Origin of the sequence: Sphingomonas sp. NIC1 (genome assembly GCF_001638925.1) — a bacterium.
Classification (GTDB): domain Bacteria; phylum Pseudomonadota; class Alphaproteobacteria; order Sphingomonadales; family Sphingomonadaceae; genus Sphingomonas; species Sphingomonas aquatilis.
Map to the genome: position 1 here is coordinate 57,672 of NZ_CP015523.1, position 54,958 is coordinate 112,629.

Annotated in this window: 57 protein-coding genes and 12 pseudogenes (1 of these 69 running past the window's edge); 35 read left to right on the forward strand and 34 right to left on the reverse strand. The window is 65.0% G+C overall.

Annotated elements, in window-relative coordinates:
• Nucleotides 1–121, forward strand: partial view of a retropepsin-like aspartic protease gene (locus tag A7E77_RS16550; protein ID WP_226341939.1) — the final stretch only. 662 nt of this gene lie to the left of the window's left edge; only the last 121 of its 783 coding nucleotides appear in the window; the start codon falls outside the window, past its left edge; its stop codon occupies nucleotides 119–121.
• Between the two features lie 62 nt (nucleotides 122–183).
• Here the strand turns inward: A7E77_RS16550 and istB are convergent, their stop codons facing one another.
• Together istB and istA are read right to left on the reverse strand one after the other, a co-directional pair.
• Nucleotides 184–912 (reverse strand): IS21-like element helper ATPase IstB, encoded by a 729-nt coding sequence (istB, locus tag A7E77_RS16555; RefSeq protein WP_062127353.1) that lies wholly within the window; start codon nucleotides 910–912, stop codon nucleotides 184–186.
• Nucleotides 899–2,410, reverse strand: a complete 1,512-nt coding sequence (istA, locus tag A7E77_RS16560) for an IS21 family transposase (RefSeq protein ID WP_078462179.1) — start codon at nucleotides 2,408–2,410, stop codon at nucleotides 899–901. The genes istB and istA overlap by 14 nt, the downstream gene beginning before the upstream one ends.
• A 117-nt stretch (nucleotides 2,411–2,527) precedes the next feature.
• Here istA and A7E77_RS16565 point away from each other — a divergent pair, with 117 nt between their 5' ends.
• Nucleotides 2,528–3,046: a PDZ domain-containing protein gene (locus A7E77_RS16565; RefSeq protein ID WP_226341940.1), complete on the forward strand. Its 519-nt coding sequence runs from the start codon at nucleotides 2,528–2,530 to the stop codon at nucleotides 3,044–3,046.
• On the opposite strand, the gene A7E77_RS16570 is transcribed toward A7E77_RS16565, so the two are convergent.
• On the reverse strand, nucleotides 3,040–3,459 hold the full coding sequence (locus A7E77_RS16570; protein WP_007406847.1) for a MerR family transcriptional regulator: 420 nt from the start codon (nucleotides 3,457–3,459) through the stop codon (nucleotides 3,040–3,042). The two genes, A7E77_RS16565 and A7E77_RS16570, sit on opposite strands and share 7 nt — an antisense overlap.
• Nucleotides 3,460–3,534: 75 nt before the next feature.
• On the opposite strand from A7E77_RS16570, the gene A7E77_RS16575 reads away from it, so the two are divergent.
• Nucleotides 3,535–4,161 (forward strand): cation transporter, encoded by a 627-nt coding sequence (locus tag A7E77_RS16575; protein WP_063690263.1) that lies wholly within the window; start codon nucleotides 3,535–3,537, stop codon nucleotides 4,159–4,161.
• Nucleotides 4,161–6,128 (forward strand): FTR1 family protein, encoded by a 1,968-nt coding sequence (locus A7E77_RS16580; RefSeq protein WP_063690266.1) that lies wholly within the window; start codon nucleotides 4,161–4,163, stop codon nucleotides 6,126–6,128. Before A7E77_RS16575 ends, A7E77_RS16580 begins: the two co-directional genes overlap by 1 nt.
• Before the next feature lie 37 nt (nucleotides 6,129–6,165).
• Here the strand turns inward: A7E77_RS16580 and A7E77_RS18120 are convergent, their stop codons facing one another.
• Entirely contained in the window at nucleotides 6,166–6,345 is a 180-nt protein-coding gene (locus A7E77_RS18120) for a hypothetical protein (RefSeq protein ID WP_192930056.1), read from the reverse strand.
• Between A7E77_RS18120 and A7E77_RS18515 the strand changes: the two are divergent.
• The 16 genes and pseudogenes from A7E77_RS18515 to A7E77_RS16655 all read left to right on the forward strand — a co-directional run.
• Nucleotides 6,262–6,492 (forward strand): annotated as a pseudogene (locus A7E77_RS18515) (hypothetical protein); the annotation flags it as partial. The gene A7E77_RS18120 and the pseudogene A7E77_RS18515 sit on opposite strands and share 84 nt — an antisense overlap.
• 64 nt (nucleotides 6,493–6,556) lie before the next feature.
• Nucleotides 6,557–7,834, forward strand: a complete 1,278-nt coding sequence (locus A7E77_RS16590) for a TolC family protein (RefSeq protein ID WP_017980803.1) — start codon at nucleotides 6,557–6,559, stop codon at nucleotides 7,832–7,834.
• Entirely contained in the window at nucleotides 7,834–9,012 is a 1,179-nt protein-coding gene (locus tag A7E77_RS16595; RefSeq protein ID WP_004212877.1) for an efflux RND transporter periplasmic adaptor subunit, read from the forward strand. Before A7E77_RS16590 ends, A7E77_RS16595 begins: the two co-directional genes overlap by 1 nt.
• Nucleotides 9,013–9,015: 3 nt before the next feature.
• Nucleotides 9,016–12,260 (forward strand): annotated as a pseudogene (locus A7E77_RS16600) (efflux RND transporter permease subunit).
• A gap of 53 nt (nucleotides 12,261–12,313) precedes the next feature.
• On the forward strand, nucleotides 12,314–12,802 hold the full coding sequence (locus tag A7E77_RS16605; RefSeq protein ID WP_017980805.1) for a polyketide cyclase: 489 nt from the start codon (nucleotides 12,314–12,316) through the stop codon (nucleotides 12,800–12,802).
• On the forward strand, nucleotides 12,799–13,173 hold the full coding sequence (locus A7E77_RS16610) for a hypothetical protein (protein WP_024310663.1): 375 nt from the start codon (nucleotides 12,799–12,801) through the stop codon (nucleotides 13,171–13,173). Before A7E77_RS16605 ends, A7E77_RS16610 begins: the two co-directional genes overlap by 4 nt.
• A gap of 45 nt (nucleotides 13,174–13,218) precedes the next feature.
• Nucleotides 13,219–13,560 (forward strand): flagellar hook-basal body complex protein FliE, encoded by a 342-nt coding sequence (gene fliE / locus A7E77_RS16615; RefSeq protein WP_017980807.1) that lies wholly within the window; start codon nucleotides 13,219–13,221, stop codon nucleotides 13,558–13,560.
• 31 nt (nucleotides 13,561–13,591) lie between these two features.
• Nucleotides 13,592–14,479, forward strand: a complete 888-nt coding sequence (locus A7E77_RS16620) for a bestrophin family protein (RefSeq protein WP_024310664.1) — start codon at nucleotides 13,592–13,594, stop codon at nucleotides 14,477–14,479.
• Nucleotides 14,476–14,868, forward strand: coding sequence for a hypothetical protein (locus tag A7E77_RS18360; RefSeq protein WP_020486675.1), 393 nt, complete (start codon nucleotides 14,476–14,478; stop codon nucleotides 14,866–14,868). The genes A7E77_RS16620 and A7E77_RS18360 overlap by 4 nt, the downstream gene beginning before the upstream one ends.
• A gap of 3 nt (nucleotides 14,869–14,871) precedes the next feature.
• Entirely contained in the window at nucleotides 14,872–15,558 is a 687-nt protein-coding gene (locus tag A7E77_RS16630; protein ID WP_017980810.1) for a ZIP family metal transporter, read from the forward strand.
• On the forward strand, nucleotides 15,555–16,163 hold the full coding sequence (locus A7E77_RS16635; protein WP_017980811.1) for a cation transporter: 609 nt from the start codon (nucleotides 15,555–15,557) through the stop codon (nucleotides 16,161–16,163). Before A7E77_RS16630 ends, A7E77_RS16635 begins: the two co-directional genes overlap by 4 nt.
• A pseudogene (locus A7E77_RS16640) lies at nucleotides 16,160–18,659 on the forward strand (heavy metal translocating P-type ATPase). The gene A7E77_RS16635 and the pseudogene A7E77_RS16640 overlap by 4 nt, the downstream one beginning before the upstream one ends.
• A gap of 15 nt (nucleotides 18,660–18,674) precedes the next feature.
• A complete protein-coding gene (locus tag A7E77_RS18130; protein WP_147276299.1) occupies nucleotides 18,675–19,112 on the forward strand; it encodes a hypothetical protein in 438 nt (145 codons plus the stop codon).
• Nucleotides 19,113–19,328: 216 nt separating this feature from the next.
• On the forward strand, nucleotides 19,329–19,784 hold the full coding sequence (locus A7E77_RS16645; protein ID WP_017980813.1) for an MgtC/SapB family protein: 456 nt from the start codon (nucleotides 19,329–19,331) through the stop codon (nucleotides 19,782–19,784).
• A gap of 7 nt (nucleotides 19,785–19,791) precedes the next feature.
• Complete coding sequence (locus A7E77_RS16650; protein WP_226341942.1) at nucleotides 19,792–20,259, forward strand: hypothetical protein; 468 nt, start codon at nucleotides 19,792–19,794, stop codon at nucleotides 20,257–20,259.
• Between the two features lie 12 nt (nucleotides 20,260–20,271).
• The gene (locus A7E77_RS16655) at nucleotides 20,272–20,880 is read left to right on the forward strand and encodes a DedA family protein (RefSeq protein WP_017980815.1); all 609 of its coding nucleotides are present in this window, start codon (nucleotides 20,272–20,274) and stop codon (nucleotides 20,878–20,880) included.
• 123 nt (nucleotides 20,881–21,003) lie between these two features.
• Here A7E77_RS16655 and A7E77_RS18575 read toward each other — a convergent pair whose 3' ends face one another.
• Nucleotides 21,004–21,186 (reverse strand): hypothetical protein, encoded by a 183-nt coding sequence (locus tag A7E77_RS18575; RefSeq protein ID WP_026151876.1) that lies wholly within the window; start codon nucleotides 21,184–21,186, stop codon nucleotides 21,004–21,006.
• Between the two features lie 23 nt (nucleotides 21,187–21,209).
• On the opposite strand from A7E77_RS18575, the gene A7E77_RS16665 reads away from it, so the two are divergent.
• Complete coding sequence (locus tag A7E77_RS16665; RefSeq protein ID WP_063690272.1) at nucleotides 21,210–21,461, forward strand: hypothetical protein; 252 nt, start codon at nucleotides 21,210–21,212, stop codon at nucleotides 21,459–21,461.
• Between the two features lie 8 nt (nucleotides 21,462–21,469).
• On the opposite strand, the gene A7E77_RS18365 is transcribed toward A7E77_RS16665, so the two are convergent.
• The 5 genes and pseudogenes from A7E77_RS18365 to A7E77_RS18580 form a co-directional block, all read right to left on the reverse strand.
• Nucleotides 21,470–21,910 carry a hypothetical protein gene (locus tag A7E77_RS18365; RefSeq protein WP_226341947.1) on the reverse strand — a complete coding sequence of 147 codons (441 nt, stop codon included), beginning with the start codon at nucleotides 21,908–21,910 and terminating at the stop codon, nucleotides 21,470–21,472.
• Nucleotides 21,911–22,386: 476 nt separating this feature from the next.
• A pseudogene (locus tag A7E77_RS18370) lies at nucleotides 22,387–22,683 on the reverse strand (cell filamentation protein); the annotation flags it as partial.
• Nucleotides 22,684–22,763: 80 nt separating this feature from the next.
• Nucleotides 22,764–23,021, reverse strand: coding sequence for a hypothetical protein (locus A7E77_RS16675; RefSeq protein WP_017980819.1), 258 nt, complete (start codon nucleotides 23,019–23,021; stop codon nucleotides 22,764–22,766).
• 127 nt (nucleotides 23,022–23,148) lie between these two features.
• Nucleotides 23,149–23,307, reverse strand: a complete 159-nt coding sequence (locus tag A7E77_RS18520) for a DUF3768 domain-containing protein (protein ID WP_017980820.1) — start codon at nucleotides 23,305–23,307, stop codon at nucleotides 23,149–23,151.
• 77 nt (nucleotides 23,308–23,384) lie between these two features.
• Nucleotides 23,385–23,534, reverse strand: a pseudogene (locus A7E77_RS18580) (hypothetical protein); the annotation flags it as partial.
• 331 nt (nucleotides 23,535–23,865) lie between these two features.
• On the opposite strand from A7E77_RS18580, the gene A7E77_RS16685 reads away from it, so the two are divergent.
• The 7 genes and pseudogenes from A7E77_RS16685 (at nucleotide 23,866) to arsH (ending at nucleotide 27,844) form a co-directional block, all read left to right on the forward strand.
• Nucleotides 23,866–24,141, forward strand: coding sequence for an HU family DNA-binding protein (locus tag A7E77_RS16685; RefSeq protein ID WP_024310666.1), 276 nt, complete (start codon nucleotides 23,866–23,868; stop codon nucleotides 24,139–24,141).
• Nucleotides 24,142–24,231: 90 nt separating this feature from the next.
• Complete coding sequence (locus A7E77_RS17525) at nucleotides 24,232–24,711, forward strand: hypothetical protein (RefSeq protein ID WP_078462361.1); 480 nt, start codon at nucleotides 24,232–24,234, stop codon at nucleotides 24,709–24,711.
• Between the two features lie 72 nt (nucleotides 24,712–24,783).
• Nucleotides 24,784–25,116, forward strand: a complete 333-nt coding sequence (locus A7E77_RS16690) for an ArsR/SmtB family transcription factor (RefSeq protein ID WP_017980823.1) — start codon at nucleotides 24,784–24,786, stop codon at nucleotides 25,114–25,116.
• Between the two features lie 11 nt (nucleotides 25,117–25,127).
• On the forward strand, nucleotides 25,128–25,571 hold the full coding sequence (arsC, locus tag A7E77_RS16695) for an arsenate reductase (glutaredoxin) (protein ID WP_017980824.1): 444 nt from the start codon (nucleotides 25,128–25,130) through the stop codon (nucleotides 25,569–25,571).
• Nucleotides 25,572–25,575: 4 nt separating this feature from the next.
• Nucleotides 25,576–26,655: an ACR3 family arsenite efflux transporter gene (gene arsB, locus A7E77_RS16700; RefSeq protein ID WP_017980825.1), complete on the forward strand. Its 1,080-nt coding sequence runs from the start codon at nucleotides 25,576–25,578 to the stop codon at nucleotides 26,653–26,655.
• Complete coding sequence (arsN2, locus tag A7E77_RS16705) at nucleotides 26,652–27,089, forward strand: arsenic resistance N-acetyltransferase ArsN2 (RefSeq protein WP_017980826.1); 438 nt, start codon at nucleotides 26,652–26,654, stop codon at nucleotides 27,087–27,089. The genes arsB and arsN2 overlap by 4 nt, the downstream gene beginning before the upstream one ends.
• 129 nt (nucleotides 27,090–27,218) lie before the next feature.
• Nucleotides 27,219–27,844, forward strand: a pseudogene (gene arsH, locus A7E77_RS16710) (arsenical resistance protein ArsH).
• Between the two features lie 41 nt (nucleotides 27,845–27,885).
• Here arsH and A7E77_RS16715 read toward each other — a convergent pair.
• A pseudogene (locus A7E77_RS16715) lies at nucleotides 27,886–28,217 on the reverse strand (YnfA family protein).
• Nucleotides 28,218–28,625: 408 nt separating this feature from the next.
• On the opposite strand from A7E77_RS16715, the gene A7E77_RS16720 reads away from it, so the two are divergent.
• Complete coding sequence (locus A7E77_RS16720; RefSeq protein ID WP_017980829.1) at nucleotides 28,626–29,204, forward strand: response regulator; 579 nt, start codon at nucleotides 28,626–28,628, stop codon at nucleotides 29,202–29,204.
• A gap of 384 nt (nucleotides 29,205–29,588) precedes the next feature.
• Here A7E77_RS16720 and A7E77_RS18375 read toward each other — a convergent pair whose 3' ends face one another.
• The 18 genes and pseudogenes from A7E77_RS18375 to A7E77_RS16815 all read right to left on the reverse strand — a co-directional run bounded on the left by A7E77_RS18375 (nucleotide 29,589) and on the right by A7E77_RS16815 (nucleotide 42,090).
• Nucleotides 29,589–30,005: a hypothetical protein gene (locus A7E77_RS18375; protein WP_226341943.1), complete on the reverse strand. Its 417-nt coding sequence runs from the start codon at nucleotides 30,003–30,005 to the stop codon at nucleotides 29,589–29,591.
• 280 nt (nucleotides 30,006–30,285) lie between these two features.
• Nucleotides 30,286–30,537: a hypothetical protein gene (locus A7E77_RS18380; protein ID WP_226341944.1), complete on the reverse strand. Its 252-nt coding sequence runs from the start codon at nucleotides 30,535–30,537 to the stop codon at nucleotides 30,286–30,288.
• A gap of 53 nt (nucleotides 30,538–30,590) precedes the next feature.
• Entirely contained in the window at nucleotides 30,591–30,920 is a 330-nt protein-coding gene (locus A7E77_RS18385; protein WP_226341945.1) for a hypothetical protein, read from the reverse strand.
• Between the two features lies 1 nt (nucleotide 30,921).
• Nucleotides 30,922–31,212 (reverse strand): hypothetical protein, encoded by a 291-nt coding sequence (locus A7E77_RS16735; protein ID WP_063690275.1) that lies wholly within the window; start codon nucleotides 31,210–31,212, stop codon nucleotides 30,922–30,924.
• Nucleotides 31,213–32,392: 1,180 nt separating this feature from the next.
• Nucleotides 32,393–32,815 (reverse strand): hypothetical protein, encoded by a 423-nt coding sequence (locus A7E77_RS16745; protein ID WP_020486653.1) that lies wholly within the window; start codon nucleotides 32,813–32,815, stop codon nucleotides 32,393–32,395.
• A 71-nt stretch (nucleotides 32,816–32,886) separates the two neighbouring features.
• Nucleotides 32,887–34,026, reverse strand: a pseudogene (locus A7E77_RS18585) (Fic family protein); the annotation flags it as partial.
• A gap of 220 nt (nucleotides 34,027–34,246) precedes the next feature.
• Nucleotides 34,247–36,132: pseudogene (locus A7E77_RS16755) on the reverse strand (ATP-dependent DNA helicase).
• A 14-nt stretch (nucleotides 36,133–36,146) separates the two neighbouring features.
• Entirely contained in the window at nucleotides 36,147–37,082 is a 936-nt protein-coding gene (gene mobF, locus A7E77_RS16765; protein ID WP_318842619.1) for a MobF family relaxase, read from the reverse strand.
• On the reverse strand, nucleotides 36,995–37,237 hold the full coding sequence (locus A7E77_RS18530; protein ID WP_063690291.1) for a relaxase domain-containing protein: 243 nt from the start codon (nucleotides 37,235–37,237) through the stop codon (nucleotides 36,995–36,997). Before A7E77_RS18530 ends, mobF begins: the two co-directional genes overlap by 88 nt.
• The gene (locus A7E77_RS16775) at nucleotides 37,234–38,046 is read right to left on the reverse strand and encodes a hypothetical protein (RefSeq protein ID WP_017980687.1); all 813 of its coding nucleotides are present in this window, start codon (nucleotides 38,044–38,046) and stop codon (nucleotides 37,234–37,236) included. The genes A7E77_RS18530 and A7E77_RS16775 overlap by 4 nt, the downstream gene beginning before the upstream one ends.
• The gene (locus A7E77_RS16780) at nucleotides 38,043–38,360 is read right to left on the reverse strand and encodes a hypothetical protein (RefSeq protein ID WP_017980688.1); all 318 of its coding nucleotides are present in this window, start codon (nucleotides 38,358–38,360) and stop codon (nucleotides 38,043–38,045) included. The genes A7E77_RS16775 and A7E77_RS16780 overlap by 4 nt, the downstream gene beginning before the upstream one ends.
• Nucleotides 38,361–38,694: 334 nt before the next feature.
• Complete coding sequence (locus tag A7E77_RS16785) at nucleotides 38,695–39,078, reverse strand: hypothetical protein (RefSeq protein WP_017980689.1); 384 nt, start codon at nucleotides 39,076–39,078, stop codon at nucleotides 38,695–38,697.
• Nucleotides 39,075–39,317 (reverse strand): hypothetical protein, encoded by a 243-nt coding sequence (locus A7E77_RS16790; protein WP_017980690.1) that lies wholly within the window; start codon nucleotides 39,315–39,317, stop codon nucleotides 39,075–39,077. Before A7E77_RS16790 ends, A7E77_RS16785 begins: the two co-directional genes overlap by 4 nt.
• Nucleotides 39,314–39,649, reverse strand: coding sequence for a hypothetical protein (locus A7E77_RS16795; protein WP_017980691.1), 336 nt, complete (start codon nucleotides 39,647–39,649; stop codon nucleotides 39,314–39,316). The genes A7E77_RS16790 and A7E77_RS16795 overlap by 4 nt, the downstream gene beginning before the upstream one ends.
• The gene (locus A7E77_RS16800) at nucleotides 39,646–40,041 is read right to left on the reverse strand and encodes a hypothetical protein (RefSeq protein ID WP_017980692.1); all 396 of its coding nucleotides are present in this window, start codon (nucleotides 40,039–40,041) and stop codon (nucleotides 39,646–39,648) included. The genes A7E77_RS16795 and A7E77_RS16800 overlap by 4 nt, the downstream gene beginning before the upstream one ends.
• 13 nt (nucleotides 40,042–40,054) lie before the next feature.
• Nucleotides 40,055–40,930 (reverse strand): hypothetical protein, encoded by an 876-nt coding sequence (locus tag A7E77_RS16805; protein WP_151895510.1) that lies wholly within the window; start codon nucleotides 40,928–40,930, stop codon nucleotides 40,055–40,057.
• A 162-nt stretch (nucleotides 40,931–41,092) separates the two neighbouring features.
• Nucleotides 41,093–41,515: a protealysin inhibitor emfourin gene (locus A7E77_RS16810; RefSeq protein WP_063690297.1), complete on the reverse strand. Its 423-nt coding sequence runs from the start codon at nucleotides 41,513–41,515 to the stop codon at nucleotides 41,093–41,095.
• Nucleotides 41,512–42,090 (reverse strand): hypothetical protein, encoded by a 579-nt coding sequence (locus A7E77_RS16815; protein WP_017980695.1) that lies wholly within the window; start codon nucleotides 42,088–42,090, stop codon nucleotides 41,512–41,514. The genes A7E77_RS16810 and A7E77_RS16815 overlap by 4 nt, the downstream gene beginning before the upstream one ends.
• 64 nt (nucleotides 42,091–42,154) lie before the next feature.
• Here A7E77_RS16815 and A7E77_RS16820 point away from each other — a divergent pair, with 64 nt between their 5' ends.
• Nucleotides 42,155–42,436 carry a helix-turn-helix domain-containing protein gene (locus A7E77_RS16820; protein WP_078462365.1) on the forward strand — a complete coding sequence of 94 codons (282 nt, stop codon included), beginning with the start codon at nucleotides 42,155–42,157 and terminating at the stop codon, nucleotides 42,434–42,436.
• Between the two features lie 565 nt (nucleotides 42,437–43,001).
• On the opposite strand, the gene A7E77_RS16825 is transcribed toward A7E77_RS16820, so the two are convergent.
• The 4 genes and pseudogenes from A7E77_RS16825 to A7E77_RS16840 form a co-directional block, all read right to left on the reverse strand.
• Nucleotides 43,002–43,211, reverse strand: coding sequence for a hypothetical protein (locus A7E77_RS16825; RefSeq protein ID WP_063690300.1), 210 nt, complete (start codon nucleotides 43,209–43,211; stop codon nucleotides 43,002–43,004).
• A 402-nt stretch (nucleotides 43,212–43,613) separates the two neighbouring features.
• The gene (locus A7E77_RS16830) at nucleotides 43,614–44,804 is read right to left on the reverse strand and encodes a replication initiator protein A (protein WP_017980698.1); all 1,191 of its coding nucleotides are present in this window, start codon (nucleotides 44,802–44,804) and stop codon (nucleotides 43,614–43,616) included.
• Nucleotides 44,805–44,883: 79 nt separating this feature from the next.
• Nucleotides 44,884–45,939 carry a ParB/RepB/Spo0J family partition protein gene (locus A7E77_RS16835; protein ID WP_017980699.1) on the reverse strand — a complete coding sequence of 352 codons (1,056 nt, stop codon included), beginning with the start codon at nucleotides 45,937–45,939 and terminating at the stop codon, nucleotides 44,884–44,886.
• Between the two features lie 50 nt (nucleotides 45,940–45,989).
• A pseudogene (locus tag A7E77_RS16840) lies at nucleotides 45,990–47,135 on the reverse strand (AAA family ATPase).
• 141 nt (nucleotides 47,136–47,276) lie between these two features.
• Between A7E77_RS16840 and A7E77_RS16845 the strand changes: the two are divergent.
• From A7E77_RS16845 to A7E77_RS16865, 4 genes and pseudogenes are all read left to right on the forward strand, one after another.
• Nucleotides 47,277–47,669 (forward strand): annotated as a pseudogene (locus A7E77_RS16845) (DNA methyltransferase); the annotation flags it as partial.
• A 78-nt stretch (nucleotides 47,670–47,747) separates the two neighbouring features.
• Nucleotides 47,748–48,847, forward strand: a protein-coding gene (locus tag A7E77_RS16855; RefSeq protein ID WP_151895511.1) for an IS3 family transposase whose coding sequence is annotated in 2 segments (ribosomal slippage) — nucleotides 47,748–48,000 and nucleotides 48,000–48,847 — 1,101 coding nt in all. Because the reading frame shifts where the segments join, the coding sequence is not laid out codon by codon here.
• 133 nt (nucleotides 48,848–48,980) lie between these two features.
• A complete protein-coding gene (locus tag A7E77_RS16860; protein ID WP_017980705.1) occupies nucleotides 48,981–49,289 on the forward strand; it encodes a DUF1778 domain-containing protein in 309 nt (102 codons plus the stop codon).
• Nucleotides 49,286–49,840, forward strand: coding sequence for a GNAT family N-acetyltransferase (locus tag A7E77_RS16865; RefSeq protein ID WP_017980706.1), 555 nt, complete (start codon nucleotides 49,286–49,288; stop codon nucleotides 49,838–49,840). Before A7E77_RS16860 ends, A7E77_RS16865 begins: the two co-directional genes overlap by 4 nt.
• Nucleotides 49,841–50,293: 453 nt before the next feature.
• On the opposite strand, the pseudogene A7E77_RS16870 reads toward A7E77_RS16865, so the two are convergent.
• Nucleotides 50,294–53,259: pseudogene (locus A7E77_RS16870) on the reverse strand (Tn3 family transposase).
• Nucleotides 53,260–53,425: 166 nt separating this feature from the next.
• Here A7E77_RS16870 and A7E77_RS16875 point away from each other — a divergent pair.
• Entirely contained in the window at nucleotides 53,426–53,980 is a 555-nt protein-coding gene (locus tag A7E77_RS16875; protein WP_063690394.1) for a recombinase family protein, read from the forward strand.
• Nucleotides 53,981–54,958 lie beyond the last annotated feature (978 nt).

Sequence of the window (54,958 nt, forward strand, 5' to 3'; positions counted from 1 at the left end):
GCTGTTGAACGGTGTCAATCGGCGTCCAAAAAGGACCCCTATCGGCGTGCAAAAGGGACCCCCTTCGTCGAGCAGCGTAACGGGTATGACGGGCGCACTGTTCGTGCTGGTTGCGGCGTAGGGCGGGCGTAGCCCGACCGGAGGCGAACCAGCACGAAGCGTTCTCTGCCGGTGCCCCAGGCTTCAGCTTCGATGTTTGAAGCGCCAGCTGTCGTTGCCGGTTTCGACGATGTCGCAATGGTGGGTAATGCGGTCGAGCAGCGCGGTGGTCATCTTGGGGTCGCCAAAGACGGTCGGCCACTCACCAAAGGCCAGGTTGGTGGTGACGATGACCGAGGTCTTCTCGTAGAGCTTACTGACGAGGTGGAAGAGCAGTTGACCGCCCGAGCGTGCAAACGGCAGGTAGCCAAGCTCGTCGAGCACCACGAGATCGAGGCGCGAAAGCTGGGCCGCCAGCGTGCCGGCCTTGCCGAGGCGCGTTTCCTCCTCGAGCCGGTTCACCAGGTCCACTGTGTTGAAGTAGCGTCCGCGGGCGCCGGCTCGTACCACATTGGCAGTGATGGCGGTGGCGAGATGCGTCTTGCCGGTACCCGTTCCACCGACCAGCACGACGTTGCGTTGGCCCGGAAGAAACGAGCCGCTGTACAGCGAGCGCACCAGTCCCTCGTTGATGGGAGTGTCGCCGAAGACGAAGGCGTCGAGGTCCTTCACCGCGGGTAACCTGGCGGCCGACATCCGGTAACGGACCGAGGCTGCATGGCGGTGCGTCGCCTCGGCACGCAGCAGGTCGGTCAGGACCTCCATGGTCGTGCGCTTGCGCTGGAGACCGGTAGTGACCGCCTCGTCGAAGGCGCCAGCCATGCCCTTCAGCCCCAACTCGGCCATGGCCGTCATCATCTCATGCCGCTGCATGGAGACCTCGCAGGCTGTCATAGCGGTTGCAGTCGGCACGGGGCGGATGGCGCAGCGCCAGATCTTCTGGCGTGACAATAGTCAGCGGTCGCGGCGGTTCGCGCCGGCGGGCCAGGATGTTGACGATGACGTCGTCGCTGGCGACGCCGGCCAGCAATGCTTCGCGCACGGCCACTTCTACCGCCTCCAGCCCGTCGTCGAGCACCGCTGCCAGCACCCGCACGAACCGCCGGTCGGCATCGTCGCCGGTGCCAAGCTTGCGCCGCAGTCGTGCCAGCGCAGGCGGCAACTCCCAGCCCTGGAACGGTGCGCCGTTGCGCAGGGCACCCGGCTTGGTCACCAGCACCGGCAGATAGTGCCACGGGTCGTAGATGGTCCGGTCGCGGCCGAAGAACCGGGGATGGTCGGCGACGACTTCACCGTCGCAGCGCACGACGATGCGGTCGGCATAGGCGCGGACCTGGACGGCACGTCGCACCACCCTGGCAGAAACGGAATAGCGGTTGCGGTCGAAGCTGATGAGGCATGTGCCGCTTACCGCATGCTCGCTCTCGTGGAAGCCGTCGAAGGGTGCGACAACAGGCTGGAGCACCGCCCGTTCTGCTGCCCATGCCTGGGCGACTGTCAGCTCCTTCTGCTCGGGATGCTGGTGCAACTCTGCCCAGCGCCGACACTCCGCCTCCAGCCAGCCGTTCAACTCCTCGAGGCCGGTAAATCGCAGGCGCGGCTGGAAGAAGCGACCGCGTGCGGTCTGCACCTGGTTCTCGACCTGACCTTTCTCCCAGCCCGACGCCGGCGAGCAGGCGGTCGGCTCGACCATGTAATGGTTGGCCATGACCAGGAAGCGACGGTTGAAGACCCGCTCCTTGCCGGTGAACACGCTCGTCACCGCCGTCTTCATGTTGTCGTAGATGCCGCGCGTCGGCACGCCTCCGAAGAAAGCAAACGCCCGTGCATGCGCGTCGAACAGCATCTCCTGTGTCTCGCGGGGATAGGCCCGCACATACATTGCCCGCGACGCGCACAGCCGGACATGCGCGACCTTCACGCGCATCGGCTTGCCCGAGATCTCGACGTCCTCGTGGCTCCAGTCGAACTGGTAAGCCTCGCCCGGCCGGAACAGCAGCGGGATGAACGCCGGCGCATTCATCACGTCGCGACGCTGCGCCTGCCGCCAGCGCGCCGCATAACGGCGAACCGCGTCGTACGAGCCATCGAACCCCTCGCGTAGCAGCAGGTCGTGGATGCGCGTGAGGCGCAGCTTCTCGCGCCGCGGCCGTGCCTCATCTTCCTCCAGCAACGCATCCAGTCGCGCCTGAAACGGCCCCAGCTTCGGCAGCGGCTGCACCTCTCGCCGATAACCCATGTCCGCTTCCGGCGCCCGGATCGCCTTGCGCACCACCTTGCGCGACAGGTGCAGGTCCCGCGCTATCGCCTTGATGGCCTTGCCCGACGCGTGCTCGCGCCGGATCCTCAACACCGTCTCCAATACCAGCATCCCGATCTCGCCGCCTGACACACCGCCAAGCGAACAGCCTAGAACACCAGGATGAGGGGTCCCTTTTCGACGCCGATCACCCCGCTAACGGGGTCCCTTTTCCACGCCGATCCACAGTTGAACGGGAAGCTCGTCTCGACCGCGGCGATCGGCGGCGTCGATGGCGTGCGAGTCAACGATGCTTTCACAACCCAGAACATCAACATTGAAGGGCTTGGCGTCTCGAACGTCCCCACACTCGGGATGAGAGCTTGGCTCTCCACCAGCACGGTTGGCAATGTCGGCCTACCGCTGATCGCTCAATTCGACGTGGTATTCGATGTGACGGCCGGGTTCGTGTGGCTCCGGCCGATCGATCCTCGTCACCGTCTGCCGATGCTGAAGGATCGTAGCGGTCTTGGCCTCGCAGCTTCACCAACGGCGCTTACCGTCGTTCATGTCGCGGCGAACAGTCCTGCGGAAAAGGCTGGCTGGGCGGTCGGCGACCGGATCGTGGCGGTGAACGGCCATTCGATCGATGCGAACTATACGCGTGGGGAGCTCTGGCAAGTGCGCTCCCGGCCTGCTGGCACCCTCGTAAAGCTGACGATGGCCTCGGGTGATGTGCGCGACCTCAGGCTAGCCGACTATTACTGATCGGCTTGAGGGTGGCCTTTGCCGATCGCCTTCATGATCCGACAATCGGCCATGCGCGCCTTGGTGCAGCTCTGGCTGAGCATTGCCAACTCATCCCGCAACACCGCGAGTTGCGCCAGCCTCTCCTCCACATCCTTGAGGTGCTGAGCAGCGATAGCTGAGGCGGCACCACAATCCTGGTCCGGGTTCTGCGCCAGCCCCATCAACGATCGTATTTCGTCGACCGAAAAGCCGAGCCGGCGACCGTTGCGGATGAAGTGCAAACGCTCGATGTCGCTGGCATCATAGGTTCTACGGCCCGACGCCGTGCGCGGGGCGGAGCGCAGCAACCCGATCGACTCATAAAACCGGATCGTCGTCACTTTTGTCGACGTCTCGCTGGCGAGCTGCCCAATCATCACCGGCTTCATCATGCCATCCTTGCTAATGCGAACGTGTCGCACATTTCGCTTGCTTCTACAGCGACTGGAGGTGGTAAGGAAGGCCGCATGAATGCTTCTACCGAAAGCTGCGGGTGCCACGGGGAGCCCGCGCGCGCGCAAACCGATCCGGCCTATCGCCGTGCGCTGCTGACCGTCGTGGTGCTCAACCTCGGCTTCGGAGTCGCCGAGCTGTTCGGCGGGTTCATCGCCGATAGCCAAGCGCTGAAAGCGGATTCCCTCGATTTTCTCGGGGACGGGTCGATCAGCCTTATCGGTCTTCTCGCGCTTGCCTGGTCCGCACGGGCGAGGGCAAAGGTCGCGCTGACGCAGGGGTTGTTTCTCGGTGCGCTTGGCGTGGGCGTAATCGGTTTCGCGATTTGGCGCGCCCTGAACGCAACCGCGCCGGATGCCGAACTGATGGGCACAATCGGCGTTGTCGCGCTCGCGATCAATGTCGTGTCCGCCTTGGTGCTTGCGCGTTTCCGGGAAGGGGACGCCAATGTTCGCGCGATCTGGCTGTTCAGCCGCAACGACGCGCTCGCCAATGTCGCGGTGATCGCCGCGGCCGGTCTGGTGGCGTGGACAGGAAGCGCCTGGCCGGACCTCGCCGTCGCCGGCCTCATCGTCCTCCTGTTCCTCCACTCCGCTTATGAAATCGTCACTGGCGCTCGGCGCGAACTGGGAGAGCGGTAGTGCGTCTGCTCACCTTGATCCGGGCAATGCTCTCGCTGCGGCTGCTCGCCGCGCTCGCTGCGCTGCTGATCCCTGCTGCGGCATTCGCCGAACCCGGCGACGTGCAAACCGCATGGCGGCTGCTCGACTATATGGCCGTCGATTATGGAGGCGCGGTCGCGAACGGTCGGATCAAGAGCGCGTCGGAATACGCCGAAATGAATGAGTTTGCCGCGTCGGTCTCGACACGGCTTCAAGGCCTGCCGGCGAAGCCGGAGCGCCAAGCCCTCATTCAGCGGGCCGCCAACCTCCAAGCGGTAATCGCGGAAAAGGGATCGACTGAACAGGTGGCAACACTGGCGCACGGGCTCGCGGCCGATCTGCTGCGCGCCTACCCGGTGCCGCTCGCGCCCGATAAGGCTCCGAACCTCGTCTCCGGCCATGCCCTGTTCCAACAATCCTGCGCGTCCTGTCACGGCATGACGGGCAACGGCCGTGGCCCCGACGCCGCCAAGCTCGCGACACCCCCGATCGCCTTTACCGATGCCGAACGTGCGCGCCAGCGCAGCGTCTTCGCGCTCTATCAGGTGGTGACGCAGGGCATCGACGGGACGGCGATGCAGAGCTTCGCCGATCTGCCGAACGATCAGCGCTGGGCGGTAGCATTCCGAGCCGGGAGCTTCGCCTTCACGGACGCGCAGGCGCGCGAAGGCGAGCAGCTTTGGAAATCCGACCCGACACTTCGCCGGCGCATTCCGGACCTGAAAGCCCTGGTCGCGCTCACCCCGGCCGGGCTCGGCGCGGCAATCGGCGGCGCCAAGGCTGAAGCCGTGCTCGCGTTCCTGCGTCGTCATCCCGAACAGGTGATGCAACAGGCTCCCGGCTCGCTCGTGGTCGCCCGCGCCAAGCTCGCCGAAAGCGTGGCCGCTGCCCGGCGTGGCGATGCGCGCATGGCGAAAGAGCTGGCGCTCTCGGCCTATCTCGATGGGTTCGAGCCGATCGAACCAACGCTCACCGCGCGCGACGCGACGCTGATGGGCCGAATCGAGGGCGCCATGGGGGAGTTCCGCGCCGCGATCGACCGGGGCGCATCGCCCGATGATCTCGCGGAGAAGGTCACGGTGCTGGGCGGCTTTTTCGATGATGCAGAAGCGGCGCTCGCGCCCGATGCCGCCACCGAGGCGTCCACGTTCCTGGGCGCGTTCACGATCCTGCTGCGTGAAGGGCTTGAGGCCCTGCTCATCGTCGTCGCCATGATCGCATTCCTGCGTAAAGCCGACCGCGGCGAGGCGCTGCGCTACGTTCATGGCGGCTGGGTCAGCGCGATCATCGCGGGCGGAATCACCTGGGCGGTCGCCACCTATGCAATCGGGATCAGCGGCGCGAGCCGGGAGCTGACCGAAGGGTTCGGCTCGCTGTTCGCCGCGGTCGTGCTGCTCTCGGTCGGGATTTGGATGCACGGTAAGGCGCAAGCCGATCAGTGGCAGCGCTATATTCGCGAGAAGATGTCGCGGGCGCTCTCGGGCGGGTCGGGCTGGTTCCTGTTCGGACTCGCCTTCGTGGTCGTCTATCGCGAGGTTTTCGAGACGATCCTGTTCTATGCCGCGCTTTCGGCGCAAGGTGACAACGGGATGCTTCTCGCGGGGGCCGGGTCGGCGATTGGACTGCTCAGCCTGATCGCTTGGGCCATGCTTCGCTACAGTCGCAAGCTGCCGATCGCGCAGTTCTTCCGCTATAGCTCCTGGCTCATGGCCGTTCTGACCGTCGTGCTTGCGGGTAAAGGCGTCGCCGCGCTCCAGGAAGCCGGCCTTATCAACATCGCACCGCTCGCGGACGTGCCACGGCTGTCGATGCTCGGCGTGTTTCCCACTTGGCAATCGGTGCTGGCGCAACTCCTGATGGCGGTCGCCATTGCGGTCGGGTTCGCCTGGAACGGGCGCGACCGATCCCGCTCGGGTTCCGGCTCAGTGACCCTTGGTTCGAATTAGTGCAATGACATGAAAACCCTTCCGTGATAGAGGCAAGCTAGTGCGAGCCTTTTTGCCTTTCCTGACATGCCTGATGCTGGTCCTGACCAGCTTCTCCGGCATGGCCCATGCCGCCGATCTGGCGGGGGGAAGCATCGCGGGCGTTGAGTTCACGGTCCATACCGCCGGTGACATCGATCAGGTGCCATCGGACTCGGACAAGAATGTCCCGCATCATCACAATTATTGTCACGGACACGACGTCGGCGCGCCTGCGCGCACGACGATGGAATATACCCCCGTCCTCACAGTGCCCAAGCCGACAATCTCCGCCTCTGCGTCGCTCGACGGCCGCACCGGCATGGTCCATTTGAGGCCCCCCAAGCCTGACGTCCGATTTGGGCGTGCGTTGGCGCGCCCTGTCGATCATCGTCAGGAGTCCTATTTTCATGAATCGTATCCTCGCGGCCATGCTGGCCGCAGCGTCTTGCGCCACGATGGCGCAGGCGCAGGTCGGACCGTCCGCGCCTGTTGCGCAGGATGCGCCGGTCTACACGCTTGACCAAGCGGTCAGTGCAGCGGGCGGTTCGGCCCCTGCTGCGGAAGCGGCGACAGCTGGAATCGACGCGGCCCGTGCAGGTCGCACAGTCGCCGGCTTGCGGCCCAATCCGGTGGTTCAAGGCCAAGTCGAGAATGTCATCGGCTCCGGGCCGTATCGGGGGGTCCGCAGCGCGGAAACCACGGTCGGCTTTGCGATCCCGATCGAGCTAGGCGGCAAGCGCGGCGCCCGCGTCGCGGTCGCCAATGCGCAATTGTCCCGGGCCGAGATCCAGGCCGCGATCATCGCGGCGGATGTCCGGCTTCAGGTAACGCAGCTCTATGTCGAAGCGGTCGCGGCCGATCGCCGGGTAATGACAGCCCGCGATCAGGCCCGGATCGCCAGCGATGCGCTGCGGGCCGCGAGCGTTCGCGTGCAGGCAGGGCGGGCATCGCCACTCGAGCAACAGCGCGCGGATGTCGCGCGTATCAATGCCGACGCCAATGTGGAACGGCAGCTTCGCTTGGCCGAGGCGGCCCGCGCCAATCTGGCGCGTCGGATCGGACGGCCGATCGACGGCCTGCTCGATGACACGCTGCTCGATCGCCTTCCCGGTGTGAACGTCTATGGGCCGTTGGCACCGGTCAACACGACCGGCACACTCGCGCTGGCGGCAGCCAACGCGGATTTCTCCATTGCCGAAGCCGGCGTGCGGCTCGCGCGCGCCAATCGCGTGCCTGACCTGAACGTCGGGCCGTCGATCCGCCGCCTGGAAGCGACCAACGACATGGCGGCGGTGTTCAGCGTGTCGATCCCGATCCCGGTGTTCAACAATGGTCGCGCCGCGATTGCGCAGGCGACCGCGCAGCGGACCCAGGCGGATGCGCAGCGCCGCGTGACCGCGCTCGACATCGAACAGGCGATCACGGACGCGCAGGCGCAGGCGGCCAATGCCGCAACGACGGCTCGTGCGGCGTCGGGGCCGGCGCTGGCGGCTGCACAGGAGGCCGCCCGCATCGCGCGGATCGGCTATCGCGAGGGCAAGTTCGGCCAGCTCGAATTGCTCGATGCTGAACGCACGCTCGCCGAAACGCGGGTCGCCGCGATCGACGCGCTTGCCAATTACCAGAATGCCCGCGCGCAAGTGGAGCGACTGACCGCTCCTGCGCCCAATGGGGGGAATCAGTGATGAAGAGCTTTTATCTCGCGGGCGCGGCGTCGCTCGCCCTGCTCTTGGCTGCCTGCGGCGGCAAGGATGGCGGAAACGAGGCAACTGCCGAAGGCGCAGCTGCCAATGAGACGGCAGCGGGCACGGAAAAGGGCGGTGCTGAAGGCGGTCATGCCGGTGAAGGCGTTGTCACATTGGGTGCCGACCAGATCGCCACAGCGGGCGTCCAGGTCGGACGGCCGATCATCGGCGGGGCCGGGACGATCGAGCTGCCCGCGATCATCGAGGGCGACCCACAGGGAACGCAGGTCGTCTCGGCCGCAATTGCGGGACGCGTGGTCGCGCTCACCCGTAACCTCGGCCAATCGGTCGGACGCGGCCAGACCATTGCTGTCATCGAAAGCCGCGAGGCGGCGCAGATCAAGGGCGAGGTCGAGGCGGCGCGGGCGCGGCTTCAGCTCGCTAATTCGAACCTCGCGCGCGAACAGCGGCTGTTCGCGCAGAGAGTCTCCCCTGAACAGGATCTGATCGCCGCCCGCACAGCGGCGACGGAGGCGCGGATCGCCCTGACGCAGGCGCAGAGCATGGTTTCGGCGGCGGGTGTCGGCGGCGGCGGGCTCAACCGGCTCGGCATTGCCGCGCCGATCTCGGGCCAGATCATTGCGCGCCCCGTGACGCTGGGACAAACGGTCGCGGCGGATGCCGAACTCTATCGCATCGCCAACCTGAGCCAGGTGTCGATCGCGCTTAATCTCAAGCCCGAGGATGCGGGCCGGGTGCGTCCCGGCAATACGGTGCTGGTGAAGGCGGCAGGCCGTCAGGCGACCGCCCGCGTGACCTTCGTGTCGCCGGCGCTTGATCCGCAGACGCGGCTCGTGCCGGCGCTCGCCACGCTCGACAATCGCGGTGGCGAATGGCGGGTCGGCGAGCCTGTGACGGCAGCCGTGCAGCTCACGGGCAGCGGCGGGAGCGGGGCGGTCCGCGTGCCGACGACGGCGGTCCAGAGTTTCGAGGGCAAGTCGGTCGTGTTCGTGCGCACGCCCACCGGCTTCAAGGCGACCCCGGTCCAGCTCGGCGATGCGTCGGGCGACACGGTGATCGTCCGGTCGGGCCTGACCGGCAACGAACAGATCGCCACCACCGGAAGTTTCACGCTCAAGGCCGAGATCGGCAAGGGCGAAGCGAGCCACGAGGATTAAGCCATGATCGCCCGTATCGTAACCTGGGCGGTCGAGAAGCGCTGGCTAGTCCTGCTCCTCACCGTCATCGTCGCCGCCATCGGCGCCTTTTCCCTCTACCGGCTACCGATCGACGCGGTGCCGGACATCACCAACAATCAGGTCCAGATCAACGTCCGCGCGCCTGCCCTCTCGCCCGAGCTGGTCGAGAAGCAGGTGTCGTTTCCAATCGAAACCGCGCTCGCCGGCACCCCGGCCTGGAATATACGCGCTCGTTGAGCCGCAACGGCTTCGCGCAGATCACGGCGGTCTTTTCGGACGCGACGGACATCTATTTCGCCCGCCAGCAGGTGGGCGAGCGTCTGCGGGGCGTGCAAGAGAATCTGCCCGACGGCGTGAACCCTGAAATGGGTCCGATCGCGACAGGCCTGGGCGAGGTGTACATGTACACCGTTCGTCTCGATCATCGCGAGGACGACAAGCACAAGCCCGGTGAACCGGGCCAACAGCCCGATGGCAGCTACATCACGCCAGAGGGCGAGCGACTGACGACCGAAGAGGACAAGGCGACCTACCTGCGCACCGCGCAGGACTGGATCGTGACGCCGCTTCTGAAGACCACACCGGGCCTCGCCGGTGTCGACTCGATTGGCGGTTACGCCAAGCAGTTCCTCGTCGTGCCCGACGTGCAGAAGCTGGCCTCGCTCGGCATCACGCTGACGGACCTGGGAAATGCGCTGGAGCGCAATAACACCAGCGTCGGCGGTGGCTTCGTCAATCGCAATGGCGAAGGTCTGGCTGTTCGCTCGGATGCGCTCGTTCGCAATGCCAGCGAGTTGGCCAGGACCGTGATCGCGACACGTAACGGCGTGCCGATCACGGTCGAACAAGTTGCGACTGTGAAGACGGGTCAGGCGATCCGCATGGGTTCGGCATCGGAGAACGGTACCGAAGTCGTCGTCGGCACGGCGATCATGCGGATCGGCGAGAACAGCCGCATCGTGTCGACCGCGGTCGCTGAGAAACTGAAGACGATCAACGCTTCGCTGCCTCCTGACGTCGTAATTCAGCCGGTGCTGAACCGCACCGAGCTAGTCAATTCGACGATCAAGACGGTCGCGAAAAACCTGTCCGAAGGCGCGGTGCTGGTCATCGTCGTGCTCTTCCTGCTGCTCGGCAACTTCCGTGCGGCCCTGATCGCGGCGCTGGTCATCCCGATTACCATGATGCTGACCGGCTTCGGGATGCTGCGTGCCGGTGTCTCCGCCAATCTGATGAGCCTCGGCGCCTTGGACTTCGGTCTGATTGTCGATGGCGCTGTCATCATCGTCGAAAACGCGCTGCGCCGGCTTGCCGAGCAACAGCATCATGAAGGACGATTGCTCAGCGTCAAGGAACGGCTCGCGACCGTGGCTTCCGCTGCGCGTGAGATGATCCGTCCCTCGGTGTACGGGCAGGCGATCATCATCCTTGTCTATGTGCCGCTGCTCACGTTGACCGGCGTGGAGGGCAAGACGTTCGTGCCGATGGCGCTCACCGTCATCATCGCGCTCGCCTTCGCCTTCATCCTCTCTCTCACCTTCGTGCCGGCGATGATCGCGATCTGGCTATCGAAGAAGGTTGAGGAGAAGGACGGCCGCATTATCACGTGGCTGAAGAAGCGCTACGAACCTGGTCTTGATCGGGCGATGAAGCGTCCGACCGTGACGATCGGGGCGGGTGTCGCGAGCCTTGTGGTGGCGGCGCTGGCCTTCACCACGCTCGGCTCGGTGTTCCTGCCGCAGCTCGATGAAGGCGATTTGCTGATCCAGTCGCTCCGTATTCCGGCGACGTCGGTCCAGCAGAGCCAGGCGATGCAGGTGCCGATCGAGCGAATGATGTCGAAGCAGCCGGAGGTGCAGTTCGTCTATTCCAAGACGGGCACCGCCGAGCTGGCGGCCGACCCGATGCCGCCGAACGCAACCGACATGTTCGTTATCCTGAAGCCGCGCAAGGATTGGCCGAATCCTGAGCTTCCCAAGGAGGAGCTGGTGAGCCGGATCGAGGGTAAGCTCGCGAAGATCCCGGGCAATGCCTACGAGATCACCCAGCCCATCCAGATGCGCTTCAATGAGCTGATCGCCGGCGTGCGCGGTGACATCGCGGTGAAGGTGTTCGGGGACGACTTCAACCAGATGAACCGGACGGCCGAGCAAATCGCTGCGACGCTGCGTAAGACGCAGGGTGCCGCGGACGTGAAAGTCGAGCAAACGACAGGTCTTCCCATGCTCGACATCCGCGTCAATCGTGACGCGATGGCGCGCCTGGGCGTCACGGCGCAAGACGTGCAGGACACCGTGACTGCCACGATCGGCGGGCGGACCTCGGGCCAGATCTTCGAGGGCGATCGTCGCTTCCCGGTGGTGATCCGCCTGTCTGAGGCGCAGCGCGCCGACATCGGCCTGCTCCAGCAGGTGCAGGTGCCGGTCGCAGGCGGCGGCTATGTGCCGCTGTCCAGCGTCGCCGAGATCAAGGTGGTCGACGGTCCCAACCAGATCAGCCGCGAGAACGGCAAACGGCGCGTGGTGGTGCAAGCCAACGTGCGTGGCCGCGACGTCGGATCGGTGGTTGCGGATGCGCAGGCAGCGATCGCCAGCCAGGTTCGGCTGCCTGCCGGTACCTATCTCGAATGGGGCGGCCAATTCGAAAACCTGCAATCGGCAAGCGAGCGGCTGAAGCTGGTTATTCCGGCCTGCTTCATCCTGATCCTGTTGCTGCTCTATGGCGCATTGGGATCGGTCCGCGATGCCGCGATCGTCTTCACCGGCGTGCCCTTCGCGCTGGTGGGCGGTGTCCTGCTGCTCTTCTTGCGAGGCATGGACTTTTCGATTTCGGCGGCGGTGGGCTTCATCGCCCTGTCGGGCATCGCGGTCCTCAACGGCCTCGTGATGGTCAGCTCGATCCAGGATCTGATCCGGTCGGGGCTATCGCGCGAAGAGGCGGCCCATGTCGGCGCAATGCAGCGTCTGCGGCCTGTCGTCATGACCGCGCTTGTCGCCAGCCTCGGCTTCGTGCCGATGGCGCTTGGCGAGGGCGCGGGCGCGGAGGTGCAGAAGCCCTTGGCGACCGTCGTCATCGGCGGCCTGATCTCGGCGACGCTGCTGACGCTGTTCGTTCTGCCGACGCTCTATGCCCGGTTCGGGCAGAAAGTGATCGAGAATCCCGAGCACTACAATGAGGAGCATGAAGGGGACGACCACGGTCAGACCTTCGTGAACAACTTGGCCTGATGGGTGAGCGGGGCGGTCCGCGATCGCCCCGCTCATCTCTGGGAGATGGGGATATGCCTCGCACCATAACCAGCTCAATGCTTCACGGCGGGCCACTGCGGATCTGGTCGGCGATCACCGATCCGGATCATCGTCGGGCTTGGAGTCCGCTCGCATTCCTCGACAACCCGTGCCTGCTTGGCGAGACGGAATGTACCTTCGCGATCCAGGGCATCACCCGGCCAATTCGGACGCCGGCCCGGGTCGATCAATTCGATAAGCCGCACGCCTTCGCTTGGTCCTGCGGCATCCCTTATCTGTTCACGCTCGAAGAGCGGTACGAGCTGGCAGGGGACGACGGTGGCACCAGGCTAACACATAGCTGCACGCTGCGCGGGGCGCTCTCTCTGCCGTTCGCGGCGATGATGTTGCGCCGCCTGCGGTCCCTGATGATCGAGGCCGACGACCGCCTCGCAACCTATCTGCGCTGGCGGGTGGGTCAGCCTGCCCGTGAGATCAATCGTCAGCGCGTCCCCTCCCGCTACAGGAGGAAGGCGCGATGATGCCTGGGATCCGGGTACTACCCGCCCTCATCCTCGTTGCCGGGTTGGCAGCTTGCTCGGAAAGCAAGCCGCCGGCTCCCCCAACGGAGCAAGAAATCCATTCGTCCGACAGCGCTGTGGCGACTGGGGAAATGGGGCGACACCCCTATCGCTGTTCCGACCGGGAACCGCTGTTCGTCGATTTCAAGGACAACGGCCTGCAGATCGATTTGCGGCGTTCTGGCAGCGGGACGCCCGTGACACTGACCGCTCCAGCGCAGGGCCTCCAGTATGTCGGCGAGACGGCCACCGCGACCTTCAAAGGAACGCAGCTCACCATCGTGGAAGGCGATGGCCGGACCCGGACCTGCGAACGGGAGGGCGCCAGATGAACCGTCCTGTCTTCCGACACGTCGCGCTGCAACGGGAGAGAAGCGATGTCTGACACGTCGATCTCGAATGTGATGGTCATTCGCGCCGAAGTGATCGCGCGAAGCCGCGCTTTGCGCGAGGCACAGCCGACGGCACCGCCCGGCGTGACGCCCACCGCTCCGGCGTCGAACTTCGCCGACACCCTCAATGCCGTGGTCGCGAAGGTCAACGAGACCCAGGAGCAAGAGGATGTCGTCACGGAAGCATATGAGCGTGGCGAAACCACCGACATTGCAACCGTCGCGCTCATCCAGAGCCGCGCATCCATAACTTTCGAAGCGACCCTGCAAGTCCGGAACAAGCTGCTGTCCGCTTATCGGGACATCATGAACATGCCGATTGGATAACGATCGCAAAGGGATTTAGGGCAAAGTTGATATGATTGTTGGCGCGAGACCACGGTTTAGGCAGATCATTGTCGAGGTTTGGAAGCCGCTCACGATCTTGTTCGTGTGGGACGTAGCCGTGACGGCATTCCACATAATGACCCCGATTAAGGAACCGCCTTTGCCGACGGCGCTTTTCGGCACTGCCATCGCGCTCTTCATGGGGTTCCGCACCAACGCTGCTTATGCTCGCTGGTGGGAAGCGCGAACCCTTTGGGGCGCGCTCATCAATGCGTCGCGCAGCCTGGCCCGGATCACGCGCAGCCTGACCAAGGGGGAACCCGAGGGCAGTGAGATGCGGCACAACATCATTCTGCGGCAGATCGCCTTTGCGCACTCGATGCGCTGCCAGCTTCGCCGACAGTCGCCCTATGAAGAGATTGCTCGGGTCGCCGGAACGGACGTCGCCGATATGGCGGTCGGTCGCCTGAACCCTGCCAACGCGCTCTTGGAAGACATATCGGGCATCTACGCCGACGCGCTCGCGGAAGGTCGGACCACTGAGATCCAGCAGGCAACTGTCGAGCGCGTCCTGATCGACATCGCCAATGCCCAAGGCGGCATGGAGCGGATCAAGAACACGCCGCTGCCTAATGGCTTTAGGTTCTTCCCGAACCTTTTCACGCGCGTGTTCTGCGTGCTGCTCCCGATCGCGCTGGTCGAATCTCTGGGCCTTGCCACGCCGATCGGATCGACGCTGATCGGACTCGTCTTCCTCGCGGTGCTGAGCATCGGCGAGGATCTGACCGATCCGTTCGCCAATAGCGTCCACGATGTCCCACTCACGGCCATGTGCCGCACGATCGAGATCGACCTTCTTCAGACGGCGGGACTGCCAGCCCCTGAGCCGCTGACGCCCGATCACGGCGTGCTGTGGTGAGTGCGGTGCGCGCTTTGCGTTACCTGCCTTGCCTGACAGCCGCGCGCATCGGCGCCGTTCTGTTCGCGGGTATGGTCGCCGGAGCGTGCAATCCCGCGCCGAGCGAACCTGTCGAGCCGGCGCATGAAACGCATCTGACGCCCCGATTGATCGCGCAACGCATCATGTATTGCGACGACGGATCGCGCGCCGATGTCGACTTCATCGACGACGGCCTGAAGATGGCTGTCACCTGGCTGCCCAACGGCAGGACCGAGATCCTGCACGCGCAACGAACGGGCGATGAGTTTCGCGGCGACCGGTCGCGGGCAGTCGTGGCGGGTGGGTCGATCGCCTTCACGCAGGGCGGGAAGATCCGCGTCTGTCACCGAACCCCGGAGGGATCATAGCATATGCAAGCATTGCTCTACACGCTTGCGCCTGTGCTGGCGGTCGTGCTCGGCGCGATCATTGCGAGCCGCACCAAGTTGAATCCTGGCCTCGTGGCGGGCCTACAGCATCTCGCCGCCGGCGTCGTGTTTGCGGCGGCAGCGACCGAAATCCTGCCGCAGGTCAAGCATGAGGCTTCGCCCAGCGCGACGCTGATCGGTGGGGCGGCGGGTGTCGCGACGATGTTGGGGCTCAAGGCTTTCGAGGCCCGCTTCAAGGGACCGATGGCGTTGCTGGCGGCGATCGGCATCGACATTCTGGTTGATGGCCTGGTGCTCGGCCTCGCGTTCGTCGCGGGCGAGAAGGCAGGGTTCCTGCTGACGATCGCGCTTACGCTCGAAGTGCTCTTCCTGGGTCTGACGCTGACCGACGAGCTGGCGGAAACCTATCGCTCGCGCCTGCGCATCATCGTGATCGTTTCGGCATTGGCGTTGCTGCTGCCGATCGGCGCGCTCGCGGCCGTTCCTGTCGCCACGCTTTCGCCGGTAATGGTCGCTGGCTTCCTGAGCTTTGGTCTGATGGCGCTGCTCTATCTCGTCACGGAGGAGTTGCTGGTCGAGGCGCACGAGAAGCCTGACACCCCGCTCATCAGCTCGATGTTCTTCGTGGGGTTCCTCGCCCTGCTGACGCTTGAGGAGATCATGGGATGATCCCGAACAATGACAATAATGGCGGGCGAGAGCGTCGTACGCTCTGGATTGTCCTGCTGCTGAATGCGGCAATCGCGGCTGGCTTCTTTATTTCCGGCTTCTTCGCGGATTCGAGCGCGCTGATCGCCAACGGCGTCGACAACCTGTCGGATACCGCCGTGTACGCGCTGAGCCTCGTGGCGCTCACCCGGGGCGAGACATGGAAGACGCGAGCGGCGACGGCCTCCGGCGTCATGCTGCTGATCTTCGCGGGCGGCATCCTGATCGACGTTGGCCGGCGCTACCTTCAGGGCAGCGAGCCGATCGGACCGACCATGATGGTCATGTCGGCGATCGCTGGCGTCGTGAACTACCTGTGCCTGCGGCTGCTCCAGCGGCTCAAGGATCCGGACGTCAACCTTCGGGCCGCCACCACCTTCAGCTTCAATGACTTCATTTCCAATGGCGGCATCCTGATCGCCGGCGTGCTGGTGCTGTGGCTGGGCACCAACTGGCCGGACCTGCTGGTCGGCTTCGCCACTGCCATCATCGCCATCAAGGGCGGTGTCGAAATCCTGCGCGACGCGCGCGCCGAAACCAAGAAAAGGGAAAGGAGGTCGTCATGAACGACAAGCTCGAACTCGATATTCCGGTCCTGCTGCCCGACCTTCCTGACGCGGCCGACGCTTGTCTGGACCGTCTCGTGTCGACCCTGTCGAAACGCGAAGGCGTCGAGCGGGCCCATGTGATCTGCGTCGACGGCGACACGCCGGCGGCGCTGTGCATCCATTTTGACGCCGCCAAACTGCCGCTGCCCGCTTGCGCGAAATGGTGCGCGCCGCTGGTGCCGAAATCACCGAACGCTACGGTCATGCGATCTGGCAGGTGACGGGTATCAATCACGCGCGCCGGGCGCGGACCGTCAGCGATGCGCTGTGCGCCTTGCCCGGCGTCGTCCAGGCAAGCGCCAGCACCAGCGGCTCGGTTCGGGTCGAGTATGATCGCCGGGAGACCACCGAAGAGGAGGTCCGCGCCGCACTTCGCAAGCTGAAGGTCGGTGTAGGCAAGCGGGTCGCGGCTGACGACCATGCTGGCCATGACCACGGGCCGGGTGGCCACGGCGCGGACGAGGAGAAGCACGGTCCTGGCGATGGCCACGACCATAGCCATGCCGAGTTTCTTGGCCCCAACACCGAGCTGATCTTCGCGCTCGCCTGCGGCGCACTGCTGGGGATCGGCTATGCGATCGAGAGGCTGGTTGCCGGCGTACCGGAGTGGCTGCCCACCGCCTGCTATGTCGCGGCCTATTTCTTCGGCGGATTCTTCACGCTGCGCGAGGCGATCGACAACCTTCGGATGAAGAAGTTCGAGATCGACACGCTGATGTTGGTCGCTGCCGCCGGCGCCGCGGCGCTGGGCGCATGGGCCGAAGGCGCGCTGCTGCTGTTCCTGTTCAGCCTTGGCCATGCGCTTGAGCATTACGCGATGGGCCGCGCCAAGAAGGCGATCGAGGCGCTGGCGAAGCTCGCGCCCGAAACCGCGACCGTGCGACGCGACGGGCAGACCAGCGAAATCCCGGTCGAGCAGATGGTCGTCGGGGACATTGCCATCGTCCGCCCGAACGAGCGCCTGCCTGCTGACGGCTTCGTCATCAAAGGCACCAGCGCGATCAACCAGGCCCCGGTGACGGGTGAAAGCATCCCGGTCGACAAGGTGCCGGTCGCCGATGCCGCAGCGGCGCGGGCAAAGCCTGATGCAGTGGACGCGGAAAGCCGGGTTTTTGCCGGTACAATCAACGGCGGCGGCGCGATCGAGATCGAGGTGACACGCCGTTCCAATGAAAGCGCGCTTGCTAAGGTCGTGAAGATGGTGAGCGAAGCGGAGACGCAGAAGTCGCCGACGCAGCGCTTCACCGATCGGTTTGAGCGGATCTTCGTACCTGCTGTCCTGATCCTGTCGGTGCTCCTGCTATTCGCATGGGTGGTCGTCGACGAGCCGTTCCGCGACAGCTTCTATCGCGCGATGGCGGTGTTGGTGGCGGCAAGCCCGTGCGCGCTCGCAATCGCAACGCCGAGTGCCGTCCTGTCGGGCGTTGCCCGTGCAGCGCGGGGCGGCGTGCTCGTGAAGGGCGGTGCACCACTCGAAAACCTCGGGTCGCTCAAAGCGATCGCTTTCGACAAGACGGGCACGCTGACCGAAGGTCGTCCGCGCATCACTGATGTCGTGCCCGTCGATGGTGCCGATGAAGGCGAGCTGCTGGCGCTGGCCGTCGCCGTCGAAGCGTTGAGCGACCATCCTCTGGCCCAAGCGATCGTCAAGGACGGCCGCGAACGTTTGAACGATCGTGCCGAGCCGATTGCCGGCGACCTCAAAAGCCTGACCGGTCGGGGCGTCACCGCGAGCGTGGATGGCAAGACGGTGTGGATCGGCAAGGCCGAGATGTTCGGGAAGGAAGGTATTCCGGCGCTGGGGCAGGGGGCGCAGGACGCGATCGCGAAGCTGCGCGAGAACGGCCGCACGACGATGGTCGTCCGCAAGGGAGATCGCGACCTGGGTGCGATCGGCCTGATGGATACACCCGCGAAGCTGCCAAGACCGCGCTGCGCCGGCTGCACGAGATGGGCGTGTCGCGGATGATAATGATCTCGGGCGATCACCAGAAAGTCGCCGAAGCGATCGCCAACGAAGTCGGGATCGATGAAGCGTGGGGCGACCTCATGCCTGAAGACAAGGTTGCCGCGATCAAGAAACTCGCCGGCGAAGATAAGGTCGCGATGGTGGGCGACGGCGTGAACGACGCGCCAGCGATGGCAAGCGCCACAGTCGGCATCGCGATGGGCGCGGCGGGGTCGGATGTTGCATTAGAGACAGCCGACGTTGCCCTGATGGCTGACGATCTGGCGCACCTGCCATTCGCGGTGGGCCTTAGTCGGCATACCCGTGGAATCATCCGGCAGAATGTCTTTGTCAGCTTGGGTGTCGTCGCCTTCCTAGTGCCTGCCACCATCCTCGGTCTCGGGATTGGGCCGGCGGTAGCGGTTCATGAGGGATCGACACTGCTCGTCGTCATCAATGCGCTCAGGCTGCTCGCCTACCGCGATCCGGCGACTAACGCTGCTTGAGGGCGCGCATCTAACATGGCGACCCTGCTGAATTGCCTATTGCAAATTGCATTCAGCTCTGGAGTAATCACAATGCAAAAGATTTCTCTATTTGCATTACTTATTATCTTCACCATCAATGTAGCATGCTCGCCTTCTATATTAACTGAGCGCATAAATACCAGCAAATATCCCAACATGGTCATTTCATCAGAAATACATGCGAAGGGAAATGGCATTAAGCTTATTGGTGACGTTCGTCACTCTATCGGACACTATCCGACTCACGGATATATGAGAGCTTGCGCCACGTGGTCCTCCGGAAATCGCGAATGCAAAGAGCGTTTTATATTGATGGTTGATGGTCCCCGTCGACGGGAAATCGGATTCTCGTTCACGTTCAACAAGTCGCCTTATGAATTGGTGAGTATGAAATTAGACTTTATTGGACCCGAAAAATCTCGGTCCAAATGAAGTCTATTGATCTGCTGACGGGCTCGGGGACGAACGAATCTAATCGAACGATATGAGGGCTGAAGCGGAGAGAGGCCTGAAGGAAAGGGAGTGTAGAATCGTGACTGAGAGAAAAGGACCGCCCTTGAAGGCGACGTTCCGGAACGCTGCCGGATCTCTCGGTCAATCCGGACGGCGCAACAGCAATCAACGTGACCAGAAGAGGGGTGGACAGACATGTTTCAGAGCTCTTGGGGGGAGATAACCACTCATATCGTCAGCCTCGCCGTGGCCTATGCGCTCGCTTTTCCTGTTGGCTGGGATCGCGAGAAGGACGCCCGCAGCGCAGGCATCCGCACATTCCCGTTGGTTGCCATCGCCAGTTGCGGCTTCGTGCTGGTGGGCATCGCGATCCTCGGCCGCACGTCTCCAGCGCAAGCCAGGTTGCTCGAAGGTCTGATTACGGGCGTCGGCTTCATTGGAGGCGGCGCGATCCTGAAAAAGGGCGGCAAGGCGTCAGGCACGGCGACGGCGGCCAGTCTGTGGGCGACTGGGGCGCTCGGCGCGGCCGTGGGCTACGGCCTATACGACATCGCCTTCATCCTGAGCGCCACCACCTTCCTCACCCTGCGCTGTTCTCGTCCGCTCAAGCGCGCCACCAATGGCAACGTCGGCACCTCGGCGAGCCCATGACGACCTCTTGGGCGAGCCGATGGATGTGGCCTGCGCGACCCCTTACCCGGCGCCGGGCACCGGCGAGGACCACCGCGGCGCGGGACCGCCAACATCGCTTGCTGCGCTGGGCGACACTGCTGGAGCGCGATCCCCACCAGATCATCGGTCTGCTGTCCCCTCTTGGGCGTGCGGTGACGCGCGCGGCGCGATGGTCGATCGGCTGAGCGCGATCGATGTCGCATGGAACGACGTGGTGCTGCGGGTGATGGGGTCGGCGGGACGACCGCGCGGTGACGCGAAATCGTTCTTCGGGTTGTCGGATGCCGAGCTGGATCGGATCGTAGCCGGTTCGTGGCGGTGTCCGGTCCGACCCGCTTGGCAGGTCGCCGCGCGGATCAGCAACGTGGAATGTCCGCGCCTGGAAAATAGGATCGTCGGGTCGGTCGTCGCCCTTCTGCTCGTGATTTGCGCGATCTCCTATTGGATCTTCTGACGAGGCTGGTTTGTGTTTGACATCATAACATCGATCCTCGCGTCACTCGGCGGCTTTGGCGTTTTCCTGTTGATGCTGGCCGAGAACGTCTTTCCGCCGATCCCGTCGGAAGTGATCCTGCCACTTGCCGGCTACACCGCTGCGCAGGGGCGCGGCTCACTGTGGGTGGTCGCGATCGCTGGCACCCTCGGCTCGGCTGCAGGGGCGGTGCTGTGGTACTATGTCGGCCGTTGGATCGGCATCGATCGATTGAAGCGCTTTGCTGCCCGTCACGGCCGATGGCTGACGTTGACGCCCGTTGAGGTCGATCATGTCGACCGCTGGTTCGACCGCTACGGTCGTCGGGCGGTTCTGTTCGGGCGCATGGTTCCGGGGGTCAGGACCCTGATTTCAGTACCCGCAGGGGTCAGCGGGATGCCCCTCGGCCCGTTCTTGGTTTCGACGCTCGCCGGCTCGGCCATATGGACCGTTATCCTCGTGCTGGCGGGCTATGAGTTGGGCGAGCGCTATAGCCAGGTGGCGAGCGTCATCGAACCGATCAGCAACGCCGTGCTCGCGCTGGCTGCCATCTGGTATCTTTGGCGGGTCGCGATGTTCGGGCGATCAAGGGATGGCCATTAATGGCTGGCCTACGGCCGATGTTTCCTGCCGGCCTTTGGCTCATGGCAGCTTCGATGCTTATCCGCATCACACGTTTCGCTCGTGCCTTTCGCCTGATCTCCCCAACTAACGCGATCGTTCTTATCAGGTGGGTTGGAAGGCTTCACCGCAGCGGATTTCAATCATGGCGTCGCAACGGAGGAAAGTGGCGTTGGGCCGGGATATGGAGAGGATCAACATAATGGGAAACAGTAAGTAGCGGGTGCTCATCACCGCTGAACCCTTCTCGCCCTTGCGGACGCAGCCGCCCGTCGCAAGCGCCTGCACGAGGGTCGGCCAGTGCGGCGAGGGTGCCGCTGACGGAGTTTTGCGAGTTCACGTCTGACAAGCACGACTTGGGCGACGGCAAACGGCCGCTGACGACCCAACACGTTCGTAGACTCGATCCACCCAAGGCGATAATTACGATCCTCGATCCCGAGGACATCAATACGTGGCTGCACGGTACCTATGACGAGATCGTCGCCCTGCAGAAGCCCTATGACCCCGCCAGGATGACGGTACGCGGGCCGGTCTTTCCGACCCGACGCCCCGAACGCTAAGGCGAAGCCTAACGGCTCCGATCCTTGCCACGATCCGGGGGCGGCGTGCTCCGGTCGGGCGGCGGGGCGGACGCCCCTTCGAGCGCGGCCCCGATCTTGATCCGGTCGGCGACAAGCTGGCGAGTGGATTCCCCGACCGTGTTGACCATGCGCGCGCTTTCGCCGCGCTCGCGCGCCTTCTGCATGGCGTCGTCGACGATCGTCTGGGCGGGCGCGAGACGTGGGTCGGCGTGGTTCTTCTCGGCCGTGTTCTTCAGGAACAGCTCGGCGAGCCGCTCCTGACCTGGTGAAGCCCCAGGCGGTAGGATCGGCCGCTCCAGCGAGCGAACCACGCGCTGGAGCTGCGCTGGCTGCTGCGAATTGATCTGGACGCCGAGAGCCGCGCCGATCTCGCGGACGCGCTCAAGCGGGGTCTGCTGCGGGGTGATGACCGCATCGACCTGACGCACGCCAAGATAGGTGAGAAGGTGTGACTGGTAGATCGGGCCTTTGGCGTGGCGGACATAGGCCAGCTCGGTGCGGGCGTTGGCGATGACCGGGGAGGAGGCGCCTTCTCGAATGAGGCTGCGTAGCCGGTCGGCCGCCTGCTGGCGGGCGCCGGGAGATAGCGATCCAGTTCCTCGCGGGCCTTGGTCAGCGTCACCCGGTAGCGCTGCCCTTCGGGCGGCGCACGTTGAGGCAGCAAGGCTATCCCGGCGGGACCGATCCGCGCTTCGGGCGCAAGGTCGCGACGGATCGCCGCCTCGGCGAGCACCGCGGCCATAGGCCGATGATCGCCGGTGAGGAAGCCATGCCGGGACGCGTCCATCCACGCGGTCTTGTCGATCGAGGCGATCCTGATGGGATGGCCGGCATCGCGGGCGAGCTGCGCCGCGTGGTGGCGCATCGTCCGCCCGTTTCCCTCGCGGAAAGGGTGGATGGCATTGATCTCGTTGATGTGGTTGCCGAGCCGGTCGAAAAACTCGTCGCGGGCGAGGCCCTTCAGCGCATCGCCCGCCCGCGTATCGGCAAACCGCTTATCGAGCTCGCGCGCGATGTAAGGCACGTGCGCGAAACTGGAGCCGCCCTTGGCGATATTGACGGTGCGATCCTGACCCGCCCAGTCGTAAAGGTCCTGGAAGAGGTGCCGATGTAGGGCGCGATAGCCGTCCGCCGTCGCTGGAAAGGTGAGGCGCGCGGCTTCTGCGCCGCGCGCCAAGGTCAACCTCCGCTCGGCCTCCATGAGGGTCTTGTCGTCCGTGATCCCAAGCCGGTTCCGGAGCGTGTCCGTACCGGGGTAGGTGTAGGGATCGTCTGCCAAGGTCAGGCCGCGATCTGGTGGGTTCCTGGCTTGTAGAGGCCGAGGATGATGGACGGCATGAGCGAAGGGGGAACACCCTCATCGAGCATCATGGCGAACATGGCATCTTCGTCACCGGTCGGCGTCATGTCCTCGATGACGAGGTTGGCGCGCGCCTCTGCTACGTCCTCGCGCCACAACGCGATCTGCTCGGGGGTGCCGCGTTGGAAGTCCATGGAGCGGATGCGCTCGCGCAGCGTGTCGAGATTGATCTGGGCCATCGCGTCATCCTTTCGCCGTTAACCCTACGCGCTCCCTCGCGATTTCTCAACAAATCACGTTGGCGAAGGTCCGTTTCGGCAGGGTTGATCCGCGCTCAATCGAGCGCGGATCGCTACGCCATAGGCGTTAGTATTCGCTGGCCAGCATGATCGTCAGCACCCGTTTAGTCTGCTCGGAATTCCACGGAGCGTCACTGCCGTAGGTGAGGCTCGTGTCGTAATAGTCGATCTTCCAGAACACCGTCTGCACGATCGCCTTTGCATCGTCGGGCGGTCCTGCGTCCACGCGCCGCTTGCGAGTTTATAGACCGCGCCGAAATCGTGCTCACCATAAGGGTCGTTGTCGCCGTCAAACTTCGTGAACCGGGTGATCGCGAACAGCGCGGCGAAACGGTCCAGCTCGGAGAGTGCCTGGAACCCCATCGTAACGTTGGCGAGGCTCGCGAGGCCGGGGTGGGTACGCGCCGCGTCGTTGAGGCGCCGGATGGTGTCGATTTGCTCGGGGGTCGGCATCGGGTGATCCTCCTTGTTGGCATGGGCCGCAAGGCCGCTCGGCCTCACGGCCCTGCCTGTCCGGCGAGGACGGGATGGGGAGGGGGAGCGAGAATCTTGGGAAGCTGGCGCGGGCGAGCCGCCCTAGCGCGGCCGGGGCTTCACCCCGGGTGCCGCGCTTGGCGGATTACACGGGCGGCAAGATTGTCGTTCGGGAACGAAAGGGCGGCGCCCTTGGCGTTCCCCGCGGCGTCTGCCGCCAACAAACGAGCCCGCCTCGGCGGCCATCATGGTGCCGGTCGCCAATCCGGGATCGCGCGGGTATTCACACGATCTGATTTGGGAGAACACCATGAACAATGCCGAACTCGCCGAAACGCTGGTTGCCAATCACGCCTTGAGCAAAGCCGACGCCCGTAAGGCGGTGGATGGCCTGCTGGCGGCGATCGTCGCGGCCGCGGCGAAGGGGGAGGAAGTATCCTTGTCCGGCTTCGGCAAGTTCAAGATCAAGGATAGCCCGGCGCGCGAGGGCCGCAATCCCTCGAACGGCGAGACCATCCAGATTGCCGCCTCGAAGAAGCTGACGTTCGTGCCGGCCAAGGCGGTCAAGGACGCGCTGAACGGCTGAGCCGTATGTGGCTGCGTGATCTGCGCAGCCACCTTCGCCAGCATACATTTTCTGCTTTCGTTCCGCCCGGTCCTGACTCATAGAATCGTCATGCCGATCATGCCGGAACATCGCTGGCTCTACCCGATCGACTGGCCCGAACTGTCGAAGCTGATCCGGTTTGGCCGAGCTGGAGGGCGGTGCGAGCATTGCCGGCGGCCGCATGGGGCACGTGTCTTCCACCTCGGCGATGGCCGCTGGTGGGATGCCGATCGCCGGCAGTGGCGCGATGGGCGAGGGCGTCGCATCCGTGTGGCAGGCGCAAATGTCGCCGAAGCGGTTAGGCTGACGCGGGTCTATATCGCCTGCGCACACCTCAACCACGACCCGACCGATAATGGGCCGCGCAATCTCGCTGCGCTCTGCCAGCGCTGCCACATGATCCACGATGGGGCCGAACATCGTCGGCGCCGCTGGTACAATGCGTATCGACGTCGCGCGCTGGGAGATCTGCTGGCGATGCTCGACGACCGGGCAGCGTTGCCGATCACAGGTGTACCACGTGGCACACCTGTGCGTCTCACCGCCTGAGTGCGAAGTCACGAGAAGTCACTTTCGGAGCAACAGCCTAGCCTTCCTCCACATATCCGCTATGCTGGATATATGGAAAGCGAGTCGGCGATTGTGGCATTGGGGGCCTTGGCGCAGGGCACGCGCCTGGACGTGTTTCGTCTGCTGGTCCGGCACGAGCCTGCCGGCTTGGCGGCGGGGGAGATCGCCCGACAGCTCGATGTGCCGCAGAACACGATGTCGGCGCATCTGGGTATCCTGGCCCGTGCCGGCCTCGTCCGCTCCGAACGGCACAGCCGCTCGATCATCTACCGCGCCGACCTCGGCGGGCTGCGCGCGCTGACGCTGTTCCTGGTCAAGGATTGCTGTGCCGGCAACGCCGAATTGTGCGTCCCGCTCGTCGCCGAACTCGCCCCCTGCTGCTGAAAGGAAGCCCCATGAGCCGGACTGACTCGGCCGTCGATATCGTCATCTACCACAATCCTGAGTGCGGCACGTCGCGCAACGCGCTTGCCATGATCCGCAATGCCGGCATCGAACCGCACGTGGTCGAATATCTGAAGACCCCGCCCTCGCGCGCGATGCTGGTCGAGCTGATCGAGCGGGCGGGCATCTCGCCGCGCGACCTCTTGCGGGAGAAGGGCACACCCTATGCGGAGCTGGGGCTCGGCGACACTTCGCTGTCCGACGAGGCGCTGGTGGACGCGATGATGGCGCACCCGATCCTCATCAACCGCCCGCTGGTCGTCTCGCCCCTGGGCGTGAAGCTCTGCCGCCCGTCCGAAGCCGTCCTCGATCTGCTGCCGAGCAGGCAGCTCGGCGCCTTCGCCAAGGAGGACGGCGAACAGGTGGTGGACGCGTTCGGCGAGCGGGTTGGCTGAGCCCATGTCGACGATCGCCCCCGTCGCCGGACCTGCGCCGGCGCGCCCCGGCATCGGCACCTTCGAGCGATACCTGACGCTCTGGGTGGCGCTCTGCATCGTTGCCGGCATCGGCCTGGGGCACCTTTTGCCCGGCCTGTTCGCGCGCATCGCCTCGGCCGAGGTCGCGCGCGTCAATCTCATCGTCGCGGTACTGATCTGGCTGATGATCGTGCCGATGCTGCTCAAGATCGACTTCGGCGCGCTCGGGTCGATCCGCCAGCATTGGAAGGGGGTGGGCGTCACGCTGTTCATCAACTGGGCGGTGAAGCCCTTCTCGATGGCAGCACTGGGCACATTGTTCATCGGTTGGCTGTTCGCGCCGCTCCTGCCCGCAGGGGAGGGGCCGTCCTACATCGCCGGCCTGATCCTGCTCGCTGCGGCACCGTGCACCGCCATGGTGTTCGTATGGTCGAACCTGTGCGAGGGCGAGCCGACCTATACGCTGTCCCAGGTCGCGCTGAACGACGTCATCATGGTGTTTCTGTTTGCGCCGCTCGTCGGGCTGCTGCTCGGCGTTGCCTCGGTGACGGTGCCGTGGGACACGCTACTGATCTCGGTGCTGCTCTACATCGTCGTGCCGGTCATCGCCGCCCAGCTCGTTCGCCGGGCCGTGCTGGCAAACGGCGGACAGTCAGCGCTCGACCGGCTGCTCGGTCGCCTCGGCCCGGTATCGCTCGTTTCGCTGCTGGCGACGCTCGTCCTGCTGTTCGGCTTTCAGGGTGAGGCGATCGTGGCGCAGCCGCTGGTGATCGCGCTGCTCGCGGTGCCGATCCTCATCCAGGTCTATTTCAATGCAGGGCTAGCCTACTGGCTGTCGCGCCGCTTCGGCGTTGCATGGTGCGTGGCGGCGCCTGCGGCGCTGATCGGCGCGTCCAACTTCTTCGAATTGGCCGTCGCGGCCGCCATCTCGCTGTTCGGGCTCACGTCGGGCGCGGCGCTGGCGACGGTCGTGGGCGTGCTGGTCGAGGTGCCGGTGATGCTGTCGGTCGTCTCGATCGTGAAGGCGTCGCGGGGCTGGTACGAGCGCGGTGCGCGCGCGTGACCGGCCTCCGCGTCACGTGTCTCGCGCCGGGCGCGCTGGATGATCTGGCCGGCGCGCTGGCAGCCGCCAAGCTGCCGACCGCCGACCTCGCCGAACCCGGCCGCGCCTTCGTCCGCTTCGACGACGACGCTGGGTTGGTCGGGTTCGGCGGGATCGAGGGCGAAGGGTCGGACCGCCTGCTCCGCTCGCTGGTTGTCGTGGCCGATCACCGGGGCGCCGGCATCGGCCGCGCGATGCTGGCGCTGCTCGAGGGCGAGGCGCGCCGGCTCGGCGTCGAGCGGCTCCGCCTTCTGACCAACACCGCAGCGCCGTTCTTTCGGGTGAACGGCTATGCCGGGGCCGATCGCGCTGCGGCACCGCCCACGGTTGCCGCCTCGCGCGAGTTCACCGCGCTCTGCCCGGCGTCGGCCACCTATCTCGTGAAAGCTCTTTGATGCCGCTCCGTACGCTTGCCGATCCCGACCTCCTGCCGGCACTCGATCCAGCCTACATCCGCGCGCGGCCCGCGTCGGGGCTCGGACCGCTGGAGCCGGCCCCCGGATATACTTCTGCTTTACGGCAGCTTGCGCGAGCGCTCCTTCTCGCGGCTCGCCACGGAGGAAGCGGCGCGCCTGCTGCAATCCTTCGGCGCGGAAACGCGGATCTTCGATCCCTCGACGCTGCCGCTCCCGACCAGGTGGCAGGCGACGATCATCCGGCCGTTCACGAGCTGCGCGAACTGGCGATGTGGTCGGAGGGCCAGGTCTGGTGCAGCCCGGAGCGGCACGGCCAGATCACCGGCATCATGAAGGCGCAGATCGATCACCTTCCGCTCGAGATGAAGGGCATGCGTCCGACCCAGGGCCGCACGCTCGCGGTCATGCAGGTGTCGGGCGGATCGCAATCCTTCAACGCGGTCAATACGCTGCGCCTGCTCGGCCGCTGGATGCGCATGTTCACGATCCCGAACCAGTCCTCGGTAGCAATGGCGTACAAGGAGTTCGACGAGGCCGGACGCATGAAGCCGTCAAGCTATTATGACCGCATCGTCGACGTGATGGAGGAGCTGGTCCGCTTCATCGTGCTGCTCCGGCCGCACACGACGCAGCTCGTCGACCGCTATTCGGAGCGCAAGCAAGCCGGGGTGGCGGTCAATCCGGCTTTGGACCCATCGGCGATCGCGATCGGCGCATCGAGCGCCCGGGCATGATGGCGACGCGGCCCGCTTTCCCCTCGAAGGTAGGGCGGCCGTCAGCCGCCCGTTGCCGCGCGCGGGCCGAAGAAGATGATCGCTGCTCCGACAAGGCAGACTGCCGCGCCGATTAGATCCCAGCGATCGGGCTTGGTACCCTCCGCGATCCAGAGCCACAACACGGCCGACAGGATGTAGACGCCCCATACGCCGCATAGGATCGGCCAGCCTGATCGGACGCCGGTAAGGTGAGCAGATAGGCGAATAGACAAAGGGACAGGATGCCGGGCGCGACCCACCAGGGCGACTTGCCGAGCCTGAGCCACGCCCAGAACGCGAAACAGCCGGCGATCTCCGCCAAGGCGGCGCCGAAGAATGCAAAAGCGGTCATGGGGGCTTATATCTCAGCACGCTGCGCTCACCGGAAGTTGAGAAGTTGTCCACGGCGCTGCCCGACCTCGTGTTAGGCGGCGCTACGCGGGCTGAAAGGGGAACGGGCGCGCCGGCCCTACAAAGGCCGAGTCATCGCGCCGGGGCGACTCTTCCCCTCAAGGTTGACGCTGGTGGCATGCCGACCACGGCAGTGGCGCTATGGACGCTGACAGCGCATCGGAGCAGGCAGAGTGTGCCACGTGGCACACCTTTGCTGGCCCTGGTGGCCTGATCCGACGAGCGACGCGGCCCAGCCTCGTCATGGACGGTCAATCGTGGTAAAAGGCGGTCATCGCCGACCAAGGCCCGAGCATGTCGGCGGCTGAGAGCAACTGGAAAGCTCCCGCTTCAAGACGGAGCTCTTCCCATGCTCGATTTCGACTATTGCGGGCGCCGCGCGCGCGACGAGCGTGCGATCGCCCTCGCCAGCCCCTGCGCGAAGGCGCGCGCGATCCATTTCGAACTTGCGACGCTCTACGATCGAAGGGCGCAGCAGCCACTCCGCAGTCTTCGCATCCTGGTCGTCGAGGACGAATATCTGATCGCGAGCGAGATCGAGGAAACCCTGGCCGGGAAAGGGGCCGAAATCGTCGGCCCTGCCGGTTGCGTGGAGACGGCCGACGAACTTCTCTCCGCCACGGCGGTGCAGGCGGCGGTCGTCGACCTTCGTCTCGGCGGCGAGATGGCGTTCGATCTGCTCGACCGTCTCGCCGATCGCCGTGTGCCTGCCGTGTTGGTCACCGGCTACGACAGGGAAGCGATCCCTCCGGCCTATCGGGCGCTCCAGCTTATCCAGAAGCCCATTTGCGCGGATGCCCTCACTGAAGCATTAGTGGCTCCTGCCGGCTTGAGGTTCGACAACCTCGATCTTCGTGCTTTCGATGACTTACATTCGGCGCGCGACCTGAACGGTGCAGCTTTTGTTAACAAGAAGGCCGCCCCTTGATGCGTTCAGCATCAGAGGGGACGGCCATGTTAGCGTCCTTATATCTCGTCACGTGAAGACTTGAAAGCCGGCCGTGAACCAATCTGGCTTTCAATCGACCACCTGCCTACTCCGCCTTGGTCGCGATCAGTCCAGCTCCGCTGCCTGCCGCGCTATGGGCTTGAGGAGATCGATACGTTGATCGAGGCGCAGTCGGCCCTTCAGGGCACCGAGACCTCGAACGATCACAGTCCTTCCTGTCCTCGAGTCTTGCACGGGAGCAGGGTTGGGAGCCTGAGTCATCGAACGAGCCTACCACAGTGCCGAGCAATGCTTTTTTCATTGAGCACCTCAGGGCCCCCAACACAACTGCGCTGACGGTTGGCGCGGCCCGGCCGCGACCGGTCAACAAAAGCACGAAGTCGCGAGCGGTTTGGAGCGTCGCCTAGTATGAGAAAGGCAGCGGCACGCTGCAAGGTTCGTGCTTTCATTGACCGCAGCCAAGCTGGTAACGATCTCGCGTCCGGCGTCGCTCGGCGGCCGGTCGCCAAGGCTACAGCGGGGCGAGCTTATCTCCTCTTTTAGAGCTCGAGAATGATGGATGGCATTACGGACGGGAACGCCTTCGTCGAGCATCAGCGCAAAGAGATCATCGTCGTCCGAAGTCGGCGTCATCCCCTCGATGACGAGATTTGCACGGCTATCAGATATATCAGCACGCCAGAGCGAGACTTGCCGAGGGGTGCCGCGGTCGAACGCCATCACGCGGATCCGCTGACGAAGCCCTTCGATGTTGATCGGGGCCGGATGCCTCTCGTTCATTGAATGTACAGTTTCCACCAAGCCCGCGGCTCCAGATTCGCTATCCCGCTTAGGGCGTTAAGGGCGCCGCTGCGTTTGATCTACATATCGAATCGAGATCGCTGGTCCCGGCTAAGTGGCGCCCATCCTGAGCTCAGATGCCGACGAGAGCACGGCTGCAGGCTTGCGGCCCCAGGCCATTCAAAAAACACTGCGAACCCAGAAACAGCCTTTGACCAAGGGCGCCTAGTTTAACATAATAAATGTTATCGGACTGCGAGCGTAACGGCTCAGGGGCGCCTCAAGCTGCCCCAATCGCGGCCGGCGCTTCGATCAGCCATCGCCCGACGACCCGCTCGAAATCGACATACGGGATCCGATCTGGGTGAAACTCTAGCACGGCCGCCAGATCGGGCAAGTCGGCCAGAAACGCCTTATAGACGCGCTGCACGCGGTCGGCGCTCGGCAGCTCGCGACGCGACACGTTGGCGAGCCAATCACGCGCCTCGCGAAGTGCTCGAGTCGGGTCGCCCCCATGCTCGTGGATGTCCATGCCAGCCAGATCGGAGATGAAACGCTAGTAGCGGAACTGCTCCACGTCGAGGATCAGGATACGCTTGACCTTCTGATGTTGGCCACCGTAGCGCTTGGCCCAAGGAACAGCCCGAGTTCGAGCGGCATGTTGAAGCGCGGCAGGTTGTTGACCGCGTCCAGCTCGGTGGGTGACAGGTCATGAATGCCGTAGCGGCACTGCTCGATCAGAGCGAAGATCTTGTCAATCCGAGTCTGGCCACCGTCATCCAGTTCGCGCGCCGAGCGCGGGCGAAAGCCGCAGACGAGAATGGCGAAGATCAGTGCGCGGAACGTCGGCGCGAACGCATCGTCGAAGGGGCAATTGATGAAGACGTCATCCGTCGACGTCTGAACGACCGGCAAACTACTTCTTCTTGGCCAGAACGCTCTTCACTGCCGCGGCGATACGCTGGTCGGAGACGGTCGCCTTCATGGTTGCCACCGGCGCCAGAACGTAACGGCCCGTCGCTGCGCTGCGCCCGAGCACGCCTGGCTTGCTCCCCTTGGTGGTAATCGTATCGGACCGGGTCGCCATGACAGTAATATGCGCCTCCCCGTCTCGCCGCGCAAGCGGCGTCCATGGCACCGGCCCGACTAGCGCGATCGTTCCCGTCGCGAGGTCGAAGCTGATTGCATCGGCAAAGGGTCGGAGCACCTCGCTTGGACTTGCTTAGGTGATCGGCAGGCTGACTTCGCCGACGGTCAGACCGCTCGTCACCAAGGTCAAGCACCGCCCTGTTTCTCGGATCGCGCACGACTCCCCCGCTGATCCCGTCCAGCGCCACCGAGCTGATCCGTAACAGCCTGATCTCGCCGCGCTGGATGGCTGAGATCACAGCGCTTCTTAAATCATAAGCAGGAGCCGCCGAGAGCGTACACTCGAGCGGCTTCTGGACTGGCAAGCAATTCCTGCCGGCGGGTCTCGCGACAGTAAGCCTAGCTCACGGGCAAGCTCAAGAGCGTCAAATTGCCATGCGACCCTGATCCAGCAGACTGAGGGTTGTCATGACCAGCGCAGATTTAGCTCTACGCCTTGCCTAGTGCGCGCATCGTATCGGGCAATAACGTGTACACCGCCTCGCGCCGGGCGCCTCGATTGTGGTGATCTACTCGCCAGCCCTCATAGTGGCGCCGGACCAGCCCTGCCCGGACCAGCTCGGACACCGCCCGGCTGACATTACACCGGCCGGAGCGGCGCACCCGCTCCAGCACCACTTGCTCCACTAGTCGTGACGCTGCGTCAGGGTCTCCTGGCAGCTGCTCCTGCCCTGCCAGTTCCACCCTCACCTGCTCGGCCAGCGCTGCCCGCTTATGATCGCGGGCTGCCATGGGAGCGAGGGAGTCGCACAACCAGTCGCGCAGCCGAACGGCCTGCCCCTGCCGGAGGACGTAGGGTCCTGCCTTGCCCCCTGCCCTGCCGCGCGCGCGATCAGGTTCAAGACCATGAAGGCGTAGCGCGGCCGGGTCGACACCTGCGCGATAACATCGATGATCGACGGCAGACCCTCGGCTAAGGGCGTCTGGGACGAAATCCTCGGCGGGGCCACCGGGGATGCGGAGAACAAGTCACCTTGAATCATGGGAACAGGAGAAGCACGAAACGGGAATCGTGTGAATCCCTTCCGGTTCGGCCGGCGGCGTTTCTGTCGGCTGCGACACTTTGCCGCTGGGCAAAGTGTCACGATTGGCATTTCCAAACTATCTACTTGTGGGCGTCCACACTCCTGATCGGCCTACACGCAATCAGTACCCGTTTTCGCTCGACCGGAAGCCATTCGGCTGCGCGCGGTCCGCCGTTCTGTCGTGGAGCGGCAGCCCGAACTCTACGCCAAGCGCTAACTGTCGTCGGCCCTCTCGCCGGTGTCCGCGGCGTCCGGTTCCAACCGCCTCCACGACCATCCCGCTACCGCGAGCGCTCTGTCGATCCAAGTGGCAACGTGCCCTGGCTCGCCGCTGCAATACCAGGTGAGATAGTCTCCCTCCTCGCGCACCCAGGACACCACCTCGCCGGCCCGCCTGAAGCCGTAGGAGACGTCCATGCCATCTGGACCGGACCAACGAATGTTGGCGAGCGCACACCAGAGGTCGACAGCGCACGCGCCATCCGCTCTCACCCGTTCGCCGAGAACACGGTCGAGGATGATCTCGAATGCCTTGTAGGGTCGGTAGACACGGCTGCTGGGCTGACCCTGGAAGTCGTTGCGGCTGAAGAACGGGAAGGTTGCCTCCGTCGAGTTGATCCGCATCATCGCGGTCACGACACCTTACCATTGGCCGCCCCGTGTCGCACCGCTGATGATTCCAGCGGCTGACGCAAGCCGCTACGCGCTTCTGGGAACAGTCCCGGCATCCAGCGCCCCGCCAGCGTGGCAGGAAAGGCGATCTGCAGGGGCGCCCGGGAACTGTCGGCCGTCAGCACGCCGAGACTCGTCAGCGCGGAGGTAACCCGGCGCGCTTGGCGTTCGCCAGTGCCGACGATACTCTCTACCTCGCCGCGCGGGAGCTCGCCTCGGTACAGCGCTGCGTCAATTACCTGGATGGCCTTGGCCGGCAGCCTTCCCCGTCCGTCTCTTCGGCCGCCCAGCGCCGGATGCGACTGCGCAGCTGGTCGGGCTCGACCAAGCCGGCCATGAAGTCGACTTGGTCGATGCAGGTCTTCAAGAAGAAGGTCGTGAAGCTCGCCAGCTCCTCCTCGCTTAGCGAGCCCCGCCCATCAAGGTCGTTGCGGCGGGGTAGGTCGCAGGCGGCAAGGTGCCGCTTATAGGCCTGCACGTTGCGGCCGAGGCCGCGCGCGATGGACCACACGCCGCCCGTGTCGAGCGCGTCGAGCAGCATGGCGTGCGACATGAGGCGGGCGACCCGCCCGTTGCCGTCGAGAAAAGGGTGAATCCAGGCGAACCGGTGATGCGCGGCCGCGAGAGATACGATGGCGTCCGTCGCGCCGCGCTTCTGATACGCCCAGGCGAAGTGCTCGAGAAAGCGCGGCACCGCCCCGGGGCTGATCGCAATGTGCTGCCCGACCCGGACATCGCGGGTCCGCAGGGCACCGGGCTCGACCAGAACGCGCTCGCCGCCCTCGACCGGCTCAATCCAGAGCATCGACTCGGGCAGATGCTCGCAGAAGCGTCGGTGAACCTCTTGCAGGCCCTCCACGCTCGTCGCCCGGCCCGCCAGCCCTCCCCGTCGATCCAGCCCTGGACCGCGAAATGGGCGGTCGCCTCGAGCTGCAGGTCCCGCTTGGCCGGGTCATTGCTGAAGTCGTTCTTCAGCGCCCGCTCGATATCGACGGGGTGGGTATCATGCCCCTCGATCAGGTTGCTGTAGTAGCAGGTCACCGTTCGGACGAGACCGGCGAGCCCAGCCCGGAGTGCGGGCGGCAGACTGCTGCGGAAGGCGGCAGACTTGGCGGTCAGCTCGATCGCGAGGTCGACGGCGTCGCGGTACCGCGGCCCGCCCTCCCCATTTTCATGGGCTGCACGGCGCCGATGCCCTCGCCCCGGTCGGCGACCACCCGAAGTCCGGTTCGTTGGCCATGTCCTGCAGCATCTGGATTACCTGCTTGCCTCGCTAAGGTCGTCCGATCTCCGCCGTCCTTGGCCGCTACGATGTCCGCTTCGACGGCCGGCAAACCCAGATCATATGAGCAGGAACGAAACTGATCCGCCCACCCGTAATCGCAACGCGATGTCTCACATGTCGAAGTCGTAATCGTGGTCGATCTCGATCTCCGGCTCCTTCACCAGCTCTCTGACCGGAACCGGCGCCTGCCGAACAGCCTCCGCCACCGGCTTGGCAGGCTCGCTGCCGATGGATCGGAGGGCGGCACTCATCGCCTCCAGTTGGCGGCGATCGCTCGCGCCAGGATCGTCTAGTCGGGGCAGCTCGCCCGTGGCCGGATCGAATCGCTCCCTACCGGACAACGAGAGCTCGGGTGCCACATCGCTCGCGTGCGGAACGTCACCGCGATGTGACTCGATCGCGTTGGCGAGCGCTTTCTTGTCGTCGGTGTGCAGCGACACGTCCTCGCGCGCGCGGGTCTGGAGCACGTAGTAGAGGCTCTCGCTGTTCAGCAGCCTGTCGCGGCTGTCCATCACCGTGATCGCGCGATCGACCGTCATCCCTTGCGCACGGTGCATGTTGATGACAGCGCCATGGCCAAGCCGCTCGCGCATCGGATCGTCGGGCCCGATCACATGATCCCGGTCACGGCCGGACAGGTGGAGCGTGTCGCCATCGATCGCGGTGAGCGTCATCGCAGCACCGTTCGCCATCCCGCGCTTCAGGTCGCTGGCCGTGAAGACCAAGCGGTCACCTTCGCGAACTTCGATCTCTCCGGGAACGGAGAGCGCGGCCCCCTCCCCTCCCGATCGGAGGCTTTTGGGATCGAAGAGCCTGGTTTGACCGTCACGGGCGAGCTCGAGCATGCCGCTCGCCCGATCGATCAAGCCAACCTCGTAGGATCCCGGCACAAGCCCTGACTGGTGGCGGTAGATGTCGAGCCGCATCCCCTCCGCCCAATGCCGGATCTGGCGCAGCTCCTCGCGGGTCAGGTTCAGCGTGTCCCAGCTGCGCAGGCTCAGGGCGTCCGCGCCCAGCTTTCCTCTAGCCAGCAGCTCGGCCCGAACCGTCTCCAGCACGGCTTCGCGCAGCACGTGCCCCGAAGTGAGCAAGGCGGTGCGGTCGCGTTCTTCGGGCGAAAGCTGCAGATATTCTACAACGGCCGCTCCTGCGGGATGAGCGTTCTCCTGGACCTTGTTCCCGAGCCGTTCGAAAGCAGCAGCGACCCTGCCCTCGCGTGCCAGGGAGGCGGCCTCACGGAGCACATCGGTCTGTTGGCGCCGGTTCTCGGTCAGCCGCACCGTCGGAGCCTCCGCCTCCTGCAGCAGCGCGAACGGCCGCCCGGCCTCTACGGCGGGTATCTGCTTCACGTCACCGACCAGCACCAGCTTGGCGGCCTCGCCGTTCCGGGCGACCTCGAACAACCCGGCAAGCTGACGCGAGGACACCATCGAGGCCTCCTCCAGCACCACGACCTTGCCCTTCATCAGCGCCGACAGCTGCTCGTTCGGCTTGGCCGGGCCGACCCGGCTAGCATGCTCCTTCAGCACGGATGCGAGCGAGCGCACCTCCAGCCCCGTCCGGTCAGGTCATCCATCAACTTGTTCTGCGGGACCAGCACCAGCATCCCCGCCCCTACTTCCGCGCCAACCTCCCGTACGAGTTCGAAGAGGAACGACTTGCCGGTACCGGCATCGCCTTGGACGACCTGGATGCGGTTGGTGCCGGACAGCATGGCGTGTACCGCGACACGCTGTTCGCCGGACAGCGTGACCTCGCGCCGACTGGCCGCGCGGTCGAGTGCGGTGTCGACCGAAGCGGCCTCGAGGATGGGTGTCCCCTGCCCCACCCCGCCATGCGCGGCCGCAACCAGCGCCTTTTCCGTCGCCAGCATATCGCGGGTCGTGAGCCGGTCTGCGTGCAGGCTGCCGCGCGGACCGGCGATGAGCACACCTGCCTCGCGCAGCCGCTCGATGCGCTCCTCGATACCGCGCACCGTCGCGCCCTTCTCCGCCATATCGAGGCTGCTTTTCAGCAGGTTCGCGTAGGTGAAGCTCGCTTCGCGTTCGCCGAGGTGCCGAACACCGGCCGCGACCGCATAGCCGCTCGCCAGCTCGGCGCTCCGGCGCACCGCATCCGTGCCGTGAAGCAGCGGCTCGGGTCGTGGCCCGAAGGCATGCGTGATCCGCTCAAGCAAGGCGGCCCCCAGGCACGCACGGCATCGAGTACCGACCGCGGCCGCTCGATTCCGCGCGCGGCGTCCACGACGGCGGAGATGGCAGCACCATGGACCTCGGCCTTCTCGGCCCACATGACGCGGGCAACCGTGGCATCGCCCGCCTGTTTGGCGTCGCGAGTACTGACCGCGATCGTCTCCATCGCCTTCGGGCCGGAAGCCCCAAGCTCAGCCGCCCGGCTAAGGATCTGTTCGCGCCGTGCGCTGAACGCATCGATGGCGGCACGCGGGATACCGCTGATCTCGAACTGACCGTGCTTGCCGGTGATCTCGATCCGATAGCCGAGCTGCTCCAACCGGGCACGGAAGTCGGCATGGAAGGCGGCGCCGATCGTGCTCGAATGCTTCCACAGCGCCGGATTGTGGAGGGCGACCCAGCGACCGTCACCCCGCTGTGCGGCATTCGCCACGACGACATGAGCGTGGGCCTGCGGGTCGAGCTTCCGGCTAAGGTCATGGTAGAAGATCGCGTACACCAAGCGACCGGGTTCGATCACCGCGCCGGCCTTGCCCCACCGCACCTCCCCGAACCGCTCCTCGGCCCACGCCATGGTGCTCCGGATCGCTTCCGCAAACGCTGGCATGACCCGCTCATCGCGGCCGATCATGGCGACCAGCGATACCGACTTCGGCGCGCTGAACGTCAGCTCGAACCCCGGCGCCCGCTCGCCATTGCCCCTCTCGCAATAACGGCCCCGTTGGGCAGTTTGCCGTCCAGCACCTCGGCGAATTTTCCGGCATTCACGGTGCCGGACAGACCGAGTTCCTCGGCCCCTCCCCCGCCCCACTCGGAGGGCCCTTCCTGCTCCCCGGTGTAGTAGTTGTCGGCCGCATAATAGCCGGCGGCATCACCGCCGCCGGCGATCGAGTTGGGCCGGACGGTCACGGCGTCGTGCCGAGCAGAGGCGGAAAGGTGAGCCGGCACGGAAACGGCTTCTTCATGCGCTTCGCGTGGTCCACGCATTCGGCGTACCGGACCCGGTATGTATCATCGCCGAGAAGGCCTTTGGTCTCCGCCATCAGCTCGCCTTTCGTGCGCCCATCGCCTGCCAGGCTCCATGCCGCAGATGCCGAGTCACTCTCACCCAGAAGGCGGATGGAAAGCCAGCGCGTCGGCGCCGTATTCGCGAAAAGTAGGCAGATCAGAACAAGTCCGGCGATGCCAAGGGCGGCACCTGCGCCAAGCTTTGTACGCGTACCCGACTGACGCTTCTCGATGCGATCGAGCTGCTTCCCGAGGCTCTTCGCCTGCTCCTCGGCGGCTTTGGTGACATTGAGAACCGAGGCGGCCAGAGCGCCCTGCGCTTCCTTGAAGATGGTCGTAAATTCGGCCTGGAACTTGGCGATCATGTCGCGGAGATGTCCGGTCCCGCCGGTCTCCTTGATGGTCGTCTTGATCGCGTCGAAGCCTGCGTTCAACGCGCCGGGCAGATCCTTCGTTTGCTGGGCGATCAGGGCCGAGACGCGGCGCGTGATCTCGCCGATTTGAGCGGTCTGTTCTTCCATGCGATCGGCATGGCGGCGCTCACGTTGCTGACGCACCGACAGGGCTGCTTGTGCCTCCCTGTCGAACATGGTGGTGACCGCCTGTTCGACGAGATCACGGATGGGAATATTGCGCCGTTTGGATTCGGCATCCAGGCGGCTGTGGACCTCACTGGAGACGTCGATCCGCCTGCGGCCGGCATCGGTCATCGCCGCAGCATCCCGCGCGCTTCGGCCAGCATCCGGGTTGCCAGGTCGGTCCGGCGCTGCCGCATCTCAGCCAGCCCCTTCTTGCTCTCCGGGCCACGCCCGACCTGCACTTCCGCGACGACTTCCAGGCCGGCACGAACCTTGGTGAGCTGGTCGAGCAGGATCTCGTCGAGCGGCAGCAGCTCGTCCTCGAGTGAGCGCACCAGCGTGTCCGCCACCCAGGCGCTGCGCGTCTTGCCGACCTGGCCCGCGCGGCGCTCGATGCCGGCAAGCTGGTCGGGTTGCAGGTACACCGTGATCGGTACGCGCGCCATGCGGACCCCTTCTACCCCGGAAGGGAGTGTGCATTGCGCATAACGGGCGCGCAAGGAGGAAGTGCAGAGCAGCGCCAGAAGAAACGCTGCAAATCCGTGCGCTAGATGCTCTGTGGACCACCATGGACCAGACGGTCCGAGCACAGCATCTGCGTCGGACCATGCCGCTCAAACGACGCGCATCTGCCCTTTTTCGCACCCCGTCAGGGTGCATCGGGTGTGCCCCTACCCTTACTGCTCAGTAAGCTGGCCGCCGTAGATGATGTGGTTCTTTCGGGCGCATCCCCGGATTCCGGCGGAGCACACGGGCCGGCGCATGAGCCGGCCAGCCGACTCAGTCTTGCCCCGCCTGACGCAGGCTTGCCCGTAAGGCTTCGAGCGCCTCCTCGCTCAGCGTTTCAGGCGTCAGCACCAGCCGGTCCCGCATGGCACGGCGCGTCAGCCGTATGAGGAAGGCCAGTTCCGGCGCCTCGAACGGGTCGTTTACCGCCAGCTCGCGCGACCGCTCGCCGTCGGTGATCGTGAGATGGAAGATGCGGGCTTCCAGTGCCGGCCAGGCCGGATCGGGTCGCGTGAAGAAGTCGATCGCGTCGGCATGGGCGAGGAGGTTGGACCAGTCCTCCGGAGCGATCTCATCGAGCGTGCGAGCCTCCTCATGGTAGAGGGTTCCATGCGGGGTGAACCATCCCGAAATCCCAAGCGTGATGAGGTCCGTCATGGGTCGGTTCCCTCCCCGTTGTCGGTCGGGCGCTGATGCTTGTGCCGGTCGTGTTCAGCACCGCTCGGAGCGTCAGGATGGCGCGGCATTGCGGCGGCCCCCGGATCGTTCCAAACCATGTCGAACGCATGCTGAAGGCGAGCTGCAACAAGGGTGCATCCAGCCCGGTCGAGCAACGCCAACGCCAGGCGCATCAGCGCCAATGCCGTCCTGACATCGTGGTGTTCGACGTCGCTCATCGGCGGGCGTGATCCGGGTTAACGACGGGCCGATGGACATTGCCAGAGCCATCCTGTTCCGCAATCGGTCTGAGCTCGAGATGCGGCATCAGGTTGCGTCGGATCTGGTCGTCGGTGCCGGGGCCGTACCAGCCGGCGCAGCGGTCCTCTTCCGAGAACCGGTGCCACGCCATGAACGCGACATCCTCACTGATGGCGATGCCGTCGGCAGCCAGGACAGCCACGATCCGAAGTACGTCATCACGGTAGTCGACGCGCATCCGCTGCTCCCATTCGAGCGGCTTCAGAACCGCCTGGTAGCGTAGCCGTTCGTGCCCGGATCGATCGGTCATTCGCCCTCTCGCGTGCCGCTTATTCCTGAGGGGATCCCGAGCCGCTCACGCTGCTCGTCGCGGGTCGCGTAGCGGTCGGACCTGATACCTACAATTTCCGTCCGCGAGCCATGTCCAGCGGTCACGAGAGCGGCCCGGATCAGCTCGCCGACGTCATGCGAGCCGGCCTGCGCTTCAAGGCTGGCAAGCATGGGGTAAGGCAGGTCCAACATGACCCGGATCATCCAATCTCCCGCCTCGGTGCGGGTCGGGTAGCCGCCGTGTCCTGGCTCGCTCCAGTCGGTGCCGGCGAGGAGCAACCGCAGGTCCGTCGAAGGGTCGGCCGACGCATAGGGCGGGGTCTCACGGGAGGGCAAAGGCGTTAGTTTGAAGTCGCTCAGGTCGATGGTCATGGCGGGTCTCCGTTCAGGGTTTCCAGTTTATGCAAATCGGGCAGATCGGCTCCTCAGAGTCCGTAGGTGCACGGCGTCGAGAAGGTCGGCGCCGCGCATCACGCCGGGACCAGAAGGTGGATTGGCCGTTGGGCGTTAGCGTGGTCGGGGGCACCGCGATCTCGACCATGGGACCGCGGATCTGGACTACCGTGCCGCAGTTGGTGACGGTTCCGATCGCGATGTCGCGTCGGAAGGCTTCGTGCCGGTTCTGCTCGGCCTCTCGGTCGGCGACGTAGCTGTCCTGGGTGCGTTGGAACCATGCCGCAGAGCGGATCTGGTCGGGGCGGCAGGCATAGACGGCGGTGCGGGTCAGGACCATCAACACGCGGCTCATTAGCCGGCTGCCCAGGTCGCCTTTCGTCGCCACCTCGGTCGTGTCGAATGTGATCGCGACGAAGCCTCCGAGGACCTGGTCCGGTCCACGCGAGCACACGGTCGACATGCCGGACCAGAAGTGCTTGAACTCGCCCCGGGGCGGCAGCCTGCGGCCGAGCGCGCGATCGCGGAAGGTGCGTGCTGCGTCCCCCTCCTCCGGCTCGAGCCGACCGCCCTTGGCGCTACACTCCTGAGCGAAGGCATCGCGGGCGCGCTCGGCTGTCGCCGAGCCGTTGGTGGTAATCTTCTCGGAGAAGAAGGAGTAGCCGATGATCTCGTCAGCGTCGTCGAGCAGCGGGAAGACCTGCGGCGACGGGCGGGTCCGAAGCGACCCGCTGGTCTTCACGTGGGTATCGCCGCCGATGGTGGTGAGAAAGTCAGCGACACCGAGTGATTGCTGCGCCATGGCCGGAACGCCCGCCAGAGCCGCTGTGAGCGCCGCTACGGCTCGAAACGTACCCTGCCCTGCCATGACCGCCTCCCCGTCGTCTGGAGGCGTTCTCCGGCCCGTGAGCCGGGTGTTAGCAACCCTGCATAGCACAAGGCGCCGCCACCTTTAGGCGGAGCCCTGGACATGCGTGACGGCCACCCGGCCAACACCTAATTGCTGACCGGCTGCTATGTCTTGAGGTTGCTACGCCTCACCGCCGGGACTGACCGGGCGGCGAACGGACGCTATCACGTCGGGAGCGCCGAGCAAATGCGAAGCGTGGTGTCTCGCCCTGCCCGATAGGCAGCAGCGCACGGTTCTGATCAGCTGCGCCAGCTCCGGTGCTTCGAACGGCTCCGGGACGGTCAGCACCCGTGAGTGGTCGGCATGCACGAGACGTATGCTGTACGTGCGCGCGTCAGGGCGGACAGGCGCAGTCCCATTCGGAACCGGGCGGGTGAAGAAGTCACTCGCCTCGGCCGCGGTGAGCAGCTCGGCGACCAGTGTCGGGTCGAGATCGGCGAAGTGGCGAACTCGCTCGCCAGCCCGGCCGGGAAAGTGCGCGATCCCGCCGGAGATCGTAATGCCGACCAGATCTCCAACCGTTTCCGGCTTAGAGCCGGTCACGCAGGCGCCCTGCCCTGCCTGGCGGCACGCCGCTCACGAGCACGACGGCGTCGTTCCTCGTCGCGCGCGACCTGAGCGGCGTCGATCACCGGTTCTTCGACAAGGCGAAATCCTTCCGCTCGCCGTGCAGCTTCCCTTCGTCGAGCTCGCTCTGCCTGAACCTCGAATCTCAGATCGGAGCGGGTGACCACGTAATCCAACTCGTGCTCATGCTGCCTGATCAGCGCGGCCAGCGCATGGACGGTCACCTCGTGGCCCACTGCCGCATCTAAAGCTTGTAGCCAGCGAGGTGACGCGTAGCGGTGACGTTGGACCCAAACATCGCGGCCGAGTTCCAGGCCTACTACCAGCGCCCATGCAACCGCATAGAGGCGGCTCGCTACCACAGGCGTCGTTCCGGTCACCTTGTCGACGACGGTGAGCGCGATCAGCCCGGCCCAGAAGGTTAGGATGCTGACCACCGGACACGGGTAGGTCCGGCTGACCTCCAGGCGAGCGACGAAGCGATCCAGCACCGGTATGGAAGCTTCCCTGTCCGCCAATGCACACTTCTCAGCAATTCGGTCGTCTTCCATCGGATCGCGCTCGCAAAAAGCTAGAAGCGTGATATACGCTTTACGTATACTAGGCAAATGGTAGATGCCTGGTATGCGTTCTCCTGCTTCGTCTGACCTGCATTGTCGCATCGTGCACCTGCTCACAAAGGCACGCCGTGATGCCAAGCTGCGGCAGGTCGATCTCGCTGGGCGGCTAAGTTGGCAACAGGCCTACGTGTCGCGGTACGAAACCGGCGAGCGCCTGCTTGGCGTTGACGAGTATGTTGCCGTGGCATTGGCTATCGGGGTCGATCCGGTCTTGTTGTTGAAGCAAGCTCTCGAGATTTCAGTTGGTAAGAGGGTTGACGAGCGACCAACTGAATAGCGGGCATCCGCTTGGTAGGTCGTGCCGGTGCGATCGACGAGGAGCGAGGCATGGACATGGTTCGTCGCAGACGCCGACATTACCCATCCGTCCTTCGTCACCGCGTTACTGCACTGACTGGGGCCTGGATCGATCGAGCAAGTCGCTGCCCGGTCCTGACGATTTACGCTAGCGCACGGCACTGTGGACGCAATGCGACGCTAGAGCCTGCCTTTCTGAATCTCCAAAATTCAAAGAAAATTATCTCGCGGGGTTAGAGGGTTCAATGAGAGGTTAAGAGGTTAGGGGTGCCGCTGTAACTGCTCAAGTCAGCGACTTTCCACGATTCGCTTTCGAAGGTGCGTTCCCGGAGTATCGTTGCGGCGTTCCTGAAGGATCGATGCTCGCGTTCCCGATGTATCGCCTCGCCGTTCCGGGAGTGTCGATTAGCGTTCCCGGAGTATCGATGATCGACGGACGGGTGGAAAAGGAGCACTCTCATTGAATCAGTTTGCGATGGCGTTGCGCCGGCGACGTTCAAATCGTCCGAATCTGCGGTGCGCCACGAGGCCGTAGGAAGGATCTGTCACTCGCCACGCGATACATCCGGAACGCCATCGTCCTTGCGGATAATCTCGATGCCCGTGGAACGCGGCTTTTGCGGGACCAGTCTGCTGCAATGGACGTCGACCTCTTGCCGCTCTTCGGATCCCTCCACGACGCGGCAACAGCTCTCGCTCACCAGGGTCGGTTCGGCGCCCTGCAAATCCAGGCTGTAGCGGAAACCACCGTACATTTCGAACTCCGGGAACTATCGATCCCCGAAGGTCTCTAGCATGGGTGCCAGTCGTAGCAGGCGGAGTCCGCTTTTCGCCTCCAGATCGCCGACGCGGCTACGGATGACGGCGTGAACGTTCGCGCAGGCTCCGCCAAGCGCCCCGCGTGATCAGAGCCATCGCCACGGATGACGGTCCACCGCCATGCGCCACCTGATGCAGCGGCGCGAAGCCGGATGTGCTACCCGGCCGCGTAGTGTTGGCGAGCGCGGGCATTGCCCGGACCTTTTCAACAATCGTCGTCTAGTTGTAGCTCCGTGCCGCGTCTGCCAAAGGATCGCGTTGCTGCTCGATGTTCGGACACAGAACCCCGCGCTGGCGACGCCGTCCTATTCGGTGGCCACGAATCGCAGGTGATCTCTCTATCGCAGCGTATGCCGATTCTTAGCATCAAAGCGCCGCACGTAGCCGATGAAGGCGTTCTGATAGCTCACCGGGGTCCGGCCTGCGTCCGCCTCTATCCAGGTGCGGAAGTCAGCGTGGAGTGTCTGATAGTCCCAGCCGGGGCATTCGGCGCGCAGCGTTGCCAGAGTCGCGTCGGTGATCTCGCCGAAGGTGGCGCGGCCCGACAGGCTCTTCACGCTGCGGCGGATCAGGGCGGCGGCATCGACGCCGGGCTCGGCCGTCGGCTCAAGAGCGGGATCGGGCTTCGGGGCGGGGGAGGGTGCCTTGCCAGTCTTCGCTGCCTTCGCTGACGGCGCCGCCTTCGTCTCGCCTTCGCTTCGCCGGCGCATCCGCAACGCGGGTTCGCGCTTGCCATCGGGCTGCTCTATCGTCAGGGCATAGCCGGGCAGTTCGTCGCGCTCGGCGATCTTGGCGATCTCGAACTTGAAGCGGCGATACTGGCCCTCGGCGCCCGACTTCTCGAACAGCGTCGGCATCGAGATGGCGAAGCCCGCCTCGCCGGCGCCGCCCGCATGCTTGCGCGCGACCTTGTACAGCCAGCGCTCGCGCCCGCCGGTGATGTCGAAATAGGCGCGGTCGATCGACAGCACGCCGCCGGTCATCATCACGCCTTCCCAGAACCAGTTCGACAATTCGATTGTCATGCCACGCGAGCGCTCGGTCTTCTCGTCCACCAGCTGCGTCCAGCCGTCGAGCCAGCTGAACGTCGCCTCGCGGCGGTTCTCGGCACGGATATTTGTCTTGACCGTGGTCGACACCAGCCGGTCGAGCGCCTGGCCGAGCAGCTCATAGGCGCGACCCGTCGGCTGCCGCCCAATCGCGCGCAGCAGGTCGTAGGGCATCAGGTGGAGCTTGCGCGGCACGTCGTTAACGCCGCGGCGCGCCATGTCGGCGAGCATCGAGGCACAGTAGATCAGGATGTCCGCGTCCCAGATCGTCGCCATGCCGTAGTCGGGATTGGCCGAGACGTGGACCCACAGCTTGCCGTCCGGTGATCGGTAGTCGATCGGCTTCACACGCTTCGACTTTGCGAGGCTGAAGAAAGGCCGCTCCATCATTTCGCGCTGGTCGCGCAGCGGCAAGTCGGCAAGATAGGGGAGGAACAGCTCGAACTGCTCGGACACGGCCTCCCGGCGCGCGCGGGTCATGCGATGTTTCCCCGGGGAAACATCGACCAGCGGTTTACAAAACCGATGCTCCGCCCCTGCATGTTTCCCCGGGGAAACATCAGCGCTGGAGTCCTTTCCCGGTCGCCTCGAGGTGGGCCAGTGCATCGCGCAAGGCGGTCATCAACTCGTCCGTGTCTGCGCCAGAGCCCGCGTGGAGGCGGATCGTCACGCCTTGCCGGTTAGCCGACTGTACCGTCAGTGCGGTGCGCCCGTACTTGGTGGCGTAGCGGTACGGCTCCGGCCTTTCGTCACCGGACAACGCCTTTGGCGCGTCGAGCAGCCGCCGCAGCACGTCCGTGGCGGGGGAGGGGGGGGCGCCCGCCTCGCGACGTGCCGCCTGTTCCTTGGCGACCTGCCGCGCCATGGCGGTGATCGCCTTGGCCATGTCCTTGTCGTCTAGCGCCTGGGCGAGTGTATAGGCCGGCTTCAGCTGCACGTCGCCCGGCGAGGGGAAGGCGGCAATCACCGCGTCAGGGATCGTGGCGACCTTCAGCATCTTGGACAGCCAGCCCTTGGACAGCTTCAGCCGTTCGGCCATCCGCGTCTGGTGGTTGCCGTAATGCGCCTTCAGCGCGTCGAGATAGTTGCGGGCCCGCTCCAGGTCGGACACGTCGGCCCGCGCGCGGTTTTCCAGATCCGCCAGCCGGAAAGCCGCCTCATCATCCAGCTGCGCGACCTGCGCCACGAACTGCATGTCGGGATAGCTGTGCGAACGCAGCCAGCTGATCGACCAATGCCGCCGCGTGCCGGCGATCACCTCGAAATCGTGATCCGGATCGCCGTCGACGCGCCGCACCACCGCCGGCACCTTCTGTCCGCCCTCGGCGACGATCGAGTCGATAAGCTCGCGGCAATTCTCCTCCGAGAGGTGCGCGTAAGTGCGAGCGTTGCCCGGCCAGATGCGCACGCGCGCGGGATCGAGCAGCAGTTGGGTGACCTGCCGCACCTCGCCGCTCGCCACACGCGCCAGCGCGGACTCGCGACCGAGCAGCGTGGTCGTGCGCGCGCGTTCCGGGGGAGCCTCGCGCGCCGGGGCAGGGAAGGGGGCATTGCCTTGTTCGGACGCGTCATCTGCGAGCAGCGCCGCCAGATAGTCCGATTGCTTACGCGCCATGCCGCACCTCCCGTGCAGAACGTAAGTAGAACATGGCGTTGTAGGAAAGGTCAGGCCGCGGCATGGATCACCGCCTCCTCGCTGGCCGGTTCGACACGCCCCAGCTTTGGCGCACGAGCTGCTCCACCTGCCGCAGCGCCTCGTCCAGATTGGCGCGGCTGCGCTTGTGCGTCTTGGGCGTGCCGATCGGCTTTTCCAGCTCGTAGACGGTCATCATCCGCATCGCCGCATGGCTGATCTCGGCCGATTCGAGGATCGGCACCGGGAGCAGGGCAGAGCCGAAGCTCTGCTCCATGATCGCGCGCACCATTGCGTGGCTGGGATCGTTGCCATCGAACTTGGAGCAGATCAGCCGGACGAACTGGTAGTCGACCTCGATGCCGGCGCCCGTCAGCTGGTGCAGCACCTGATCCATCATCGACAGGAATTGCACGGTGGAGCAGAAATCCGGCGTGGTGGCCGCCAGCGGCACCAGCAGCGCGTTCGCCGCCTGCATCACTGCCAGGCTAATCGTGCCGAGGGCAGGGGGCGGATCGAGCAGAACGATGTCATAGTCGCGCGCGAGGTCGGACAAACCGCGCTTCAGCTTGCGAAACCGCGCCGCCAGCACTGATCCGCCATCGCTGCCCGCTGCCGCCAGCTCATATTCAACGTCGAACAGTTCGAGATTGGACGGGATCAGGTCCACGTTCGGCCACGGCGTCCGCTTTACCGCGTAGAGCAGGTCCGCCTGGGTTGGGTCAATCGAGAGATACGGGTAGAGCGTCTCTTCCCGCGTAATGTTGAAGTGTGGGTTGAAGCCGAACAGGGTCGTCGTCGTCGCCTGGCTGTCGCAATCGACCACCAGCACGCGATAGCCCTGCACCGCGAAATAATGGGCTAGGTGCGTGGTGACGGTCGACTTGCCAACGCCGCCCTTGAAGTTCTGCACCGCGATGATCGCCGGCAAGTCGAGCGGGGCGCGGGCAGGGACGCGCCCAGCACCTCGCGCATCCGCAGCATTTCCTCGACCGTGTAGCCCAGCCGGCGCCCGCTCTCGGAGGCGGGGCAGGGGGCAATCTCCCGTCATCTTCCGCCATGCGGATGCGGTTGGTAGAGCAGCCGAGCAGCTGTGCCGCCTCGGCGATGCCGAAGCGAACGTTGAGCCCCTTGCGGCTCTCGGGCAGAAACGCTTTGCGCCGGAGGCGTTCGATCATCCGCTCGCCAGCCTCGGCGAGGTCGCCGATCTGCGTCAGCACTGCACCATCATGTGCCAAGACAAAGCCCCTTGAACCTTTTCAGCAACGAACATGCCAGATTTCATTCAGGGCGGCAAGAAGGCGGGCGAAGGGGACACAATGCCGATCCTGCACTGGCTGACACGCGACCGCGACGTGAAGGCGGCGGATGCCGTACCGTACCGCCTGCTGGAGCGCGACGCGGCGCTTTCCGCCGGCGCGCCCGGCAGCGGCAACATGCTGATCCAAGGCGACAATCTGGAGGCGCTCAAGAGCCTGCTGCCCAATTATCGCGGACAGGTGAAGTGCATCTACATCGACCCGCCTTACAATACGCGGTCGGCTGTTTCTGTCCATTATGACGACACGTTAGAGCACAGTCAGTGGCTGGCGATGATCTATCCGCGGCTTGAACTACTCCAAAAACTGCTCGCTGAGGATGGAAGCATCTGGGTGTCAATTGACGATCATGAGGGGCATTACCTCAAGATCGTGATGGACGAGGTGTTTGGTGACGTCCTCCCTGTTTTTTCATCCATGTTGAGTGAGAGTTTTCCGGCCCTTTGAAGCCTGCGGGCGAGGAGCTGGGACATGAAGAAGACTAGGCACACCGAGGAGCAGATCGCGTTCGCGCTGAAGCAGGCGGAGACGGGTACGTCGGTGGCGGAGGTGATCCGCCGGATGGGGATCTCGGAGCAGACGTTCTACCGCTGGAAGAAGGTCTACGGCGGCCTCGGTGTAGGCGAGCTGCGGCGCCTGAAGCTGCTCGAGGAGGAGAACCGCAAGCTGAAGCAGCTGGTCGCGGACCTGAGCCTGGACAAGCACATTCTGCAGGATGTGCTGTCAAAAAAGCCCTGACGCCTGGACGACGGCGCGAACTCGTCGCGCACGTCCAGGCGTCCCATGGTGTCAGCGAGCGACGCAGCTGCCTGGCGCTGGGCGTTGACCGGTCGTCGGTGCGCTACGTGTCGCATCGACCGGACCAGGCACCGCTGATGCTGCGCATCCGTGACCTGGCGGCGACGCGGACGCGGTACGGCTACTTCAGGATCTACATCCTGTTGCGCAGGGAGGGATGGTTCGTGAACCATAAGCGCGTCTACCGGCTTTACCGGGATGATGGACTGAGCCTTCGGCTCAAGAGACCCCGGCGCAACGTCAGCGCCGCCAACCGTGACCGACAGCCTGCCGCTGCGGCGCCGAACGAGATGTGGTCGATGGACTTCGTCTCGGACGCGCTGTTCGATGGCCGGCGCCTGCGCGCGCTGACGGTGGTCGATGCGTTCACCCGCGAGGCGCTAGCGATCGACGTCGACCAGGGCATCAAGGGTGAGCAGGTGGTCGAGGTGATGGCGCGGATCTCGTCGATCCGCGGCGCGCCCAAAACCATCCGGGTGGACAATGGGCCGGAGTTCATCTCGAAGGCGCTCGATCGCTGGGCCTACGAGAACGGCGTCACGTTGGATTTCAGCCGTCCGGGCAAGCCGACGGACAATGCCTTCGTGGAATCGTTCAACGGGCGCCTGCGGGACGAATGCCTGAACACGCACTGGTTCCTGTCGCTGGCGGACGCGCGAGCCAAGATTGAGGCCTGGCGGCGGGACTATAACGAGAGCCGTCCTCACACATCGCTTGGCTGGCTGACGCCGGTGGAATATGCTGCTGCCGCGGCCAAGATCTCGGCCGAATGAACGCCGGAAACTCACCCTCGACCTGGATGAGAAACCGGGGGACCCTCAAAGACAAATTAAGCGACTCTCAATCTTTTGTTGAAATGTACGCCGCAAAGACGTACATGTGCGTGAAGGTTGGATGAGGTGTGCCATGCTTGGCTTTCAGGATCAGGTCGGCGCCGTTGGGGAGCGCAGCAGCGAGCGGATGAACTTCCGTACCAAGCCGCGCATCAAGCAGGCGATTCAGCAGGCTGCCGCTCTTTCCGGTGTGGACGATTCCGTCTTCACGATGAACGCGGCCTATCGCTCTGCGATGGAGACGATCGCGGCGCACGAACGCACCACCCTGCAGCCGGTCGATCATTCGCGCTTCTTTGCGGCGCTCGACACGCCGCCGGCACCCACCGAGCGACTTCGGGCAGCATTCGCGCGGCATCGTGAGACGATCGTCAGCAGGTGACGGCGACAGAGGACGCAAAGCTCTTCACCATCGAACCGCTCGATCCTGCCAAGCACGATCGAGCGGCCTTTTCCTGTGGCATCACGCAGGTCGACAACTTCTTCCGCCGGACCGCGAACAAGCTCGCCAAGGCGGATAACGTCCGCACCTTCGTGATGGTCGGTGCCGAGGGCGAGCTGATCGGCTTCTATGCCACCAACGCCCATGCGATCGACTATACCGAGTTACCCGATCGGTTCGCCCGCAACCGCCCTGCGCATGGCAGTATCCCGGCCGCCTACATTTCGATGATCGGCGTCGACAGCCGCTTTCAAGGGCAAGGCTATGGCGGCGATCTGTTGGTCGATTGTCTCAAGCGCCTAGCCTTGGCGGCCGAAGCGTTGGGGATCGCCGTCGTCATGCTGGACGTGTTCAACTGCGGCGATGCCGAGAAGGTGGCGAAACGCATCGCGCTCTATACCGGCTATGGCTTTGAGCCGCTGCCCTCCAACGGCTTGCGGTTGTTCCTGCCGATCGCGACGGTTCGGACTCTTACGCAAGCGGATGCGTAGGCTGAGAATTGCTGACGCGTAACTTGCCCAGTTCAAAGCCCCATGCTGCGCGGTCCTAATCAAGCATTTGATCTTTCAGCGTCAGAAGGGCGAGCACATCATTCCCAAAGCCTTTGACGCACTCCTCGGTCAGCTCAAACCTATCGGCGCCCCGGCGATCGAACCATGCGTCCGCCCCGATGATCGTCGGCCGCCACCGATCAATCTTCCATACAGCACGTCCATCGCGTCTGACTCAGGATCGAGATCATCACGGGGAAACCAGTGATCCGGAATGCCGCCATTGCGTCGAAACCATCGGCGTCCGTTCTGACCGTGGCAAACGATCATACAGGGCCAAGGACTATGGTCGATAAACCTTTGCGCCGTCGCCAACCGGCTGGTGGAAAAGGGGGCACCACAAGGTTTGTCACACGGACAGCGGCAAGCTGAACAAGTGGCGAACGCGGCTGCTCAGGCCACCTTCGCCCCGGGCTCGTTCGGCAAGTTGAGCGCCCGGTAGCCGTCCCGGTCGAGGTCGGCCGCGGCGTTCTGCCACAGGTAGTCGCCCGTGAGGCTGATGTGCCGCCAGCCGAGCGGGGCGACATGGGCGAGCAGTTCGTCGGGCGCGGGCTCACCTCGCTCACGCAGGTGCTCGACCGCACGGCCCATATATAAGGTGTTCCAGTACACGATCGCGGCGGTGACCAGTGTCAGCCCGGACGCTTTCAGAGCCTGGTTCTCGAACTGCGCGTCGCGGAGCCGCCCCTGCTTGTGGACGAACACGGCCTGGGCGAGCGTATGGCGCGCCTCGCCCTTGTTCAGCCCCGCCTGGCACTGCTGGCGGAGCGCCTTGGACTCCAGCCAGTCGAGCGTGAACAGGGTGCGCTCGATCCGGCCCACCTCCTGGAGCGAGAAGTCGAGTCGGTTCTGACGACGGTGGGCGGCGAGCTTCCTGAGCATGACAGACGGCAACACCGCGCCGGCCTTCACGGAGGCGGCGAGCCGGATGATCTCGTCCCAGCTCTCGCGTATGGCGGCGACGTTGAACGGGCGGCCGATCAGCGCAGTTAGGGCCGGGTAGCGGGACGAACCCGCGAAGACGCCGAGCTTGCGGTCGGCGAGGTCGCGCAGCCGCGGCACGAACCGGAACCCGAGCAGGTGGGCGAGCGCGAAGACGTGATCGGACGCCCCGCCCGTATCGGCGTAGTGGGTCGCGGGTTCGATCCCGCACCCGTGCGCGACCAGCCCGTCGAGCACGTAGGGGGCTTCGGCCGTCGTCGCCGAGAGCAGCTTCATGTGGAAGGGCACGTAGGTGTCCGCGACATGAGCGTAGATCTTCTGCCCGGGCTCCCGGTCATAGCGGGCGTTGACGGTGCCCGCGGCGCCACGCCTGCCCGACCGGAAGAACTGCCCGTCCGAGCTCGATGTCGAGCCGTCGCCCCACACGCGCGTAAGCGGCAGCGCGGCCTGCGCGTCGACCAGGTGACGCAGACCAGCCGCGTAGTTCTCCCCGATATGTACCAGCCGTGCGTCCAGGCGAGCTGAGCATAGGTGACGCCCTGGCTGGCGTTGGCCATGCGCTCGATGCCGAGGTTGGTCGCGTCCGCCAGGATGGCCGCAAGCACGGCTTGCGGGTTGGAGTGGGCGCGGCCCGAGCGCAGCTCCGGGAACGCGCACAGAAACCCGGTCCGGCTCGCGACCTCGGCGAGCAGCTCGGTGATGCGCACCTTGGGCATGAGCCGGTCGACGGCCGCGTCCAGCCTATCGGCCGTGGCGGGGGTGACTGCGGATAGTGGGGTGACGCGGAGTTCGCCGCCCCGCAGCTTCACCCCGTCGAGCGCGCCGCGTTTCAGCGCGCCCGCGAACCGGCGCAACCGCCAGTCGAGTAGCTTCATGCGCCCGTCCAGGTAGCGGTCCACGTCCGTATCGAACGGCAGCCCGGCCGCGACCTCGGCCGCTCGCGCGGGTGATAGCAGATAGCTGTCGAACCGCTGGTGGTCGCGCGTGCCCTCAACCCAGAGGTCACCCGACTGGAGGCGCTCGCGCACCGTGGCGACGGTTGCGGTCTCGTAGCGGCGACGGTCGATGGCGCCGCCCTCGGCAATCGCCGCCTTCCACTTTTTGGAGAACGGCATGGGGGCGTCCGCCGGCACATCACGCCGCCCGCTTGCGTTCAGCTCGCGGACGACCCTGATCGCGCCAAGCACGCCGTCGCGCGACCCGGCCGCCTTGAACCGAAATGCGTCGAGGAAGGCGGGCGCGTAGCGCCGGAGCGTCATGTAGCGGTCGGCCGCCCGGATCAGCGGTTCGTCGCGGGCCATGTCGGCGATGGCGGTCGCCTCGTCCTCGGCGCCGAGAAGCTTGCTCCAACCGACACCCGTGTCGAGTGCCTCCCAGACGTCAAGCCCGTCCTCGCGCGCGACCCTGAGCGCGCCAATGGTGGAGCCGAACAGGCGCATAAGCCGGTTCACATCGCGCGACGTCGCCTCATACTCGCGCTTCTGGGCCGCCCTGGCCTTGGCGAACAATAGCCCGGTCTGTTTCCCGAACATCTCGATCGCGGCGTCCGCCAGCCGGCTTTCCAGGTCGAGCAGGGCCGCAGCGAGGGTGGCACGCCTGCGGCGAGGCGAGTAGTCGGAGAGTAGAAACGCGGGCGCGACCTGGCCCTCGCGCACGAGCTGCTCGAACCGGTGTTCGTGGACGGCCCCGGCCATACGTGGATCGAGCTTGAGCGATCGTACCCGGGCGAGCCGGGCAAGGATGCCGGCCAGGTTGCGCGCAGATGGGCTGTCGGAGGTGTCGCGCAACCACGCGAGCGGCGTCTCGCCATGCTCGGGGTCGACGACCAGCAAGGCATCGAGCGCGGCGATCTGCTCGTCCGTCAGCGCGTCCACCACGGCGTCGGCCGCGAGCCGGCGCGCCATAGCGCGGCCAGCCACCCCAATCCGCTCGATGCGGGCCGGCGCGGGTAGCACGATGCGTGCGGCACGGAGCTGCTCGACAACGGCCGCAGCGATCAGGCGACCGCGCTCGGTCGCGTTCGCAGCGTGTGATGCCGCTCCGAGCGCGCCGGCGACGTCGGCCGCCTCGAACGCGCGCAGCCCCAAATGGCCCATCGCCTCCCATGCGTGCTCAAGCCGGGTCTGGGCACGGCGCGCATAGCCGGTGAACACGCCCGCGCCGATCCCGAGCTGCCCAGCCACATGGCGCACGAGGAAGTCAGGCACAATGTCGTTATGGCGCATCCCGAAGCCGGGATGCCGGAGCAAGGCGAGGTGCAGCGCGAAGCCGAGCCGGTTGGCGTCGCCGCGCTTGATCTCGATCAGCGGCCGGTCTTCGTCGGCTACCGTATAGAACTTGGCGAGCGATGCGCGGTCGAGCGGCACGCCAAAGAGCGCACGACGCTCGTCGCCCGTTAGAAGGTCGCGTCTGGCCATTCTACTCACCCCCGGGCCGGGAGCGTATCGCGTCGTCGGTCGCGGGGCGAGGTGTCGCGCAACTCTCAAGTTCCGCGACAGCCATCCTGACCGGTCCCGCTACGAGGGCGAGCGCTGTCGCAAATGTCTGTTGCTAATTGCGGGCGTTTCGATGCACATCTGCGACATGCTGATCGGCTACGCGCGCGTGTCCACCGACGACCAGGACCTCACTCTCCAAAGCGCGGCGCTGAAGGACGCGGGCTGCCGCCGCACGTTCAAGGAAAAGGTGTCCGGTGCGAAGCGCGCCCGGCCCGAACTCGACAAGATGCTGGAGCAGCTGCGCGACGATGACGTGGTGGTGGTCACTCGCCTCGACCGGCTGGCGCGCTCGACGCGCGACCTGCTCGACATCGCCGAGCGACTGAACGAGGTGGGCGCGGGGCTGCGCTCGCTCGCCGAGCCATGGGCGGACACGACCACACCGGCCGGCCGCATGGTCCTAACCGTGTTCGCCGGCATTGCCGAGTTCGAGCGTGAGCTGATCCACCAACGCACCAGCTCCGGGCGTGCCGCGGCGATGGCGCGCGGCGTCAAGTTCGGGCGCAAACCCAAGCTCACGTCCGATCAGGTCGCGCTCGGGTCGCGCCTCGTCAGCGAGGGCACTTCGGTTCGCGAGGCAGCCAAGCTGCTCAAGTGTCACCACGCGACCTTGTACCGGGCGCTGGAGCAGGCCGCATGATCGGCCCGCTTGGTAGTGTTGCCGAGCGGCAACAACCGGACTTTCTTATCTTCGGGTGTAAATATCTGGCCCGCTGAAATGAATACTGCTTTTTGGGGGGAACACGATGCCGACATTTGCCCGCTCGTTCGCGGTGAACGCCCTTGCCGAGTGGGAGGCGAACAAGCCCGGCAACGCAGTCCGCACGCTTTTCGATCGTTGGAGCTTGCCGGGCGAGGTGTCGGCCGGAGCAGCGGTGCTGAGGCTCGGGTTGCGGGACGGCTATCTCAACTTCTACATTAAAGGGCAGTCGGTCGCTAAGCTGTCCGTCGGCCGGGGCGGTCCGAAACTGTCGGTCCACAGGGCCTATACCTCCGGGCGTCGAAAGGAGCGGGTTGGCGACGGCGCTCCTCCCGTGCAGGGCTATCAGGATTACGACGCCCAAGCCCTGGCCGCCCCGGCAACCGGCAGCTTGGTGGCGGGCTGGATCGAGACGGCGGAAACCTACGCCTCCGCGGAGAAGCGCTTCGTCGATGACCTTATCGCCGCCAACCCGGGAGTAATCGACCTCGAGATGGGTCTGCCAGCAAGCGATACGCCCGGCAGCGAGCGGGTGGCGCCCCGCATGGACCTCGTGATCGCACAATGCCCGAAGGGTGAACCGCCTTCGATCGCCTTTTGGGAAGCCAAGTGCGCCAACAACCCGGAGCTGCGGGCGAGCGGGGATGCCGCGCCGAGGGTTCTTGAGCAGCTCGGGAAATATGTGCGCTGGATGGAGGAGAGCGACCGCATCGCCCAGGTGCAGCAGGCCTATCGGAACACCGCGGCCGATCTGCTGGGCTTGCACCGCGTGTTCCGCGATGGCGACGCGAGCGACCCGGAGTGCGTGACGATCTGGAAAGCACTGGCTGAACTCGACTCGCCAGCCGTGGTCGTGCAGCCGGGCATCGTGGTCGGAAACTACTGGCCGGAAGGCTCCACGGAGGGGATCGCCAGCAG

Coding starts and splice junctions, on each gene's coding strand:
- istB (WP_062127353.1), bottom strand. CDS start 912: ATGCAGCGGCATGAGATGATGACGGCCATGGCCGAGTTGGGGCTGAAG.
- istA (WP_078462179.1), bottom strand. CDS start 2,410: ATGCTGGTATTGGAGACGGTGTTGAGGATCCGGCGCGAGCACGCGTCG.
- A7E77_RS16570 (WP_007406847.1), bottom strand. CDS start 3,459: ATGATGAAGCCGGTGATGATTGGGCAGCTCGCCAGCGAGACGTCGACA.
- A7E77_RS16575 (WP_063690263.1), top strand. CDS start 3,535: ATGAATGCTTCTACCGAAAGCTGCGGGTGCCACGGGGAGCCCGCGCGC.
- A7E77_RS18120 (WP_192930056.1), bottom strand. CDS start 6,345: ATGATGCGGGACATTCTTGTCCGAGTCCGATGGCACCTGATCGATGTC.
- A7E77_RS16590 (WP_017980803.1), top strand. CDS start 6,557: ATGAATCGTATCCTCGCGGCCATGCTGGCCGCAGCGTCTTGCGCCACG.
- A7E77_RS16595 (WP_004212877.1), top strand. CDS start 7,834: ATGAAGAGCTTTTATCTCGCGGGCGCGGCGTCGCTCGCCCTGCTCTTG.
- A7E77_RS16605 (WP_017980805.1), top strand. CDS start 12,314: ATGCCTCGCACCATAACCAGCTCAATGCTTCACGGCGGGCCACTGCGG.
- A7E77_RS16610 (WP_024310663.1), top strand. CDS start 12,799: ATGATGCCTGGGATCCGGGTACTACCCGCCCTCATCCTCGTTGCCGGG.
- fliE (WP_017980807.1), top strand. CDS start 13,219: ATGTCTGACACGTCGATCTCGAATGTGATGGTCATTCGCGCCGAAGTG.
- A7E77_RS16620 (WP_024310664.1), top strand. CDS start 13,592: ATGATTGTTGGCGCGAGACCACGGTTTAGGCAGATCATTGTCGAGGTT.
- A7E77_RS16630 (WP_017980810.1), top strand. CDS start 14,872: ATGCAAGCATTGCTCTACACGCTTGCGCCTGTGCTGGCGGTCGTGCTC.
- A7E77_RS16635 (WP_017980811.1), top strand. CDS start 15,555: ATGATCCCGAACAATGACAATAATGGCGGGCGAGAGCGTCGTACGCTC.
- A7E77_RS18130 (WP_147276299.1), top strand. CDS start 18,675: ATGGCGACCCTGCTGAATTGCCTATTGCAAATTGCATTCAGCTCTGGA.
- A7E77_RS16645 (WP_017980813.1), top strand. CDS start 19,329: ATGTTTCAGAGCTCTTGGGGGGAGATAACCACTCATATCGTCAGCCTC.
- A7E77_RS16675 (WP_017980819.1), bottom strand. CDS start 23,021: ATGGCCCAGATCAATCTCGACACGCTGCGCGAGCGCATCCGCTCCATG.
- A7E77_RS16685 (WP_024310666.1), top strand. CDS start 23,866: ATGAACAATGCCGAACTCGCCGAAACGCTGGTTGCCAATCACGCCTTG.
- A7E77_RS17525 (WP_078462361.1), top strand. CDS start 24,232: ATGCCGATCATGCCGGAACATCGCTGGCTCTACCCGATCGACTGGCCC.
- A7E77_RS16690 (WP_017980823.1), top strand. CDS start 24,784: ATGGAAAGCGAGTCGGCGATTGTGGCATTGGGGGCCTTGGCGCAGGGC.
- arsC (WP_017980824.1), top strand. CDS start 25,128: ATGAGCCGGACTGACTCGGCCGTCGATATCGTCATCTACCACAATCCT.
- arsB (WP_017980825.1), top strand. CDS start 25,576: ATGTCGACGATCGCCCCCGTCGCCGGACCTGCGCCGGCGCGCCCCGGC.
- A7E77_RS16720 (WP_017980829.1), top strand. CDS start 28,626: ATGCTCGATTTCGACTATTGCGGGCGCCGCGCGCGCGACGAGCGTGCG.
- A7E77_RS18375 (WP_226341943.1), bottom strand. CDS start 30,005: ATGAACGAGAGGCATCCGGCCCCGATCAACATCGAAGGGCTTCGTCAG.
- A7E77_RS18380 (WP_226341944.1), bottom strand. CDS start 30,537: ATGGACATCCACGAGCATGGGGGCGACCCGACTCGAGCACTTCGCGAG.
- A7E77_RS16775 (WP_017980687.1), bottom strand. CDS start 38,046: ATGACCGATGCCGGCCGCAGGCGGATCGACGTCTCCAGTGAGGTCCAC.
- A7E77_RS16780 (WP_017980688.1), bottom strand. CDS start 38,360: ATGGCGCGCGTACCGATCACGGTGTACCTGCAACCCGACCAGCTTGCC.
- A7E77_RS16785 (WP_017980689.1), bottom strand. CDS start 39,078: ATGACGGACCTCATCACGCTTGGGATTTCGGGATGGTTCACCCCGCAT.
- A7E77_RS16790 (WP_017980690.1), bottom strand. CDS start 39,317: ATGAGCGACGTCGAACACCACGATGTCAGGACGGCATTGGCGCTGATG.
- A7E77_RS16795 (WP_017980691.1), bottom strand. CDS start 39,649: ATGACCGATCGATCCGGGCACGAACGGCTACGCTACCAGGCGGTTCTG.
- A7E77_RS16800 (WP_017980692.1), bottom strand. CDS start 40,041: ATGACCATCGACCTGAGCGACTTCAAACTAACGCCTTTGCCCTCCCGT.
- A7E77_RS16805 (WP_151895510.1), bottom strand. CDS start 40,930: ATGGCAGGGCAGGGTACGTTTCGAGCCGTAGCGGCGCTCACAGCGGCT.
- A7E77_RS16815 (WP_017980695.1), bottom strand. CDS start 42,090: ATGGAAGACGACCGAATTGCTGAGAAGTGTGCATTGGCGGACAGGGAA.
- A7E77_RS16820 (WP_078462365.1), top strand. CDS start 42,155: ATGCCTGGTATGCGTTCTCCTGCTTCGTCTGACCTGCATTGTCGCATC.
- A7E77_RS16825 (WP_063690300.1), bottom strand. CDS start 43,211: ATGTACGGTGGTTTCCGCTACAGCCTGGATTTGCAGGGCGCCGAACCG.
- A7E77_RS16830 (WP_017980698.1), bottom strand. CDS start 44,804: ATGACCCGCGCGCGCCGGGAGGCCGTGTCCGAGCAGTTCGAGCTGTTC.
- A7E77_RS16835 (WP_017980699.1), bottom strand. CDS start 45,939: ATGGCGCGTAAGCAATCGGACTATCTGGCGGCGCTGCTCGCAGATGAC.
- A7E77_RS16860 (WP_017980705.1), top strand. CDS start 48,981: ATGCTTGGCTTTCAGGATCAGGTCGGCGCCGTTGGGGAGCGCAGCAGC.
- A7E77_RS16875 (WP_063690394.1), top strand. CDS start 53,426: ATGCTGATCGGCTACGCGCGCGTGTCCACCGACGACCAGGACCTCACT.